The organism is uncultured Cyclobacterium sp., from assembly GCF_963977555.1.
Classification (GTDB): domain Bacteria; phylum Bacteroidota; class Bacteroidia; order Cytophagales; family Cyclobacteriaceae; genus Cyclobacterium.
In genome coordinates, this window is sequence record NZ_CAXBPD010000003.1 from 115343 (window position 1) to 173013 (window position 57671).

General features: G+C 39.0%; 45 protein-coding genes (2 of these 45 running past the window's edge). 10 read left to right on the forward strand and 35 right to left on the reverse strand.

Translation table 11 applies throughout. The features are described 5' to 3' along the window. The 8 genes from AAC073_RS04575 to AAC073_RS04610 form a co-directional block, all read left to right on the forward strand. Window positions 1-96, forward strand: partial view of a YfiT family bacillithiol transferase gene (locus tag AAC073_RS04575; protein ID WP_339922663.1) — the 3' portion only. The gene continues 444 nt to the left of window position 1, outside the view; the window shows 96 of its 540 coding nt (coding positions 445-540); its start codon lies beyond the left edge, outside the window; the stop codon is at window positions 94-96. 145 nt (window positions 97-241) lie between these two features. Then, on the forward strand, window positions 242-583 hold the full coding sequence (locus AAC073_RS04580) for a YciI family protein (protein ID WP_339922664.1): 342 nt from the start codon (window positions 242-244) through the stop codon (window positions 581-583). Between the two features lie 10 nt (window positions 584-593). Next, entirely contained in the window at window positions 594-1052 is a 459-nt protein-coding gene (locus tag AAC073_RS04585; protein ID WP_339922665.1) for a DUF1569 domain-containing protein, read from the forward strand. A 6-nt stretch (window positions 1053-1058) separates the two neighbouring features. Continuing rightward, complete coding sequence (locus AAC073_RS04590; protein ID WP_339922666.1) at window positions 1059-2297, forward strand: DUF6596 domain-containing protein; 1239 nt, start codon at window positions 1059-1061, stop codon at window positions 2295-2297. Between the two features lie 276 nt (window positions 2298-2573). Beyond that, window positions 2574-4883: a hypothetical protein gene (locus AAC073_RS04595; RefSeq protein ID WP_339922667.1), complete on the forward strand. Its 2310-nt coding sequence runs from the start codon at window positions 2574-2576 to the stop codon at window positions 4881-4883. A gap of 454 nt (window positions 4884-5337) precedes the next feature. Next, window positions 5338-6126, forward strand: a complete 789-nt coding sequence (locus tag AAC073_RS04600; protein WP_339922668.1) for a hypothetical protein — start codon at window positions 5338-5340, stop codon at window positions 6124-6126. A gap of 248 nt (window positions 6127-6374) precedes the next feature. Beyond that, window positions 6375-11231, forward strand: coding sequence for a RecQ family ATP-dependent DNA helicase (locus tag AAC073_RS04605; RefSeq protein WP_339922669.1), 4857 nt, complete (start codon window positions 6375-6377; stop codon window positions 11229-11231). A 109-nt stretch (window positions 11232-11340) separates the two neighbouring features. Continuing rightward, window positions 11341-12507, forward strand: coding sequence for a cyanophycinase (locus tag AAC073_RS04610; RefSeq protein ID WP_339922670.1), 1167 nt, complete (start codon window positions 11341-11343; stop codon window positions 12505-12507). Window positions 12508-12849: 342 nt separating this feature from the next. On the opposite strand, the gene AAC073_RS04615 is transcribed toward AAC073_RS04610, so the two are convergent. The 12 genes from AAC073_RS04615 to AAC073_RS04670 all read right to left on the reverse strand — a co-directional run bounded on the left by AAC073_RS04615 (window position 12850) and on the right by AAC073_RS04670 (window position 20849). Continuing rightward, a complete protein-coding gene (locus AAC073_RS04615; protein ID WP_339922671.1) occupies window positions 12850-13551 on the reverse strand; it encodes a hypothetical protein in 702 nt (233 codons plus the stop codon). A gap of 63 nt (window positions 13552-13614) precedes the next feature. Next, the gene (locus AAC073_RS04620; protein WP_339922672.1) at window positions 13615-13815 is read right to left on the reverse strand and encodes a hypothetical protein; all 201 of its coding nucleotides are present in this window, start codon (window positions 13813-13815) and stop codon (window positions 13615-13617) included. Window positions 13816-14002: 187 nt separating this feature from the next. Continuing rightward, window positions 14003-14242: a hypothetical protein gene (locus tag AAC073_RS04625; protein ID WP_339922673.1), complete on the reverse strand. Its 240-nt coding sequence runs from the start codon at window positions 14240-14242 to the stop codon at window positions 14003-14005. 171 nt (window positions 14243-14413) lie between these two features. Next, window positions 14414-14662 carry a hypothetical protein gene (locus AAC073_RS04630; protein WP_339922674.1) on the reverse strand — a complete coding sequence of 83 codons (249 nt, stop codon included), beginning with the start codon at window positions 14660-14662 and terminating at the stop codon, window positions 14414-14416. Window positions 14663-14913: 251 nt separating this feature from the next. Continuing rightward, window positions 14914-15201, reverse strand: a complete 288-nt coding sequence (locus AAC073_RS04635) for a helix-turn-helix transcriptional regulator (RefSeq protein ID WP_339922675.1) — start codon at window positions 15199-15201, stop codon at window positions 14914-14916. 2 nt (window positions 15202-15203) lie between these two features. Beyond that, window positions 15204-15539, reverse strand: coding sequence for a type II toxin-antitoxin system RelE/ParE family toxin (locus AAC073_RS04640; RefSeq protein WP_339922676.1), 336 nt, complete (start codon window positions 15537-15539; stop codon window positions 15204-15206). 298 nt (window positions 15540-15837) lie between these two features. Next, window positions 15838-17487: a serine hydrolase gene (locus tag AAC073_RS04645; RefSeq protein WP_339922677.1), complete on the reverse strand. Its 1650-nt coding sequence runs from the start codon at window positions 17485-17487 to the stop codon at window positions 15838-15840. A gap of 790 nt (window positions 17488-18277) precedes the next feature. Next, window positions 18278-18565: a helix-turn-helix transcriptional regulator gene (locus AAC073_RS04650; protein ID WP_339922675.1), complete on the reverse strand. Its 288-nt coding sequence runs from the start codon at window positions 18563-18565 to the stop codon at window positions 18278-18280. Between the two features lie 2 nt (window positions 18566-18567). Continuing rightward, entirely contained in the window at window positions 18568-18930 is a 363-nt protein-coding gene (locus AAC073_RS04655) for a type II toxin-antitoxin system RelE/ParE family toxin (protein ID WP_339922678.1), read from the reverse strand. Window positions 18931-19258: 328 nt separating this feature from the next. Continuing rightward, window positions 19259-20092 (reverse strand): DUF4238 domain-containing protein, encoded by an 834-nt coding sequence (locus AAC073_RS04660; RefSeq protein ID WP_339922679.1) that lies wholly within the window; start codon window positions 20090-20092, stop codon window positions 19259-19261. 84 nt (window positions 20093-20176) lie between these two features. Beyond that, window positions 20177-20503, reverse strand: a complete 327-nt coding sequence (locus AAC073_RS04665) for a helix-turn-helix transcriptional regulator (protein WP_339922680.1) — start codon at window positions 20501-20503, stop codon at window positions 20177-20179. A gap of 4 nt (window positions 20504-20507) precedes the next feature. Beyond that, window positions 20508-20849: a type II toxin-antitoxin system RelE/ParE family toxin gene (locus AAC073_RS04670; protein WP_339922681.1), complete on the reverse strand. Its 342-nt coding sequence runs from the start codon at window positions 20847-20849 to the stop codon at window positions 20508-20510. A 257-nt stretch (window positions 20850-21106) separates the two neighbouring features. On the opposite strand from AAC073_RS04670, the gene AAC073_RS04675 reads away from it, so the two are divergent. Beyond that, on the forward strand, window positions 21107-21952 hold the full coding sequence (locus tag AAC073_RS04675; protein ID WP_339922682.1) for a mechanosensitive ion channel domain-containing protein: 846 nt from the start codon (window positions 21107-21109) through the stop codon (window positions 21950-21952). A gap of 64 nt (window positions 21953-22016) precedes the next feature. On the opposite strand, the gene AAC073_RS04680 is transcribed toward AAC073_RS04675, so the two are convergent. From AAC073_RS04680 to AAC073_RS04725, 10 genes are all read right to left on the reverse strand, one after another. Continuing rightward, window positions 22017-22469: a hypothetical protein gene (locus tag AAC073_RS04680; protein WP_339922683.1), complete on the reverse strand. Its 453-nt coding sequence runs from the start codon at window positions 22467-22469 to the stop codon at window positions 22017-22019. Between the two features lie 36 nt (window positions 22470-22505). Then, a complete protein-coding gene (locus AAC073_RS04685) occupies window positions 22506-23798 on the reverse strand; it encodes an aminopeptidase P family protein (protein ID WP_339922684.1) in 1293 nt (430 codons plus the stop codon). Between the two features lie 145 nt (window positions 23799-23943). After that, the gene (locus AAC073_RS04690; protein WP_339922685.1) at window positions 23944-24207 is read right to left on the reverse strand and encodes a DUF4235 domain-containing protein; all 264 of its coding nucleotides are present in this window, start codon (window positions 24205-24207) and stop codon (window positions 23944-23946) included. Between the two features lie 972 nt (window positions 24208-25179). Next, window positions 25180-25965, reverse strand: coding sequence for an amidohydrolase (locus tag AAC073_RS04695; RefSeq protein ID WP_339922686.1), 786 nt, complete (start codon window positions 25963-25965; stop codon window positions 25180-25182). Then, window positions 25952-26860: an amidohydrolase family protein gene (locus tag AAC073_RS04700; RefSeq protein WP_339922687.1), complete on the reverse strand. Its 909-nt coding sequence runs from the start codon at window positions 26858-26860 to the stop codon at window positions 25952-25954. Before AAC073_RS04700 ends, AAC073_RS04695 begins: the two co-directional genes overlap by 14 nt. A 110-nt stretch (window positions 26861-26970) precedes the next feature. Continuing rightward, window positions 26971-29637: a hypothetical protein gene (locus tag AAC073_RS04705; protein ID WP_339922688.1), complete on the reverse strand. Its 2667-nt coding sequence runs from the start codon at window positions 29635-29637 to the stop codon at window positions 26971-26973. Between the two features lie 50 nt (window positions 29638-29687). Next, window positions 29688-31067 (reverse strand): neutral/alkaline non-lysosomal ceramidase N-terminal domain-containing protein, encoded by a 1380-nt coding sequence (locus tag AAC073_RS04710; RefSeq protein ID WP_339922689.1) that lies wholly within the window; start codon window positions 31065-31067, stop codon window positions 29688-29690. Continuing rightward, the gene (locus AAC073_RS04715; RefSeq protein ID WP_339922690.1) at window positions 31064-32470 is read right to left on the reverse strand and encodes a neutral/alkaline non-lysosomal ceramidase N-terminal domain-containing protein; all 1407 of its coding nucleotides are present in this window, start codon (window positions 32468-32470) and stop codon (window positions 31064-31066) included. The genes AAC073_RS04710 and AAC073_RS04715 overlap by 4 nt, the downstream gene beginning before the upstream one ends. Before the next feature lie 384 nt (window positions 32471-32854). Next, entirely contained in the window at window positions 32855-34612 is a 1758-nt protein-coding gene (locus AAC073_RS04720; RefSeq protein WP_339922691.1) for a RagB/SusD family nutrient uptake outer membrane protein, read from the reverse strand. A gap of 28 nt (window positions 34613-34640) precedes the next feature. Next, window positions 34641-37853, reverse strand: a complete 3213-nt coding sequence (locus AAC073_RS04725) for a TonB-dependent receptor (RefSeq protein WP_339922692.1) — start codon at window positions 37851-37853, stop codon at window positions 34641-34643. A 1011-nt stretch (window positions 37854-38864) separates the two neighbouring features. On the opposite strand from AAC073_RS04725, the gene AAC073_RS04730 reads away from it, so the two are divergent. Further along, a complete protein-coding gene (locus AAC073_RS04730; RefSeq protein WP_339922693.1) occupies window positions 38865-39746 on the forward strand; it encodes an AraC family transcriptional regulator in 882 nt (293 codons plus the stop codon). A 1320-nt stretch (window positions 39747-41066) separates the two neighbouring features. Here the strand turns inward: AAC073_RS04730 and AAC073_RS04735 are convergent. From AAC073_RS04735 to AAC073_RS04795, 13 genes are all read right to left on the reverse strand, one after another. Next, complete coding sequence (locus AAC073_RS04735; RefSeq protein ID WP_339922694.1) at window positions 41067-42182, reverse strand: SUMF1/EgtB/PvdO family nonheme iron enzyme; 1116 nt, start codon at window positions 42180-42182, stop codon at window positions 41067-41069. 139 nt (window positions 42183-42321) lie between these two features. After that, window positions 42322-43677 (reverse strand): cytosine permease, encoded by a 1356-nt coding sequence (locus AAC073_RS04740; protein WP_339922695.1) that lies wholly within the window; start codon window positions 43675-43677, stop codon window positions 42322-42324. Between the two features lie 36 nt (window positions 43678-43713). After that, on the reverse strand, window positions 43714-44811 hold the full coding sequence (locus AAC073_RS04745) for a PfkB family carbohydrate kinase (protein WP_339922696.1): 1098 nt from the start codon (window positions 44809-44811) through the stop codon (window positions 43714-43716). A gap of 2 nt (window positions 44812-44813) precedes the next feature. After that, on the reverse strand, window positions 44814-45938 hold the full coding sequence (locus AAC073_RS04750; RefSeq protein WP_339922697.1) for a Gfo/Idh/MocA family oxidoreductase: 1125 nt from the start codon (window positions 45936-45938) through the stop codon (window positions 44814-44816). Window positions 45939-45941: 3 nt separating this feature from the next. After that, window positions 45942-46778, reverse strand: coding sequence for an aldolase (locus AAC073_RS04755; RefSeq protein WP_339922698.1), 837 nt, complete (start codon window positions 46776-46778; stop codon window positions 45942-45944). A 37-nt stretch (window positions 46779-46815) separates the two neighbouring features. Beyond that, window positions 46816-47739: a Gfo/Idh/MocA family oxidoreductase gene (locus tag AAC073_RS04760; protein WP_339922699.1), complete on the reverse strand. Its 924-nt coding sequence runs from the start codon at window positions 47737-47739 to the stop codon at window positions 46816-46818. Window positions 47740-47797: 58 nt separating this feature from the next. After that, window positions 47798-50836: a PVC-type heme-binding CxxCH protein gene (locus AAC073_RS04765; protein WP_339922700.1), complete on the reverse strand. Its 3039-nt coding sequence runs from the start codon at window positions 50834-50836 to the stop codon at window positions 47798-47800. A 55-nt stretch (window positions 50837-50891) separates the two neighbouring features. Beyond that, on the reverse strand, window positions 50892-51836 hold the full coding sequence (locus AAC073_RS04770) for a hypothetical protein (protein WP_339922701.1): 945 nt from the start codon (window positions 51834-51836) through the stop codon (window positions 50892-50894). Between the two features lie 12 nt (window positions 51837-51848). After that, window positions 51849-52634 (reverse strand): PIG-L deacetylase family protein, encoded by a 786-nt coding sequence (locus tag AAC073_RS04775; RefSeq protein WP_339922702.1) that lies wholly within the window; start codon window positions 52632-52634, stop codon window positions 51849-51851. A gap of 3 nt (window positions 52635-52637) precedes the next feature. Beyond that, window positions 52638-53660, reverse strand: coding sequence for a Gfo/Idh/MocA family oxidoreductase (locus AAC073_RS04780; RefSeq protein WP_339922703.1), 1023 nt, complete (start codon window positions 53658-53660; stop codon window positions 52638-52640). Window positions 53661-53695: 35 nt separating this feature from the next. Continuing rightward, window positions 53696-54715, reverse strand: coding sequence for a Gfo/Idh/MocA family oxidoreductase (locus AAC073_RS04785; protein ID WP_339922704.1), 1020 nt, complete (start codon window positions 54713-54715; stop codon window positions 53696-53698). 154 nt (window positions 54716-54869) lie between these two features. Further along, complete coding sequence (locus tag AAC073_RS04790; RefSeq protein ID WP_339922705.1) at window positions 54870-56501, reverse strand: RagB/SusD family nutrient uptake outer membrane protein; 1632 nt, start codon at window positions 56499-56501, stop codon at window positions 54870-54872. Window positions 56502-56518: 17 nt separating this feature from the next. Beyond that, on the reverse strand, window positions 56519-57671 hold the 3' portion of the coding sequence (locus tag AAC073_RS04795; protein WP_339922706.1) for a TonB-dependent receptor. The gene runs 1970 nt beyond the window's last position; 1153 of the gene's 3123 nt are visible here — the last part of the coding sequence; its start codon lies beyond the right edge, outside the window; the stop codon is at window positions 56519-56521.

Consider the following 57671-nt stretch of genomic DNA (forward strand, 5'->3'; position numbering starts at 1 on the left):
AATTTGGCAGAATCTATTGGAAATTATGCCTGGCATTGTAACCACCATTTGGCTCAAATAAAAAATGCCATTAACTCAAATGGAAAATACAATTAATTGAATAAATAGAATAGCAAGGATATGCCGAAAAAGAAAACTCATTTGCTCCGCCTCGAAAAAAAAATTAAAAAACACCATCGGCTATGTCCTATTTTAAAAAGCCTAATCGTCGTAGAGATATAAACTAAAAACCATAAAGATTATGAAAGAATTTATGATGATTTTCAGAACCGAGAAAGCTGATCAGCCAAAACCGTCGCCAGAACAAATGCAGGCAATGGTCAATCAATGGCAGGATTGGATTGGAGGAATTGCCGCACAAGGAAAATTTGTTAGCACCAATGCATTGGGTTATGAAGGCCAAACAGTAAACGCAAATGGAGTAGTGAGTGATGGCCCCTATGCCGAAGTAAAAGAAATTGTTGGTGGCTATATTATCGTAAAAGCCGATAACCTCGCTGATGCAGTGAAACTTTCCGAAGGTTGTCCAACCTTCCTAATGGGCGGAAAAGTGGAAATTCGGGATGTTATGGTTATTAATTAATATTTATATAATGGCACTACCTAATATATTTAGAAAGGATATTTCAGAAGAGATAATTCAGCGAATTAACAATCTCAAGCCAGAAACACAACCCGGTTGGGGAAAAATGAACATTTCGGAAATGCTGGCCCATTGCAATGTTGCGTATGAGATGGTTTATGACAATAAGCATCCCAAACCGAATTTCCTTATGAAAGCAATAATGAAATCTTTCGTGAAAAAAATTGTAACAAGTGAAATACCTTATAAACGCAATTCCCAAACGGCCCCTGCTTTCATTATTAAGGGATCTAGAGATTTTAAAACAGAGAAAAAGCGCTTAATTGAATACATCAACAGAACCCAAGAACTAGGCGAAAGAAGATTTGACAAGAAAGATTCTCATTCATTTGGCAAATTAGATGTTAATGAATGGAACAACCTGTTTTACAAACACTTGGACCATCACTTAACTCAGTTTGGGGTATAATTGGCTATGCAAGAAAGGGAACTTATTCCTCAATTATTCAAAACAGAGTACAGAAAAATTATTTCTGTACTCTGTAAATTATTTGGAATAGTTAACATAGCAATTGCAGAAGACATTGCAAACGACACTTTTCTTCTAGCTGCCGAAACCTGGGGGCTCAAGGGAATCCCTGAAGATCCCACCGCTTGGCTTTATACAGTTGCCAAAAACAAAACGAAAGACCATTTCAAAAGGAAAAAAATCTTTACTCAAAAGGTATCAGTGGCGCTTAAAGATACACAAACACCATCATATGAATTGAAACTTGACTTTTCCGAGGAAAACATCAATGACAGTCAACTGAAAATGTTGTTTGCTGTTTGCAACCCTGTCAATAGCAATGAATCACAAATTGCACTTGCCTTAAGAATACTTTGCGGTTTTGGCATAGAAGAAATTGCCAATGCCCTTTTAAGTTCAAAGGACACCATTAATAAAAGGCTTTACAGAGCAAAATCGACCTTAAGAGAAAACAATATTGATCTATCATTTCCTTCCAGCGCAGTGCTAGAAATAAGATTGGACAATGTGCTTTCAATTTTGTATCTCCTTTTTAATGAGGGCTATTATTCAAGCACTGCTTCAAATACTATCAGTAAAGAATTATCCCTTGAGGCCATGCGGCTACTCTATATTCTGACAGAGAACGAGAAAACCAATGTCCCGAGAGCCAATGCACTTATGGCCTTATTTTGTTTCCATTCCTCACGATTTGAAGCCAGGTTTGATCAATCCGGACAACAGGTGATCTATGAAGAACAAGCCAAATCAAAGTGGGATTATGAACTAATTGAAAAAGGCGAATACTATCTCAACATTTCAGCTAAAGGCAAGCCAATATCAAAATATCATTTAGAGGCCGGTATAGCTTTCTGGCACACAAGAATAAAAGTGGCCGAAAAGAACAAATGGAATAATATTCTCCAATTGTACAACCGCCTCCTGCAAATCGAATACTCCCCTATCGCGGCTTTAAACAGAACTTATGCCTTGGCAATGGCTGAAAGTAAGGAAATGGCTCTGAAAGAAGCCTTAAAAATCGACTTGAAACAAAATCATCTTTATCAATCCCTTCTAGCTGATCTTTACTCCGGAATAGATCCGGCCAACCACATTTACCATTTGGAATTGGCCATAAAACTAGCAAAAAGCGATAATGACAAACTATTTTTAAAAAGAAAACTTGAGAAAGCCAGAGGCTGGTAGGAATATGCATAAGCTTATTAAGAAACCATTTCTACCTACGTTTGGTATATTTAATTCTTTATAATCTAATCTCATTTTGCCAAGTTTAAGACTTGATTTTAAGCAATTCAATATAGAAAGTTACCTTTACTTTTTTGGGCATTGGAACGCCCATTTTTTTGATCTATATTCACACCTTAAGGCATCTCCTGTAATTGGTTACAGCGGATTTAAATCCACCAATGCTGGGAGCAACCACTTGCCCACCAAGTAACCCAATTAATTACGTATTTTATTATGACTGGTATTATTTTCAGCAAAATCAAGCTTAGACACTTTTCTGGATGGCTACTTTTAATCCTTCTAATAAGTAGTTGCTCCAATAAGGAAGAGGGTAACTACAGTACCTTGTATTTTAAAATCAAGATTGATAACAAAGGTTTTATCACCAGCATGAAAAACAGAAAAGTGTCCCCAAATCGGGAATTCAGTCCAGCGGATAAACCTTCTCCTTTATTGTCCCTTTATGAAGGTGAAAATCAAACCTATTATGAGCCAATAAAGGCAACCTTTAATGAAGCGGCAGAGACAATAAAACTTGATTTCTCCAATGGGTCTGTAGCAAAAATTAGCTTGGAAACAAAAAACAAATACTTCAAATTCACCCTTGAATCCCTTAGCCAATCTGATGGAATTGAGGGCATCCAATGGGGCCCTTACCATACGAATATCACCAATCTTTTTGGAGAGATAATCGGGGTTGCCAGGGATACGAGCGAGCTGGTTAATTATGCCATTGGGATGCTTGCTCTGGATGACAACACGCTGGGAGGCACTTCAGAAACAATAGCAGATGCTGCTCCTTTTCAATACATTATCCACTCGCCAGATTCTTCTCTTTACACATTACCTGACTCCTTGCACGAAGGACAGATTTTTACGCTTGGTGGAGATGGCATCAACGATGTGGCTTTTTATGCACACAAGGAACCTTATTATAGGATAATGTACGGCAATGCGGCTAAATTTGACGAAAATGGGAGGATTTCCATTAATTACCACGCTAGAGATAGGAGCAAAAAAAGAGAAGTATACTATTCTTTGATTCCCAATATGGCAGTGAATACACCCAATCATTTGGAAGTTCAGCCATTACCTGAAATTGATTATATCGGTTCCTCAATTGCATTTTATGGCAGCCCAGACAGCCTTGCTTTGATGGATGTAATTCAGGACATTGTATTGTCAGAAGATTTGCCCTACCCTACCATCAATGGGAAATGGGTGAAAGATCCCTCAGCCTTTGTGCCTGATGCCCTCACCCACGGCGGATTAAATGACAGCATCATCTCCTACACCTCTCAATTGGGATTTAAAGCAATAAGCTTATATGACCAGGGTTTTGTAAGACCTGACAGAGGAAATGAAGGTTATATTGACGGGAAAGATTTTGAGCTTAAGCCTATACAGCTTACTTCTGGAAATAAATCACACAAAGAATTTGCTAAAATGGCAGCCGAATATGGGATTACCATTGGCAGGACCACCATTACAACTGCACTGGCTCCAGGCACCAAGGATGCCAGCCCCATCCCAAGCGATAGTCTTTGTTATCAGCAGAAGCGATTGTTAGTAAACGCCATTAATCCCGAGGATACGCTAATTATGGTAAATGATCCAACGTATATGGATGAAATCGCAAGTTGGGAAGGCCATGCCGCCAATTTGAACATGATAAAAATCGGCAAGGAACTGATTTATTATCTGGGGGTTTCCGAAAGCAAACCCTACCGACTTTTAAATGTAAAGCGTGGATATTGGAACACAACACCTCTCCATCATGCTAAAAATGACACGATTTACAAGTTGCAGGTCACCTTAAATTACGGCTATGATGGTCTGATTCCTAACATGGAACTTCAGGACAAAATTGCAGAGTATTATGCAGACGTGTGTTTGATCAATGGGCTGGGTTACTATGATTTTGATGGACAGGAGTTTTTGTTTAACAATGGTCATGGCTACTATTCTGCAAAACGGTTTTTTAAGAAAATGTTTGCAAGAGCAGCGGCACATGGTATTCCTCCTATTAGATTTACGGGTGCCACCTTATCGGAAGGTTCATGGCATTACCAGAGTATATGGAATGTTGGAGGAGGGAAGAATCTATATGACGTGGAGACAAGGGAATGGGGAAGTACTACCAGCCAAGGCAAAGACCTTAGGGATGTGACTTATGCCAATTTCTTCCCTGTCGGCATGGGCCGTAATTTTGCGATCAATGCCAACGCAACGGTTGAACAATATTCACATATTCAAGCCATATCTATAGGTCTTGGTACTACCTATAGTTTGGAATTGAACCAAAAAGAGGTAGAAAGTTGTCCTCAGAAATACGAAATATTTAATACCATAAGCACTTGGGAAAAAGCACGTTCGGCCAATGCCTTTCCGCCTAACATCAAAAAACTATTGGTTGACCCCAAACGGAATTGGACCCTGGAGCAGGGAGAAAACGAAGATTCCTGGATCCTTAGCGAATTAAAAGAGGGCAAAGAAAAAGTCAAATTCGTTTTACTCAGAAATGATTACGATTCAGCTATATAATGAAAATAGACTTTTTTTAAAATTGCAGAATGCCATCATCCCCTGGGAACTACAGATAAACTTTTGCCTCTAATATTTTACCTTATGCCTATAGGGCAGCAATGAAAAATACAAGAACTTATGTGATTGTTATGTTGTCAAAAATTTGTTCATTTAACTTGAATCAAGAAATCACCTGTTCTGATAGCCAAATTCTACATGGACGTATTTTTTTACCCATTACTTTAACAAATCATAGAAAAATAGTATTTTGGACTGTTAAATAAATAGCAGCGTTTTTTTAACTGGCTGAAGTTTTCCTGTTTTGAAAAGACCATTGGCTTGATCTAGATTTAGGAAAAGATTTTTATATGATAATAATTTTTACCCCTACGCCCTTAAGATGTTGGCAATAACGCTAAACGTTAATACAATTTTTGAAACACATCACCATATACTATAAACCAATTGCCCCATGAAAAAATCAATTTCAATCCCTGTGTTTTTTTTATTATTCATCTCTTATAATCAATCATTTAGCCAAATAGATGTCAATGTTACCGATATTAAAAGTGAGGAAACTTTTTCATTTAATGAGGTTTACGACATTTACGATTTGGACAAATCACTTCCCACAATGGTCATTACCTGGAGTGGAAAATGGTGTTTTCCCTGCATCAATTTAATCAACCGATACATTGATTGCGACTTATCGATGCTTAATTTAATAACCATTAATGTGGATGCTGAAGAAAACTTAGCCGGTATATTAGACGATGGACATCACCGCGAATGGGACGATGCAATAAACCTCCACGCAAACTTAGGGGAGGATGAGAAGGGCTTTGACAATGTTTTCAATGTTACCTCGGCCCCACTGGTGCTGTATTTAGTTGACGGGATGATCTCAGATGCTGTAGTTAGTTATTCCCTTTACCCTTACCGTTTGTTGCAAACAGATCGAATCAAGGATATCAGCTTTTTATGGAACAGTTCAAAGGACTTAAACGCTCTTGCCTGGGGTTTTTACAATGAGGAAGAAGACCAAGATAAATTAGAGCAGGCAAAAGAATGGGTTATTCGCTCTATCGACCTGGATAAAAACTATTCCAATACAGATACTTATGCGGCTTTACTTTTCAAGACCGGAGAATACACTAAATCATTAAAAGTAGCTAAAGAGGCCATAGAAATTGCCAAAGAAAATGATGAAGATTACAATACTACAACAGATTTAATCAATTCCGTTATTGAAAAACTGTAAGAGAAACTTCCACATTTAGGGAATTGACAAACCTTGGTCAGAATCCAAATTTACTTATTTTTATTTAAACATCTTTGTAAATAAACATCATAAAACAGAATATTTGACTAAAAAAAGAGAAATAAACAAGGATTAATTATATAGATAGGCATTTATGCCAAATCCATGAATTTTTCCTATCTTAGCTAAACTTTTATTATTCAATTTACCTAAACTAGCCCCTCTATAAATTCAGCGGGAAACCTATCATGAAATCAATTGCTTTCATAGATACTGAAATAGATCCAAAAACCAAAAGGGTTTTGGATTTAGGAAGTATTAAAAGCAATGGTGCGGTATTTCATTCTCCTTCAATAACTGCTTTCACAAATTTTATTGCAGGTTCCCAATTTGTATGCGGCCACAACATTTTTAATCATGATATAAAGTACATTCAAAAAAGTCTCAACGAGGTAAAAATAGAGGTTGCTCACATGATTGACACCTTATATTTATCCCCACTATTTTTTCCTAGAAAACCTTATCACGCTTTACTAAAAGATGACAAGTTACAAACAGAAGAAAGAAACAATCCCTTAAATGACTCCATAAAAGCCAGAGACTTATTTTATGATGAGCTTGCAGCCTTCCAAAATACAGAAGTGTCATTGCGCCGAATTTATTTTCTATTGCTTCGAGATAAAAGAGAGTTTAGCGCATTTTTCGATTTTATTGGATTTGAGTGTAGAGAAACTAATGTTGAACAATTAATTCGTGAAAAATTCCATTCCGATATATGTAGTGGTGCTAACCTTGGTATCCTCATAGCAAGTTACCCAAGTGAGTTGGCATATTGCCTTTCATTGATATATGCCAGAAGTCGTTTATCTATCACACCGCCTTGGGTATTGAAAAACTACCCTGAAGTGGAACAAATAATGTATTTGCTAAGAAACAAAGCTTGTCTCACTGGATGCGGTTATTGCAAACAGGCACTAGATATACACAATGGATTAAAAAGATTTTTTGGTTTTGATGCTTACAGAACTTATGGAAGGGAACCTTTACAAGAAAAAGCTGTAAAAGCAGCAATTGATAACAAGTCAATATTAGCGGTTTTCCCTACCGGAGGGGGTAAGTCCATTACCTTTCAGGTTCCTGCTTTGATGGCTGGAGAAAATGCCAAGGGGCTAACCGTTGTAATTTCCCCACTGCAATCCTTAATGAAGGATCAGGTGGATAATTTGGAGAAAATCGGAATAACGGATGCTGTAACTATTAATGGTTTATTAGACCCGATCGAAAGAGCAAATTCATTTGAAAGGGTACAAAGCGGAGCGGCTTCTATTCTTTACATTTCGCCGGAATCTTTGCGGTCAAAAACCATAGAACATTTACTTCTTGGCAGAAATATTATCCGATTTGTAATTGATGAAGCCCATTGCTTCTCTTCTTGGGGCCAAGATTTCAGGGTAGATTATTTATATATTGGAGATTTCATTCAAGCTTTACAAGTGAAAAAAAACAGGACTGAAGGCATTCCCGTATCCTGCTTTACAGCCACGGCAAAGCAAAAAGTCATTGAAGATATTTGTGATTATTTTAGAGAAAAGCTCTCCCTTGAATTGAAGATTTTTAGTTCAAACACTTCAAGAACAAATTTACAATATAAAGTCTACCCTAAATATGATGAAGAACAAAAATACAATACTGTAAGGAATTTAATTGAAGAAAAAAACTGCCCAACAATCGTATATGTATCAAGAACCTATAAGGCTTATAAGCTAGCAGAACGCTTATCTGACGACGGATTTCAGGCAAAACCCTACCATGGGAAAATGGAAAAGCAGGAAAAAACTGAAAACCAAGATGCTTTTATTAATGGTGATGTTCAAATAATGGTGGCGACATCTGCCTTTGGGATGGGCGTAGACAAGAAGGATGTTGGAATGGTAGTTCATTACGAAATTTCAGACTCTCTTGAAAACTACGTTCAGGAGGCCGGCCGCGCAGGTAGAGATGAAAACATTACTGCAGATTGTTTTGTATTATTTAACGAAGAGGACCTTAGTAAACATTTTATATTACTCAATCAGACCAAATTGAGTATAAAAGAAATCCAGCAAGTTTGGAATGCAATAAAATACCTCACCCGCTTTCGCTCTTCGGTATCAAATTCCGCATTGGAAATAGCCCGTAAAGCTGGTTGGAATGACAGTATTGATCAAATTGAATCAAGAGTAAAAACAGCCATTTCAGCATTGGAAGAAGCTGGCTACTTGAAAAGAGGGCAGAATATGCCTAGAATTTATGCCAACAGTATTTTAACAAAAAATGCACAGGAAGCCATTGATAAAATTAACGCCTCGGGAAAATTTCAGCCTAAGCAAAAACAACATGGCGTTCGAATCATTAAAAAGCTATTTTCCAGCAAAAGCAAAAGTCACTCGAGCAATGAAGAAGCAGAATCACGGGTAGATTACCTATCAGATCACCTAGGGATTGTTAAGGAAGAAGTTATTAATATTATCCGCCTCCTTCGGGAAGAAAACATTTTAGCTGACGCCAAAGATTTAACTGCTTTTATAAAAAAGGGAGAAAACAAAAACAAGTCACTTGCCACTGTTGAAGCCTATGGGAAAATCGAAAATTTTCTTCTATCAATCTTCCAGGAAGAAGAAAAATCATTTCAAATTAAAGAATTAAATGAAAAAGCGGAAGAAAACGGCTGTGAGGAAGTAAGCCCAAATAAGATTAAGACCATTATAAATTTCTGGGTAATCAAAAATTGGATAAAACGGAAAACCCAAGGGTATTCCAAAACCCACTTGGCAGTGGTATGTATTCAGCCTAAGGAAAACCTAAAAGTAAAATTAAAAAAGCGGCATGAATTGGCTATTTTTCTTGTAGATTTTCTCTATGCAAGGAGCTTCGATAAAACCCCACAGGAGGCACCATTCAAAGAACAAGTATTGATTGAATTTTCGGTCCACGAACTTAAAAAGGCCTATGAAGATTCTTCACTGCTCTTTAAGTTTAAAGTCACAATTGAAGACATTGAAGACACACTTTTTTATTTATCAAGAATAGAAGCAATAAAAATTGAAGGTGGCTTTTTGGTTGTTTATAACTCAATGACGATTGAGAGGATTGAAAAAGACAATAAAATCCGGTACAAAGTCGAGGATTATCAGAAATTAGATCAATTCTATGAAAACAAGGTGCAACAGATCCATATTGTAGGTGAATATGCCAAACGGATGATCAGCGACTATACGGAAGCCTTACAATTTGTAGAAGATTATTTTCAATTGAATTACAGTGTTTTTCTGAATAAATATTTCAAGGGTAGTCGACAGAATGAAATTAAAAGAAACATTACTCCTACTAAATTTAGACAACTTTTTGGTGAACTTTCACCTCGTCAATTGAAAATAATAAAAGACAACCATTCAAAAAACATAGTGGTTGCTGCAGGCCCAGGAAGTGGTAAAACCAGGGTTTTGGTCCATAAATTAGCTTCCTTACTTCTTATGGAAGATGTAAAACATGAACAATTGCTCATGGTCACTTTTTCAAGAGCAGCGGCTTCGGAATTTAAACAAAGGTTACTCAAATTAATTGGCAACGCCGCCAATTTCATCGAGATCAAAACCTTCCATTCTTACTGTTTCGACTTGCTTGGGAAAATTGGAAACTTAGACAAGTCGTTGGACATCATCAAAAGAACAGTTGAAAAGATAACTAGTGGGGAAGTAGAAACCAACAGAATAACAAAGACCGTTTTGGTGATAGATGAGGCCCAAGACATGGATGCTGATGAATTTGCCTTAGTAAATGCTTTAATGAAGCGAAATGAGGACATGAGGGTGATTGCTGTTGGCGATGATGACCAAAACATATATGAATTTAGGGGTGCGAGTTCCAAATACTTGCAGCAATTCATTCATGAAAAACAGGCGATCAAACATGAATTGATAGAGAATTACAGAAGCCAAAACAACTTGGTTGAGTTCACCAATCAATTTATTGAAAGACTTCAAAACCGATTAAAAAGCAGTCCAATAAAAGCAGTTTCAACTAAAAATGGAGAAGTGAGACTGGTAAAACACAAAGGCCAGCATCTGATTTCTCCCTTTGTAAATGATATCATTAACGCTGAAATCCGGGGAACCACCTGTGTATTAACCAGATCAAATGATGAAGCTTTGCAAATTACTGGTATGTTGCTCAAGAATAATATTCCCGCCAAATTAATTCAGAGTAATGAGAGCTTTAATTTATACAATCTTTTGGAGGTTCGGTTCTTTTTAAATCAATTAGAACTTGAAGAGGATGTTTATGTGATCAATGAAGACGTTTGGAAGGAAGCCAAACGGGCTTTGTGGAAAAAGTACCGAGGGAGTTCAAAGATCGAAATTTGCATCAATCTTATTAAGGAATTTGAAGCTTCCAATCCGAAAAAAAGGTATAAAACTGACTTTGTCTTATTTATTCGTGAGTCAAAGCTGGAAGATTTTATCACTGAAAAAGGTGACACTATCTATGTTTCAACCATACATAAAGCCAAAGGAAAAGAATTTGATAATGTTTTTCTACTTCTTCAAAACCTTAATCATTTGAATAGCCAGGAAATAAGACTATTGTATGTAGCCATGACTAGGGCCAAGCAGAAGCTGAGTATTCATTTAAATGAGGATTTTCTGGATAAAATCATTGTAGCTGACTTGTTGAAAATAGATGACCATGCCCTTTGGCCTGAACCAGATATTATGGTGATGCAACTAAGCTATAAAGATGTTTGGCTTGGTTATTTTAAATCCACTCAATATAGGACATCAGAACTAAAAAGCGGGGATGAACTGCATACCAATAATGGTGTCTGCTTTAATAAAGAGGAAGAACCCATATTGAAATTTTCTAAGAAATTTTGTAGTCAAATGGGTGAGTTAATCAAACGGGGTTATCAACTTTCCTCAGTAAAAGTAAACTTTATCGTATATTGGAAAGATGAAGAAACAGAAAAGGAATTCAAAGTGGTCTTACCTGAATTGCATTTTAAAAGGACCCCTCACATTTCCTCCAATCCAGCTGAATTGGGAAACACACCCACTCTGAATTATTAGTATCCGCTTAAAACCGAACAGGTGAAAACCTTTTTGGAATCAGAATGGCTTATAAACGCACAGTTGATGCATCCCAATAGGCTATCGCTTCATAAAACGCTACTATCCATTGAATACAAATAAATATATCACCTTATTGCTTTCTATCTCCCTTTCGATGTCATCCTTTGGGCAATCCCAACAAATAGAGAATAAGAGTGGCACTTTGTTAATTATGGGAGGTGACTGTACCAATGATTACTTTTTGACACAGTTTTCGGGGCTAACAGGTGGACTTGGTAGTAAGATTGTAATCATTCCTACGGCTATGGAGGACAAGTTGCTTGACACTGAATTTGACCTCAATAGGATTAAAAAACCTTTTGTGGATCATGGCTTTAAAAACATTGAAATTGTACATACCAGAACTAGGGCTATTGCCAATGGCGATTCTTTAAATGCCATCCTTCTTAAAGCGGATGGCGTTTGGATTACCGGCGGTAGACAGTGGAGATTGGCCAAATCCTACAAGGACACTCAAGTCGTCAATTCTTTGAAGACAATCTACAAAGCAGGGAAAACCATAGCAGGCACCTCTGCCGGAGCCTCTATTATGGGTTCTCTGCTTGTTAGGGGAGACTCGTTAGACCCTACAGTAATGTTAGGAGATTACCATCAGGGTTTTGGTCTGATGAAGTCCATTGCCATAGACCAACACCATCTGGCAAGAAACAGGCAGTTTGACATGTTTGAGATAAAAAGAGCACATCCCCACTTACTTGGAATTGGCATTGAAGAAAATACGGGAATCATCGTTAATCAGGATCACTTTAAGGTGGTAGGAGCCGGATACGTCAGTATTTACGATGGCACGCGGTGGTCAGCGGAACGCGATACCATTTATGCGCTACCAGCAGATGTGGAACAATTCTATTTGTTGGCTGCCAACCTAGAATATGACTTGCAAAAAAGAAAAGTAATCTTCCCTGAAGACCGGATAGAAGACTTTTCCCATGCTACTTTACCTCTGTCACTGGAAGGGACTTACCAGCAAGCTGAAGGGCTGGCGTTAGGGAATGACATCCGAATCAAGGTGACCATAGAGGACGGTAAATACTACTTTGAACAATCATGGAATGGCGCTTCTTATGAGGTCAAATACGCTCATGCCATGACCTTTTTCAGGCCGAATGCCGATGCGGTATTTTATTTTGAAAAAGACAAATTTGGTTCCATCGAGCGTTTCCATTATTACCAGCATGGAAGCACCACATGGAGAAAGTTAAACGAGAACTGAATAAGTCAAGACATAACCATTGACTATTCATATAGGGTAATTTTCGATTGAAGGCAATGTCTAAATTAAAATCATTCTTGAAACTCTTTTAAGCAATTACCCACAACTACTTGAATCAACAAGGAAATTCTGAGTTTCAACTTTACCGACAGCTATCATTAATACATAAACTAACAAAATAGTATTTAAGACCAATGTTGGCCATCTAATCGAAAAGATAAAAAATGATTTGGTGAAATAATCAATTCTCAATTCCAATTTTTTCCATAACCCTAACCTCAAAAGGGTTTTCAGGTTAAGCTATTCGAGTTTTAAGCACACTTAAATATTACTATCTTTGATTTAATTTTCAAAAATTACGCATTTACCAGTTATTAAATCTTGCTCAACTTTTTTGAATTTAATACCCTTTACTATTTCCCCATCTTCATACTTTACAGATATCTTTTGATTCCTTTCAATTCCTTTAAAAGCATCCTCATTTCTAGGTTGGGATTGTTTGTTCCTTTCATCGATTTCCAAATTTTTATCGATTATAAACTTTTGTAGCTCATCTTCATTGGTGAAATCAACTCCTGAATTCTGAGCACCCATCATTAAGGACTTTGCCATTCCCCAATTATCTGAATTATTTGCTTGTTTGGCAATTTCAGGAGTTACTTTTGTTATAGATTTTAAGATTGAATCTGCATTTTGCAGGTAATCGTTAGCCTTAAGGAACTTTATAAAACTTTGTAGTACAAGCCCATAATTTTCAAATAATTCAATTTCTGCCGTTATTTTTCTTGGCACTACATGTAAGCAAACTTCTTTTACATTACTAGCTGTCCATTGGTCTGGAGTCGCATATTCATAATTATACATGAGTTCCATGAATAACTCAATAATAAAACTTGAATTCTCTTTTTGATACTCAGTCTGATCTAAAAAATATTGATCTTGATGAAATTCATTAAGCCATTTCTCCTTTAATTCTTCAATGTCAGTATCACCACCTCCCAACAATTTGTCCATACGCGTTTCTAAATTCTCTATGGCTTCCATAACTTGCTGCTCAGTATCTCTTCTTGATGTTTTTTCTAGATCATCAATACTAAAGACAGATTCCTAAGGTTCGGCGCCTTCTTCTATACATGCTTGTAGGTAGGAATCATCAAGCGCATTTAAAGTTTGTGTATCCAAAGTAATCAGACAACAGTTCTCTTTTTTGTAAATTTCTTCCACTTCTCCCACCCATTCATTTACTATTTCTCCTGATTCAAGTCTTGTATTTTGTTTGACCTTTACAAAATCGCCTCTCCTTAACATACCTATAGAATTTGAGTTATTTTTTAAGATTTTTAATCAAATATATTTAAAACGTTTGAATTTTTGGCCAAAAAATTGAATAAAACGGATGGAAGAAAAATGAATAGACCAGTCTGTAATTAAATACTCAAAAAGTTTATCTAATTTCTTTTCGGCTGTTTTTGAAAGAAAAACTTTTCTGCTCAATTTACCTGTGTTTTTGCATAAAAGTATCGTAATCCATTACTTCTCCATTTTTAATTTCAAGTGAAGCCTTTTCAATTTCTTTACGTTGCTCAATAGATAAATCATCCTGAAAATCAGCTGCTTCTTTTTTGAAAATTTTTTTAATGGATTCAATTATTTTTGGATTTTCAGTATCCAAAAGCATTTTAACAAGTCTGATTTTTTCAGCTTGAATGTCCATAGTGTTTTGTTTTATAATCAAAAACAACCATTTAAGCCTAAATTTCTGATGGAAGGACGATATTTTTAAATGAAGCCCATCAATTGTATATTCGTGTTTTGATAAAGAGGCGCGTAAAAATTATCTTGTTTCCCAGCCCTTCCACCTATCTATGTTGCCATATATAGGCTTTTGGAAAAGAAACGCGTATATTTATGAAATCTGCTTTTTCAAAAATGAATGGTTTCGTTTATCCATCGCCTCTTCTGAAATCAATCGAACATCTTTTATATCCTCTTCACTCATTTTAAGCATTTCTTTTTGCTCTTCAGTAAGCCAAACAAACTCCTTATCCGTAGCAGTTAAAGAAACCAGTTTGTCAAGCGCCAATAAGAAATCCTTGTTTTTTATAGTCAAAATTTCATCAATCAATCCGCTACTTATTCTATCCACTGTTGTCATAAACGCGTTCAATTTCCCTTACAATTTCGGGGAATTTCTCAAGGTTTCATAATATTGCACAAGTGCCTTGGATAAGAAAACCTTAAGTTTTAAAACCATTTTCATGCCCCTTTATTGGTAAATCAAACTAGCTATATCACCCTCATTTTAAACAGGTTAAATCACCACTTTCTTTACTTTATTAAAATGGATTGATTAGTATCAAAAAAGCAGCCATTTGCAATTTTTTGTTTTGAAAACATACATACAATCTAAAATTGTAAGTTAATATTTACTTTTGCTCCCAATGCATTGAAAATCCGCATTACTGTTTCAAATGTCAAATTTCCGGTACTATTTTCCAATCTTGATATTTGGGCTTTTTTAACGCCAACCAATTCCCCTAATTGTTCTTGTGTCAAATTTTTCTTTTTTCGAGCAGTTTTAATCATATCTCCTATGAGTTCAAGTTTAAGCTCAAATTCATATTCATCTCTTTCTTGAGTTCCTTTTTTCCCAATTAACAGGTCTTCCGCTTCCTCTAGTTTGTAACTTTTCATTGCTATTTGCTTTTTAGATAATTAACTCTAATATTTTCAGCCTTCTCTATCTCTTTTTTATCCACTTTGCTCGTTTTCTTGATGATTCCGTGAGTGGCGAAAACAAGTGTTTCAGTTTTATCTTCTTTGTCCCAAAATGCCAATAACCTGTATTGTATTCCTGAATATAAAATACGAAATTCCCAAATATCACTGGTGAGTTTTTTAAAAAATTTCGGGTCAGAATGCTGTTCGGCCCGCCTGATGTTTTGAAAAATCTTCTTTCTAACCTTTAAGTCTTGTTGTTGGACAAATTTAAACGCATCCTCTAAAAGCCTGGTTTCAAAACGTTTGATCATTCCTTTCAAAATCTTATTACAATTCAAAGATATAGAAAGTTTCGTTAATTGTAAACATTTGTTTGCTATTCAAACATTGCCGTAGTGTACTGCCTGATAGCTTACCCCAATTAATGCCTTTAAATAAGTATACTATCAACACATCCTCATACGGCTTACCGATAGCGTTCATCATAGAGCTTTATATCAAAGTGTTGCCGAGCTATAGCGAAACACTCACAGGTTTAACTTTCGAGAGCTCTTCTAAATGAACAACAAATACTTTAGGCAGGACTCTCACCTACTGCATTACCACAGCTCATTGGTTTACTTTTTCAAATAAAATATCTTTTACTGTTCCTTCTGAGGCTACATAAAATGAAGTCACCTTATTTTTATCATCTCGTATAAAAGCATATTTGGTTCTTCTATTTGCTCCAAAAACATCTTTTTCCCCTTCTTTCAATACCAACCCTTCATTATTTGGGTAATTCAAAATCAATTCTTGATCAGAAACAATTAACTCGTAACCAATATTTAGCTCTTCAGAAAAATAGCTACCAGCATATTCAGAGACATTTGGATTTGGGTCACTTGCTAATTCAATCTTTTCAAAGTAAAACACCGCTCCTCCAAAATCTACGAGTAAATCTGCCTCTGATTTTTTTTCTGAAATAAAAGTATATTTCACAGAAGCATTGTCAATTCTAGTAAAAGAACTGCCAGATACTGAATTGAGTTGCACAGGATTTCTTCCATAACTGCTCTGTACATTAAGGGTATCATTATTTATAAATAGGTGCATTCTCAAATCACTATTTAATTCTTGATAATGCCCTATAAATTGATTCAACTCCTCTTTCTTATGATTGTACTTTGTCTGATTGTAATCGTTTTGAGGAAGATCTTGAATATAAAGGTCCAGGATTTTGTAGGATACATCCACAGCATTGATCTCCTCAGAATTAGCAAAAACGACTACTCCTAGATTTAAATCAGGAATACAGATGAATTGGGACCGCAATCCTAAGTCTCTGCCGCTATGATTAAGAGTATTATAGCCCTTATAAGCTGTCACAAACATTCCACGAGCATGTTGCATTTCTTCACCATTGTTCAGTGTATCAAGTTTTGTGACAAAATCTGCAACATAGGAGAAAGGGTGCTTGCTGTCTAGAAAAACCTGAGACCAGGTTATTAAGTCTGAAATCGAACTACTCATTCCGCCAGCTCCAACACAAAGAGTTAACGACTTTGGCTGTTTAAATTCATTTTTTACTTGATAATAAGGATAAGCACGATTCTTAACAATGCTCCTTAAATCGCTGTTATAGAAAGTATTCGACATCCCAAGAGGCTCGAACAATTCCTTTTCAGCAAATTGATGAATTGGCATTCCTGACACTCTTTCAATTATAAGTGCCAGCAAAACATAGTTTGTATTTGAATAAAGAAACTTGTCTCCTGGTTTATTGTTCATTCCTTTTTGACGGAACATCAGTTGCTGAATGCTTTTATTTGTATAACCCTGGTGTTCATAATCAAACCCAGACAAGTCCAATAAAACATTGTGATTCCGTATTCCACTTGTGTGATTTATTAGGTGCTTAATTCTTATCGTGTCTCCAGAAAAATACAATTCAGGAACAATTTTTCTTACATCATCATTTACCGAGATTTTGCCTTGTTTTTCGAGTTTGGCTATACAGGCAGAAGTAAATTGCTTGGTAACTGAAGCAAGTTCAAATGTCGTAGCGTCATTAAATGGGATATTGTATTCCAAATTCATTAACCCATTACTGTTCATATAAACAAGCTCCCCATCTTTAACAACACCAACTGTTAAACCAGGGCCTAATTCGGTAACAACCTGCGCTGACAAAATGGAATCTATTCTTTCATTAAAGTTATTTTGTCCAAAGGAGCAAATGCTAAATGATGAAAATAGTATAAGTAGTAGGATTCTCATTTTTTCAAATTTATTAATGATTTAATATGAAGTAACGTTTCAATTAATGCCTACGGTTTATGATATGGTGTTATGCGGGATCATGAAGGAATTTCATAACAGTTTTTACCAATTTTTTTACGAATTACAAGCTTACTAAAACCTGAAACCCGCATGCATTCTAACAGGTATTGAACGAATCCTGCCAAGACAGGAAGCCCGCAATTATTGCCATTTCTTCCAACTTTAGACCTATCCATAATTTTCAACATTATAAGCTATGAAAAAAAAGCAATCATTCAGTGAAAAAGACTATAAAAATGTAGTTGACCTTGATATACTGCTCAAAAGGCTCAGTAGATCGATAGGCATTTGAAGTAGAGGCGCGAAGGGTTCGAGCAATCAGAATGGCTTGTTTAGAAGAGAATTTACCTCTATCTATAATCTGGGTAAAGGATTGATGATAATTGTCCAAATACCTTATCCATAAATCAATGCTTTATTCCTGTCAATTGATTTAATTAAGTATGGATCTTTACTCGTTGTTGATCGCATTCTACTAAGGAAGCCGGCGGTCTTTGCCATTTCTACCATCTTTATGAGGTAGGAATGTCTAATTGGTGATAAAACTAAGAATGCAACACGCCCCAAATTTACTTATTCAATTCTTTTGTAAATAATCCCTTGAGTGGCACAACAAACAACATCCACCCCTACAGCGAATAGCTACCGGAGGTCCTGATGGCTCAGAATCAAAGGAGCCTATACTTTAATCGCATCATTCCAATTCATTTATTGGGCAAATGTTTTTTTAGAACTGTAAGTTAATATTTACTTTTGCTCCCAATGCATTGAAAATCCGCATTACTGTTTCAAATGTCAAATTTCCGGTACTATTTTCCAATCTTGATATTTGGGCTTTTTTAACGCCAACCAATTCCCCTAATTGTTCTTGTGTCAAATTTTTCTTTTTTCGAGCAGTTTTAATCATATCTCCTATGAGTTCAAGTTTAAGCTCAAATTCATATTCATCTCTTTCTTGAGTTCCTTTTTTCCCAATTAACAGGTCTTCCGCTTCCTCTAGTTTGTAACTTTTCATTGCTATTTGCTTTTTAGATAATTAACTCTAATATTTTCAGCCTTCTCTATCTCTTTTTTATCCACTTTGCTCGTTTTCTTGATGATTCCGTGAGTGGCGAAAACAAGTGTTTCAGTTTTATCTTCTTTGTCCCAAAATGCCAATAACCTGTATTGTATTCCTGAATATAAAATACGAAATTCCCAAATATCACTGGTGAGTTTTTTAAAAAATTTCGGGTCAGAATGCTGTTCGGCCCGCCTGATGTTTTGAAAAATCTTCTTTCTAACCTTTAAGTCTTGTTGTTGGACAAATTTAAACGCATCCTCTAAAAGCCTGGTTTCAAAACGATTGATCATTCCTTTCAAAATCTTATTACGATTCAAATATATATAAAGTTTCGTTAATTGTAAATATTTGTTCACTTTTCAAACATTTTAGTAGTGTACAGCCTGATAGCTTACCCCAATTAATACTCAAATATGTATATTATCAGAGCACCCTCGTAGGGTTACCGGTAGAGTCCTTTATAGTGCTATTAATTAATGATTGCCAGGTATCAAAAAAAATTCGTAGGGGATTATTTTCAGTAGTACTTCTAAATGAACAGTATATCATTTAGGTAGAGTTTTAACCTACTGAATTACTATAGCTTCGTGTCACACTAACGTCTTGCACAATCAACGTTCGAGGCCGTCGGCCGAAAGATGATGTTTACACCCTGTTATTTAAGGGTATATTTTTTTTAATAAATTTTTCGGCCTCCTTGTCTTTAGCTATGACTAAATCATTAGCTGAATCTATAGTTTCTTTATTTATTCTTACCACGAAACCCTTCAAATTGCCTACAAATCGTTTTACCATATTTTTATTACTGGTTATTAATAATATTTTTAATGGAGAGATAGGTAGAGTCATTATAAACTCTCTTGGTAATTCATATCCGAATGTATCAGAGCCATCTAAAGCAATTATTTGTAACGGAAAATCGCATGTAATAAAGTCTTTGTTAGAAGAGTTTTCTATGATTTCCCAATGAGAGTTCAAAATTATTTCGTAATCCTTTCCTCCTGAATGATAAGCCATAACAGCTGGAGAGTCACAATATATTTCCTTTTTAAATTTACCCCTTATATCCTCTCCTGTTTCACTAAATACTTTTTCCGCCCATTTTTCTCCTCGTAATCGCCCCTGTTCATTGAAGTTTCTGATTTCCTGAATAAATTCAGGACTTCTTGAATGCAAAGTACTTATGAAACGAGAAAAATACCCCTTCTCTTTCGGTGGAAAATTTCCAATTCCACTTTTATTTAAAGTTCTTAATGCCCGTGAGGCGTTTCCGTCTATTTCTCCAAAAAAAATGGTTTCTACATCAACACGGCCCTCTCTTCTTGTATAAAGATTTTTTTCAAAGCAGATATCTTTACTTGAAACCTCAATAACTCTAGAAGTCCCATCTTTCAAAAATATTGTTACAAGTCCTTTTGAATTGCTCCAATAATTAACATAAAACCTTGGTAAGAAATGATGTTTTTTTGGTTTGCTCATAGTTTCACACTTACATACCGTTTTAGCTAGACAAATTCCCTCAGGTCATTCTGAAAAGACGACACTGTGCATTCGGCTTTTTTCTCAGCCAAGTTTAATGAATTTGTCTTCAAGTTTTACATTAAAATTGATTTCTGCTTTTAATGCTTTGAACACTTTTAATATTGTGTCAATGGTCGCACTGTTGGCACTGCTTTCAAGTTTAGAGATTTGGGCTTTCTGAACTCCAACAAGTCTACCAAGCTCTTCTTGTGTCAAGTTTCTTCCTTGTCTTGCTGTTTTAATCATCTTACCCAAAACGTCCATACGAAGTTCGTATTCATATTCGTCACGTTCTTGCGTTCCCACCTCCCCGATATACTTGTCTTTCATTTCGGCAAGTGAATCAGTCTTTAATTCTTTAGTTGCCATAGGATTACAGCTTTTGTTTATTCTTAAAATATTTTTCTCTAAGTCGTACTGCTCTGTCAATTTCCTTTACAGGAATCTTGTCCACTTTCTTAATGAAACCGTGAGTGGCCAAAACCAAAGTTTCTTTGTTATCCGTCTTGTCCCAAAATGCAAGAATTCTAATTTGAAGTCTTCCATATTTTGTCCGAAACTCCCTAATTTCGTTTTGAAGTTTCTTAAATAGTTTTGGGTCATTAGTCTGCTCGGCAACATCAATATTATAAAAGATTTTCTTGACAGTTTTTCGGTCAAATCCAGAAATGAACTTATCCACTTCTTCTAAAAATTTCGTCTCAAAATATCTCATTTAAAGTCGCCTTGTTCAACGTATCAAAGATAATGTAAGTTTCCAAAATTAGAAACATTTTTTATCGAACTTGTTCTAGGCGCCTGCTTTCTAAGGTAATACACAACCCATCCCACACATCCAAAAACCACCTCCATTGTATCAGTCATTATTTTAACTTATATTCAATACCCTACACCTGTTTTATCTCAATGGCTTTGTGCGAGGCCAGCACCTTTAAATAGCACTTGGACATTAACTACAATAAAAGAACACATATGGATTTGTTAAATAGATTTTTGGGATTTGAGCTACTTTCTATTGGGGAGTACAGCCTGAGGGTTGGGACTTTAGTGCTGGTGCTGATCAATATCGGTTTGACGAAGTTGATTTTATGGGGAATAAAAAAATCCATTTTCCGCAAAAAAAGAATTAGCAAATTCAACGAAGGGAATATTTATTCCTTGTATCAGATTTTAACTTATATCGTCTGGGTAATCGCCTTTGGCCTGATTCTGGAAACCCTTGGCATAAAGGTCTCCCTACTGATTGCTGGTTCCGCAGCCCTACTGGTAGGCATAGGCCTGGGTTTGCAGCAGACCTTCAACGATATTGTTTCTGGCATCATTTTACTTTCGGAACGTTCAATCAGGGTAGCCGATATTTTGGAAATTGATGGGGGCATTTTAAAAATACAGGAAATCGGCTTGCGCACCTCCAAAGGGCTAAATACCGATGACATTTCCATAATTATCCCCAATTCACTGATCACAACCAATAAAGTCATCAACTGGAGTCACCAAAGAAAACAAAATCGCTTTAGGATTGAGGTTGGTGTAGCTTATGGAACGGATGTGGAGTTTGTCATCAAGATCCTGGAGGAAAGCGCCAGAGAACATCCTGAAGTAAATGCGGAAAAACTAGTAGAAGCCAGACTGGTGAATTTCGGGAATTCCTCTCTGGACTTTCAAGTACTTTTTTATAGCAGCACCATATTTGGATCGGACCGCATGAAAAGTGATATCCGAAGAATCATCAACCGGAAATTTATCGAAAACAATATTTCAATTCCTTTCCCTCAAATGGATGTGCACATAAGAACCAACGAGAAACGGGGAGATTAATAACCCCTACGTAACAAACCTTATAGGTTTTAAAACCTATAAGGTTTAAACGTTTACGGTATCGTCAGACTATTTCCAGGATCTCCGTAGAACCGCCTCTAAAATCCACACTATCCCCTACCCTTTTTCCTTTTAGCGCAACTACTAGCGGAGAATCAGCTGAAACGACTTGAATTTCTTGATCTTGGTGCACCATTTTGCCTATCGAAGCGGCAATCCATAGCCAGCTAAGGGGAATTTTAACCAAGGCTCCGGTGCTTACGGTAGTGGAAGGGCCCACGGATGTTTGCTCAATCATTTTTTCATCTCTATCCAACAGCACTTTTTGCTTTTCCACCAAACCCCTGCTTTGGTTGATGCTTTCTCTGCCCGTTTCATACTTGTCTCCCATACTGCTTTTGGTGTCGGCATTGGAGGCATCCTGTAAGGCCAGTAATTGGGATTCCAAGTCTGCCTTTTTTTCTGAAATCAAATCCAGAACGGCCTTCTTCAAGCCTGTTTTAAATGTACTGTCCATCAATGAAAAATATTGCTATGTTGTGTTGGTAAAAAATTATTTCTCATTCATAAGTGTTTCTATTTCTTCAGGGTCTATAGGGATATTTCCCATAAGATCAGTGTAGCCATTGTCATTGATCACAATGTTGTTTTCCAGCCTGATGCCAATGTTTTCTTCCAAGACATAAATTCCCGGCTCCACGGTAAATACCATACCGGCATGAATTGGCTCATACATGGTACCTACATCATGCACATCCAACCCTAAATGATGGGAAGTTCCATGCATAAAGTACTTTTTAAAAGCTGGGTTGGAAGGATCTTGATTTTTGATGTCCGTTTGGTCGATCAATCCCAAACTGACCAACTCCGCTTCCATGACCAAACCGATCTCTTTGTGGTAATCTTGAATGGTTACCCCCGGCCTAAGCATGTTCATGGCCTGTTGCTGTACGCGTAACACAGCATCATAAATTTGCCTTTGTCTCTTGGTAAATCGACCGTTGACTGGAATGGTTCTGGTCATGTCCGCATTGTAATTACCGTATTCTGCTCCCACATCCATCAGGATTAGCTCTCCATCCGCACAGGTAACGCTGTTGTCCAAGTAATGCAGGACGCAAGCATTTCTTCCTGAGCCGATGATAGGTTCATAGGCAAAACCCCTGCTGCCACTTTTTATAAATTCATGCAGAAATTCTGCTTCAATTTCATATTCGAGTACTCCGGGGTTGACAAATTTCAAAACCCTGCGAAATGCCGCATCTGTAATGTTACAGGCCTTCTGAAGTTGTACGATTTCTTCCGGTTCTTTAACTGCCCGGAATTTATGCATCATAGGCGCCAAACGATGGTACTGGTGCAGTGGGTATTTCGCCTTGCACTCCTTGATGAATCGTGCATCCCTAGTCTCTACTTCTACCACCGCCCTAAGGTGTTCATTAGTGTTTAAAAAAACATGTTTGCTTAAGCCCATCAAGGTATTGAACACCGTATCGAAGTCGGTATTCCATTTTACGGTTTTAACTCCGGAAAGCGCAGTCGCCTCTTCCATGGTAAATTTATGTCCTTCCCAAATGGCGATATGTTCACTGGTCCGCTTGATAAAAAGCACTTCTCTAAGGGCTGGATCCGGAAAGTCCGGACAAATCACTAGAATTGTCTCTTCCTGATCGATTCCGCAGAGGTACAACAGGTCATTGTTTTGCCTGAACTTCATGGTTCCATCCGCATTGGTGGGCATGTAGTCGTTGGAGTTAACAACTGCTAAAGAATTTGAAGGCAACTTATCAGCAACTTTAGCCCTGTTTTTAATGTATAGTGATGCTTTTGCAGGTTCGTATCTCATAAAACATTGGGTTTTGACAAAGGTAAAAAATATACCTTGATCGCAAATTTAACAAGGTAAGGGAATTGGTGCTATTTCGTTTCTAGGTAAAAATCGAAAAAAGAAAGGGCTTACCGATTTTCGGATGGCCCACAAGTTAACAAATTTAATTTTCAATTGCCTCTTCGGTACCAGCAGTAAAAGTATAGCGAAGCAAAACTTTTATTACGCTTGCCACCACACCTGTAGCTACTGTCCATAGTAAGGCCTCTTTTAGAGAATTGTTTTCCGGATAAGGATTTTTGGGGGCTTCCTCACCTGTCTTTTTTTCATACAATTCTTCCAGCCCTTTTCGCACCAAATAAGCTCCAAGAATGGTTCCTCCGGTAATTACCAATGATTGCAAATACCCTTTGTTTTGTTTTTTCATGATATTAGAAGTTTTTTTATTCTTATTACCGTTTAATAATCATGCCAAAACCTAGCGATTTTATGCAATAGTTCGCAATTTTTTTGGTTCAGGTATACTTTGAAGGGTAATTAGGGGAAGCTTTTTTTAAATGAATTCCAGTACTTCAACATATCCCTCTCGAGCAAGCCAAGACAGGAACAGGACAGGCATTATATCCTTTGATTAAAGTATATTTGCTGAAAATGGTGTTTTGGGTTGGTGAATGTGTTTCGGTTGTTGTGCCTTTTTAGACGTATTTATCAAGTGTATTATATTTTTATTATCGGATTTCGATTAAGTCCTGCTCTAAAGAAACGAAAAAGCCTGAAAGGCTTCAACCATAATAGCCACGGGTGAAGCCCTTGGTACAGGAAATCTACACGACCTTGATTTTGGCGGTATTTTTGCCATTTTTTTTGCAACAATGCTGACAAAATCATATTGACGTGATCGACCTAACCTGACTAGACCTTTAATTTACTGCTCATTACTTTTCTCGATAGAATTTGAAGGTCTTCAAAAAACCCCCCTAACCATAAGAGAAAGGGGGAGTCACGAGAAATGGGGTTTGGAACGGCCTTTGGGTTGGTGAATGTTATTTGATTTCAACCCGTTTATTATAGGTAGTCTTGGCAATCTCCAATGGTAACGGAGAAGACTGAAAGGCTTCAACCATAATAGCCACGGGTGAAGCCCGTGGTACAGGAAATCTACACGATTTTGATTTTGGCGGTATTGTTGCCATTTTTTTTGCAACAATGCTGACAAAATCATATTGACGTGATCGACCTAACTCGATGATTTTAAAATTCCTCCCAACTGTGCCCGGACAGGTTCTACCCCCTTTTCTCATAAGGTGGAGTAACGCGAATTAAGGTTTTGGCGCCTTTTGTATTCATCCATTGGGCTGAGTAGATTAATACGTTTACAGTATCCGATAATCCGTTAAACTCATAGCCCCAAAAACCTTTTAATATTTGCCGACTGCAAGTCCTCCCTTGTTTTGGCATCTACTTCATCTTCTCTTAAAGAAGCTATTCTCAGTGCACCTGTTTTATAGTCCAAAATAGGCGAATGCGTACCGAAGCCAAACTTTTCCTTGCCAAAGGTTTCCATCAATCCCCCCAAGTCAAGGACATTTCTGCCGGAAGTATCCATAAACACATCCGACTTTTTAATTAAGTCCAAATCCTCTTTTTCCAAATGCGTGCTGCCGGACAAATTCAGCACCATAAATTTGGCATCAGGAACAGCCTTGACAATGGAAATAATGTCGCTAAGTCTCCATTCATTGCTGATATCCAACCAAGAACTTGGGCGGCTATCTACCATTCTCAATGTTAGACCAACGGGTAAACCCATGTCCCTACACTTTTTAACCAATGCTATACATGCAGGATGTTCCAGGTCATAGCGGTGGTATTTTGGAAAAATTCTTACCCCTTTCATTCCCAACTTGGTCGTACTTTCCTCCAAATCTCTCTCCCAACCTGAATAAACCGGATTGATAACTGCAAATGGGATCAGGCGATCTTTCCATTTGCGGTTGATTTTGAGTTCATCAAAGGTCTCACGGTTGGCAGCTTGGGTATCTTTATAAAAAATCCCATTGAAATTTGTCAATACCGAGGCCGAAATACCATTGCAATCCATTCTTTCTATTAAATCCTTACAAGAACTGTTTCTTACCTGCCTAAAGGGCCAGTGGCCTATATATGCATTACTATCTATCCACATGGTTGCCTGATTTTTTAAGTACATTGTTATAATTATCAAAAAAGAGCTTCTTCCGCTGACTCTCTGATAGGTCTGCAGCCATCATATGCCCTACTCCTTGAAAAAAGCTATTGTCACAACCAAAAAATATTCTATCTTCTCCTAAATATTCCATGGCAAAAGGTATGATATCTGCTTCATTATTACTTCCCGAGACATCCACAAACACATTGGGATAGGGCTTAACTGCCTTACAGGCATCCAGCCAATCGCCTCCCCCAGCAAGGTGAGCCAATTGAAACATGGCCTCCGGATACCGTTTTGCAGCAATCACAAAATCCTCTGGTGTAGACACATTCTCAGGCTCTCTCGCATCGAATACAACCCTGGACTTGCCTATACCCATATGCATCAAAATGATCATTTTCATGTCGATGTATTTCTCAATAATGGGATAGAACAAAGGGTCGCTTATTTTAACATGGTTGTAAAGTTTTAAACCAGTCATGCCATGGTCCATGCATCTTTTTATCTCATCCATGGCCTCTTTTGGAAACGCTGGATTAATCGTAGGCTGACCAATAAACCTATCGGGATATTTGGCCATGGATTTAATGATCAAATCATTGCAGGCAATAAATTCTTCCGGGAGCCCCTTACTTCCTGGAGCCATCGGCCTTGAGATCACTAGTTTTTCTATCCCCAATCGATCCGCAAAACCAATTTGAGTTTCCGGGCTGTCGGCTGTAGGGTAAACATGGGCATGGGAATCAATTTTCCTGTATTTCATAACCTCCTTCATAAGGTCATTCTCTTCGACAGGCTTTTCCTTACTGGTAAACCCTGCTAAATTTACCCCCAATGCTAACCCTGAGACAGAAGCTGCTCCAGTGGAAAAAAACTTTCTTCTATTCATAATACCTTTCTGTTTTTTGAAAGTTGAACCATCAATACTGAATTGACATTTGGATTCTATTATAAGCAACTACAAATACTTAAACGCTAAATTTTATAGTCCTTGTATGATCAATTTATTACTTCCATCCATGCTATTTTCTCATTTTGAACGGAGGCAGCTGCAAAATGCCCCCTTAACATCTCCTTCCCATCTGGCCATTCAATGGACATTACTCCTTTGTCATGCATGGACATGATATAATCTTTTCCATAAGATGTATCCACCATTACTATCCCTGAATTATCCATAAGCGTTACCTTTTGAATAAATCGCTTGTCTCCTTCAAATCCTTCAAATACCGAGACAAAAGTCTGAAGTTTGTCTCCTCTTTTCCGCCTTACGAAATACGGCAAAGTAGCACCAATGTCGGCATTCTTCCAATCCTTTTGTCCCCAGCCAACGCCTACAAACATCTCCTCTCCATCTTGTCCAAGTGACCATGCCCTGGTAGTCAATCCATTCTCATTTTTCCATTCACTGCTCCAGGTTGCATTGCTATCGCTGGTTTTGATGTTCTCAAAATCGTACAAAGTCAATCCAGCCTTGGCCAGTGGAGTGATTCCGTTTATTGTTAGCTGGTTACTCGAAGCATGGAACACATAATCTTGAATTTCTCCGCCCTGTGCTCTAAAGAAATCTACCACATAGCTGTTACCGTTTCCATGATCGACCAAAACAGAGGTTCGCTTGTAAACCGTAGCCTGGGAATAAGCAGTAGAGGCCATTTCCATTACTTTCACCTTAGAAAAGCTTTTGAAAAGCAATACTTCTCCACCTCTACCTTTGCTAATTTGATTGTCCTCATCTAAAAGCAATGTATTGTGCGCAAGGGCTCTGATATTATTGGGCTTCAATGGATGATCCCATAAATACCCCAGGTCTGAAAGCAAGGCAGTTCCTTTTTTCCAATAGTAAAGGTTGAGGCTGTCATTTTCATGGTGAACACCCCAAGGGCTTGCACTCAATAACAATAAGCTTTCCCTGCCATCAATACCTGTTCGAAGGTGGCCAATTTGCAAACTTGGAGGACACCAGTCTATTAGCGTTAAGACCGTATCTTTTTTCTTTTCCAGGTTTGGTTTTCTGTAATACATGGAGAAAGACAGAGAACCATTGGGCTTGGTTAGGTCATAGGGAAGCCGAAGAACCGGCTCTACCTCAGTGTCTGTAAATTCACTGTTAAAGCCTGGTGATCCACTGTGCAAATGCAGTTCATTGCCACAAAGTTCTTTTAGCAAGGCAAGGTATTCCTTGTTTTCCGGATAATTGGCTACCATTAATTCAACATAAGCTACATCCAATTTGGTGCTTTCAAAGGAATCTGCATAGGGTGGGTATTTTAAATCCCCTTGCAGGCCATTGTAAAAAGCCTCCCAAACCAATTTGTAATTGGTGTCATGGTAAAGGTCTAAATCATCTATTCGTCGCCCTGCCTTGTCCTTATATCCAGAGGGATCCGAGTATCCATTAGCAGCTTGGGCCATGTCCCAAATTCCTCCCAAAGTCATCAAGCCATAAAAAGGGGATTCACTTGTAGTCCCATCAGGCAAATACCAGCCATCGACAGTCATGTCAAATCCTTCAAGTCCAAACCTGACCAAACCAGGATGCCCTACACAGAGCCCAACCAAGGCTACAGCGGTACGATTACTCACCGATTTATTGTTTAACTTTTTGTCGCAAACCAACAAAATGGTACTTTCTAGAAGCAGGTCTTTTTCTATAGTGCCTTTGTCTTTTTCAGTAAAAAGAGCAGTTCCATCAGTTTTTTTTGCTTGACAAGTGAGATCATAAGCCGTCACTACTTTTCTTACAAAATCAGATTCCAAGCCCACCCCACTTGCTCTTCCAGCGCTCCAAAATCCTGTCCAAAGGTTATTGTCCGGAACATTTGGCGGAGGACAAAGTTCTGGCTCGGGCAATTTCATCATATTGAGTGCTGCTGTTTTTGGATTCATATCCGCATATTCACCATAACCAACATGAATCAACCAGCCAGGATAGCATTTGGCAAGCCGAAGCAAGATCTCTCTACAGGTGGCTGCATAGGTGATGTTTCCTGTAAGTAGATATCCTTCTGCCAGGGTTTTGCAAAATCCTGCGATCCATTGTACTTTTCTGGACCTGATATTGGCTGTAAAGCTAGGCCTGCCTTCTTTGTAACCAAAGATCACAAAAGGATCTCCTCCACAATAAGTTAATTTTTGAGGTTTTCCCCAACTCGTCGTTAAGACGATGTCCTCCGGATAGTCACTGTTAGGGAATACCGCATCACACTCAGTACACTGGATTTCCTCTGGATTTTCTACGTCCCAACGCCACAACCCATGTGGATGAACGGGCAAACCTTTGTCTCTGCAAGAAGGACATGGCGTCCATAACGGATCCCCTGGTGTTGTTTCTTCCACCATACTATTTAAAAAGTCTGGTGTGATCTTGCCAATATGCTGCTTTATGATCGCATCAATCCGATCAAAATGAACTTTTGCCCAGTCGTAATTATTGATGTTTTCTTTAGCAGTTTTCAGGTTCTCTTCCTTGATTGTCATGCAAGGATGATTAACTGAGTCTCGGTACTTTTCCCAATCGGACCAGTCAAGCAACTGTTCGGTATCAGGACATTCAAAGAGTTTACACGGGGTAGAAGAGAAGGTAATTGGGCTTAAATACATACTTAAGCCCAAAAGCGTACTTTGTTTTATAAAGTCCCTTCTATTCCCTGTTTTATTGTCCATCACTACAGTGTAAAATTTCCTTTTATTGGATTAGGTATATTTAAGAAATCTTAAAAATCAGCCATCATTTGATTAATGCGGCTAAATATTTTTGATTCCAGCGTTGGTTTCCATGTGCCTGGATGACCAAAAGCAATTTGTGAAGTAGCTCCTTCGTAACCACCTTCGTTCAACACTGTTCGGGTAGGGATATAAGCCATCACATCATTTGAATAACCAAGAACAAACAAGTTTTTCCCATACTGGGTTTTCAATTTCACGGAGTAATCAACGACTGGCTCCCCACCCAATGCAATCATAAATTGATTACCCAATTTCCAAATCTGTATGGGATAGGGATAGCTAGTATTCACCTCCTTATTCTTCACCTTTTCATACATCATTTTGGCCCAGCGCTGATAATGTCCGCTGCTTTCTTTGATCATCTTTTCCAAGACTTCATTGGAAGGTGGCGCATTTAATCCTAGCTCTACTTCTGAATAGGCTGTCAGTAATTGTGCTTCCAAAGGCCTCATTTTTGCTTCCAAAACACCTTCCACGGCGGCTGCCAGTTCTTTCCCATATTTTCTAGCCAAAGGAATGGTTCTTCTGGGCAATGGATTTTGATCTGCTCCAGCCCCTTGAAAAAACATTGCAGTTGCCCCAGGGTACTTATCCTCCAATTCAATCTGTGCAAATCCAGGGTAATCTCCTGACCACTGGCTATCAGATAAAACCGTCGCATGACAAGCATAACCAAAGGTTATGACCTTGATATTGTCTTCCATGTCGGTAACTTTCAGTACCGGAACCGCATAATCATTGGGCCCAACCATGTCTGTTATAATATCAATGGCTGATTCTGTATTATTTCTTCGGTTAACCTGAAACCTGGCCACTCCATTTTCTGAATAAATCTTTGCCGGTGCCAATCCTTTCAGTACTTCCCCTACCAGGGCCACCATTTGTTCTTCTAACCATGCCGAATAATCGATGACTTTTTGGACCTCGTTTTCACTCAAAGGATACACATGATACAGATAATCTTTGAGTACAGGACCAGAATGGGAATGAGAGAAATTCAACAAAACGGCGGCATCAGGGAGTGAGTACCGCTTCTTTATTTCATCCTTTATCCTTCTAGACATGTCACGAGGCATGCCAGAAAGATCACTTGTAATCAGAACAGCAGTATTTTTATTCGCATCCTGAATGGCAAGTGCTTTAGCCCATATAGGGTGAATGGTCCCTTCAGAAGGCCCTGTTCTAGAAGCAAACCCCGCCATCCACATGGAGACTTTAGGCGTAATGTCAACTTTGGCCACATTGGCCTCCCATTGGTGGGAGTCCCCTTGAGCAAATAATAGCGATGCGCTAAAAAAGCTGCAAACTATCAGTACCAAAACCGGTAGGTACTTAATGCCGTCTATATCTTTTTTTGTATTCTTCATGGATTTACTAAGGGATATTCAACGGTTTTGATACCTACACTTTCCGCAAGGTTCACTGCCTCTGAGAGAATTTTGTCTTCGATAGAAGTCGCCCATTGGGTGGTAAAAAGCGGAGACCTATTGGCCTCATAGCCCCCTTCTGCAAGCACTACTTTGGTGGGAATATAGCCCATTACATCATTGGAGTAGCCCATCACAATTATATCCGGGCCAAAAATCTTTTTCAGTTCCAGAGAATAACCAACAAGTAGCTCCCCCCCTAAGGCAAAAAGGGGTTGATCACCTATTTTCCATGCTTGCACAGGGTAAGGATAGGTATCCTTTATTTCTTCCCCTTTGTCTAATCTGGCAATCCAGATTTTTGCATATTCTTTGAGGTAATCCGGATAACCGGGAATCACCCCACTTATTATATCCTCCAATTCAGATTTGGTGGGAACGGCTTTGGCAAAGGTCAAGTCAATTTCTGAGTAAGCAGTTGATAAGGTCCCTTCCAAAATGTTCATGTCTTCATTTATAATCCGCTCTACAGCGGCCGCCAACTCTTTGCCATACTGCTGGGCCAGTGGTGCAGATCTTCTTGGCAATGGGTTTTGATCTGCTCCTGCTCCTTGAAAAAACAAGGCGGTAGCACCAGGATAAAGCTTCTCCAATTCTATCTGAGCGAAACCTGCATAGTCTCCTGATATTTGATAATCAGACATAACAGTAGGGTGGCAGGCATAGCCAAAAAGTATTGCTTTAATATTACCTTTTTTATCTTCCACTCTTATTACTGGAACAGCATAGTCGTTTGGGCCTTTTAATTCAGTTTGTGCGTTTATTTGGGCTTCTTTGTTTTTCCTTCTATTGACTTGGAACCTGGTCACTCCATTTTCAGAAGATAAAGTTACTGGCTCAAGTGATTCGATGACTTTGCCTACCAACTCCACTATTTCTTTTTCTACTCTGCCAGAAAATTGCTTGATTTTAGTGTATTCAATTTTACTAAGTTGGAATTCATATCTTGGATAATCTGTCTCTGGGCCGGTATGGGTATGTGAACTGTTTAAGATTATCTGATCCCTTGAAAGTCCATATTTGTCCTTCAATTGGTCCCTTATCCTGTCGGACAAAAACTTCCTAAAGGCCAACAAATCTGTCGTCACTACCACAGCAAGTTTACCGTTGGGATCTTCTATTGCGAGGGCTTTAGCCCATACCGAATGCCTAACCCCCTTAGAAGGGTGGTCTCTGGCTGCATAACCTCCCATCCAAATGGATTCCTTTGGGGTAATTTCAACCCTACCTACACCTGCTTTCCAAAAGGAATTATTTTGTTGAGCATGTACCTCTTGGCCCAACAGCAAAATCGTTAGTGCGAAAAAAATAAGGTGACATGAGCTTGGGAGGATTATTTTCATGAGTCAATAATTAATGAGACGTATTAAATCGCTTTAAAACCTACTAAACAACGGGCTATAATCCCTTTCTGGAAGGTTAACAAAAGGAAGACCGGTATTTTGTTTTGGAAAGCTGCACTGCTTTTTTAAGGTTGAGTTGGCTAGGTTAGTCTGATATTGTCCGCCATGGCGGATCATTACCTAATAGGATGGTTTTAAGATGTTTTGGGTTTAAATTGCATAAAGGTATAATCGCATCAAATTACTTCAGATAATATTAGTCAGCAAAAAATTATTGGTCTTTTTCCCCACATTCAAGGACTTGAATCAGGAATTGATGCCGTATAAAAGGGATTTGGGTAAAAAAATCCCCCTGCTAAAAATTTAACAGAGGGATTTAATTAACTATTCAATCGTTTCTAATGGAGGAACATTGTTCTCAGCACCCACATAACCTTCATTTTGGTTAATGGTCCCCAAGGAGTTTGCTGTAATTACATTATTGTCAATAGGCCATAACACATGGAAAGGCGCTATTGCAGGCGTATTGCCTATTACTATAGGTTTGATCGTATACATGATGTTCTTTTCCATGATTCGATCGTACCACCAGTTATTGTCTGCAAAACTTGCTAGACTATAGCCACCTAAGTTTTGAGAAGCCATGATATAAGACACCCTTACCATTTCAGAATGACGAGGCGTTTCTAAGAATAATTCTCTTGCTCTTTCGTCAAAGATGTATTCGATGGTTACATCAGATGCACTAATAGGCAAGGCATTAGCTCTTGTTCTGATTCTATTGATATCCGTCGCGGCTTCCGCCATTTGGCCTTTCCAATAATAAGCTTCCGCACGTAAAAGATAAGTTTCTGCAAGTCTATAGATATACCAATCACCATTGCCACCCATAGGTACTGCCGTCGGGGATTGTTGAGGCTGGTAAGTTTTATAGAAAATCAATGGGAAATGTTTGTAAACTGAATCCTGAGGAGCAGTCATGAACATGGGATTAATAGGTTTTCCAAAGTCAACAGACTCAGGATTAGTATATACCAATTCATGCTTATCGATCCAGTTAACATCACTTCTTCTTAGATCTGGGGTAGTCATATAATCAAATCCTTGCTCTTCCCAAATGTCATAAAAACTGTAAGGAGTAGAAATCATATCTGGGTTTCCTCTTCCTAAAGAATCGTATCTAGGACCGCTATCAAAAGTACCTCTAAGACCTTGACTGTCTCTTATTGATGAATGCCACCATGAGCCATGAAAATGCCTCATTGTATACAATCCAGCAGTTTGAGCACCTGAAGGGGCTTCAAATCGATCTACCATAGACAGAATGTTTTCTGTATTTGCACCGATATTTTTGTTTTCTGGACGATGAAGATCCCAGATCACATTTTTCTCAGCGATATCTGCTTCGGAGCCAAATCTATCTTCAACCAATGCATAATTGCCATTGATAACAGCTGAAGAAGACGCGATTGCTTTGTCATATTCCATATTGGCAAGGTAAACCTTGGTCAACAAATGATTACCAGCACCTTTGGTAATTGCACCTGGAACTGCTGTTTCAGGCAACCATTGTACTGCGTATTCTAAATCTGCTTGAATTTTATCAAGAATCGCCCAACGGCTATGCGTTTGGTAATCCAATCTTACGCCTTTTACTTCTTCACCCACAAATGGAACATCACCATAAGAATTGACCAACCAGTAATACCAAAATGCCCTGTGCCATAAACTTTCAGCCAAAATGGCATTTCTAGTAGCATCATCATCCCACTCAATGTCATCAATTCTTCCAATTATAACATTGGAGTTTTTAATGAATTCGAAAGATTCTGTAAAAAGTGGGACGAAGGTATAATACCGATCAAAGAATGGAGTGGTTTGAAACCAGTCCATTTGGAAAGTAGGAGTTCCTCCTTCAGAAGCAGACCATTCCCCCACCATATAATGTCTTCTACTACCTGTTACACCCTCAGTAAGGGCTTTTCTCATGGTCACCAAACCAGCTTCATACCCTGCTGCATCTATAAATACATTCTCTGGTGCAAAAAACGATTTTGGTTTTTGCTCTAATAAGTCTTCTGAGCAGGAAAATGCCAAGCAACTTACCAGAAAAAGGAACAAATATTGTTTTATATATTTCATAATATTTAAATCTTTTTGGTACTAAACATTAAAGCGATAGGTTGATTCCTGCAGAAAACGATTTTGGCATCGGTGCATTTCCAACAACCGGTCGATCACCTGGTTCATCAGGAGTACTTGTAGATTCAGGATCCCAACCTGGCCATTTGGTAAACGTCATAAGGTTTCTTGCGGAAACAAACACCCTGATACTTTTTGTTTGCAACTTTTCTGCAATGTAGGAAGGCAAGTTATAGGACAAGGATACATCCTGAACCCTAAGGAATCCTAAAGATTTAAATACCCTTAATCCTCCTCCATATGCACCGTGGACTTCAGAAGTACGTGCGTATTCAGTTTCTCCATTGGTAGGAGTCCAGTAAGGAATGTTCATGATATTGATCCTATCATAAGTTGAGGACTCATGCGTCGCATAAGTAAATTCTCCAATATGACCCAAATCAGCCCTTAAGAAGATAGACGCGGAAAAATCCTTAAGAAAGGTAAAATCATTTCTTAATCCTAAACGATATCTTGGTCTAGTATGTCCAATAAATTGTTTGTCTACCAAGGCATCATAAACACCATCACCATTTACGTCTTCAGATTTATAATCACCAGGTTGCATGTTATAGACAGCTGCTTCATCAGCTTCATCCAATTGCCAAACCCCTTCTACATTATAATCCCAAACTACATCAATGGCTTGACCTGGGAACCATTGGTTGGTGTAATCTGGTACTTGTCTGGTAACAGTTTCACCACCTATGATCACTTCTTCAGTATCACCAAATAATTCTACAATTTCGTTTCGGTTCAAGGAGAACACAAAGTTAGATTTCCATAAAATGTCTGGACGATTTACATTGACGGTATTGACTGTTACATCAAATCCCTTGTTTCTCAACTCGCCCAAATTGGCGGTAATGCTTGAAAAACCAGTTATTTCAGGTAATTGACGGTTCATCAACAAATCAGTTGTTGTCATGTCATAGTATTCTGCCGAAATATCAATTCTATTTTCCAACAGTCCCAAGTCCAATCCAATATTATAAGACTCTGTTTTTTCCCATCTCAGACCTTGGTTTGCCAAGGTATTGTTGTACAATCCAAGTTGTACACTGGTTCCATCATAGTACAAATCGGTGTCGATTTGCGCCAAAGAAGAATAGATTCCGATATCTCTGTTACCATTAACACCCCAAGACCCTCTAATTTTCAATAAACTGATTGCAGTATTTTGAGGGAAGAATGCTTCTTCAGAAACGATCCATCCTAAAGCTACTGCTGGGAAAGTCGCAACATTATTGTCTGCACCAAATGCTGAATAACCATCTCTTCTAACAGAGGTTGTCAACAAATACCTATCTAAATAGGTATAGTTAAGTCTTGCCATGTAAGCATTTCCACCAGCCTCCGTATCTTCATTTTCAACGAACGGTCTAGCGCCAAACTGAAGTCCATTATAACCTAATGCCTGATTTGGTTTAAAGGTTTGATTTTCTCCATAAGAATCAAAGGTCTTTGTTTGCTCTGCATTGTAAAGAAGTGTTACATTAAAATTATGCGCACCAAATTCCTTGTTCCAAGATAAAATATTATCAACCATCCAAGCATTCAAAGAATAGTCGGTTCTTGTACCATATCCATCCAATCTATCTCTTCCACCCACAAGTGTTTCAGGACCCCAGAAGTTGTAATCTTTCTGGAAAGTAAATCTTGGCTGGTAGGACAATTTATACTGGATACCAAAAGGCAATTTTACATTTGCATAAATAGAAGCAAAAACACTTGTCGATTTATTAAGTCTTTCCTGATAAGTATTATTAATCAATGGATTTGAAATAATAGGATAACCGTGAGGATACCAACTTAGGCTTCCATCTGCATCGTAAGTAGTACTATAAGGACTAATAGCCGCATAATTGGTACTGGCTGGGACTGAACTATTGTCAGTATTGGAAAATTGCGTGTTGGTCCCTACATTTAACCAATCGGTTACTTTAAAGTCAAGGTTTAATCTAGAACGAATGGCGCTAAAGTCATCACCTACCATGAAATTTTGGTTGTCTACATAACCCAAAGACCAGTAATACTGAAATTTATCATCTCCCCCACTAATACTTAAATCATAATCCTGCCTTACACCTTGACGAGTTGTTTGATCAACCCAGTCTGTAGTGTTTCCAGCAAGATATTGGTCAATTTCAGTATCAAAGAAATTAAGTCGGTTCAAGTACTCCAATGTATTGTCAGGATTAGAATTGGCATTTGAACTTCTCCATTGCTCAAGAGTCACACCACTTGATAAATTAGCAGGATCGTCCCAGTAATAATCAGGACGATCAGCAACACCTAAAGTCCTAAAGAAATCTCTTCTGAAATCCTCATACTCGCCAGCATTCTTTGGTCTGAAATTTTTATTTGTAAAGGTATTGATACCAGTCTTTGCTGAGAAATTGATTTTAGGCGCTCCTGATTCCCCTTTGATGGTCGTAATCATTACTACACCTGAAGCCGCTTTGGATCCAAAAACTGCCGCAGAGCTTGCGTCTTTTAAGATATCAATAGATTCAATATCATTTGGATTGATGTCGGAAAGGCTACCGTAGAAAATCACGCCATCCACCACAATAAGAGGAGATGTTCCACCATTTAGGGACGTAGGTCCCCTAACTTCTAGAGAACTACCACCAGAAGCAGAAGTACCTTGGTTACCATAAAAACCAGCAACCGTACCTGCTAACATATCAGATACCTGAGTCAAAGGTTGGTTTTTAAAGGTAGAAGCGTTTACTCTGGTAACAGCTCCTGTCAGATCACTTTTCTTTTGTGTACCATAACCTACTACAACAACCTCGTTCAGATCTGTGGCACTTGAGGCCATACGAACATCTATGGTAGTTTGGTTACCTACTTTGATTTCTTGGTTTAAGAAACCAATAAATGAATACACCAATGTAGCTTCACTACTCGGTACACTTAAGGAATAACTTCCGTCAATATCAGTTATGGTACCGATACCGGAACCTTTCAAAAGAATATTAACACCTGGTAATGTCTCACTGTTTGAAGCATCCATGACCACCCCTGTAACAGTAACTTCGTTCTGTGCTTGTACACCTGAAACCCCTACAAAAGAGATTCCCATCAGTACCCAAAAACTAAAAGCCAATCCGCGCAATTTCCCTTTGCTAGGCAGGCTATAAGGTTTTGAAAAAGCATCTACTTGCTTTTTAAATTTGGTAAGAATTTTTATCATAACATTGAATTTTGGTTTGTGAATTACCTTTAAATCCTTTTACTGAGTTTAAACCAATAATCAGGACTTAGAGGAACAAAGTGGATTAAGCAGGTTATTTTTTCATTAAATTATTGACCATATTTTGACAATACACTATTTCGTGGTATTGAAATACGCTTAAAAGTTATTACAATTATTTTTAATACTAATAAAACTAAAAAAATAAGTTTGTATTATTTTACACAGATGGTTAATAAATCAAGTATATAGTGGGTCGAGTATTGTATTTTTTGTAAGGAAATAAAGCTTTTTTTACACTTATGGAATAATAGATCGCGCAATTATAGGAATATTAGTAGCAGAAAACCATAAACCGCACAATTTCAATCCTTTTTGATTGGAAAAAATGAATTTACCCAAATCAGTTAATAAACCTTGTCCATTCGCAATGTAATCGAAATAACTCCCCAACGAAATGTTGATCCTATTTAAGAAATTTTTATTTTTCTCATATTATTGGTTATAAAAACGCCTTACTAAATTACTGATTCAATACGGTTTAACCACTTCGGAAGTGGGTTATATGAAAGGCATTTGTCACTCTATATTTTAACTTCCTCTTCCCGTCAGTTTCATATCCATGTTCAATCTCAAAGACCAATCCCTATCGAAGGCTCTTCTGTTCAAAGAATCTAATTTAGTTCCCGAGGCTTTTTTTACCTGAACAGCTATAATATTAAACCTTGGAATTAACTTACATCTAAAGTAAAGTTAATGGTGAGCTGTCCCTCTATTTCAGCTATTCAACTGTAAAAAAACCCATAGGTAATTTCAAGTACACAATAAGCCTATCGTTCATTTTGCAAAACCCAGTACTGACAATACATTAAGTCTCCGTTTGAAACCCTTTTAAAACCAATAATACCAAATGCAATTCTCCCAAAACCGATTTACCCTTTCCATATAAAGAACCTTTTTTATTTAAAGGTAATTTTCTAAATTATAGGCTATTACCTTAACCCTCAAACCATGAAATGCAAAGAAATCAGATTACCTCAGGACTTTGATAAATCCTTTATTGTTTTTAGGGAGAGAGGACAATATATTCCATGCCCATGGCATTTTCACCCTGAATACGAGTTGGTATTGGTTTTAAAAAGTACTGGCAAGAGAATGGTAGGTGACCATATTGGCAAGTTTCAAACCGGAGATTTGGTTTTGGTCGGGCCTTATTTGCCTCATGTTTGGTCCAATGACTCCATTTATGTAAATGGACAGGCAACAGAAGAAGCGGATGCATTGGTCATTCAATTTAAAGAAGATTTTTTGGGTGGTGAATTTCTCAACCTCCCTGAAATGGAACCATTCAGAAACTTCCAAAAACTCTCCAGAAGAGGAATGTCTTTTTATGGTAAAACAAAAGAACAAATCAATCCATTAATAATAGAAATGATCCACATGAATGGGATCCAAAGGTTATCGAATCTGCTGTCTATATTTGACATCCTTGCCCATACGGAAGAATATGAATTACTAGCCAGCCCAGTTTATGTAGCCCAATTGGATCCCCCAAATACTGACAGGGTATCAAAAGTTAAAAATTATATTCTGAACAATTTTAACCGAGACATAAGCCTCGCAGAAGTTGCCTCAATTGCAAACATGGCCGTTTCCACTTTCTGCATTTTCTTTAAGGACCAATACAGGATCACCTTTGTGGAGTATTTAAATTCTGTAAGAGTAGGACACGCCTGCAAATTATTGATGGAGCAAAACGATAGTATTTTGGAAGTGGCTTACAAAAGCGGCTTTAATAACCTGGCCAATTTTAACCGACAATTCAAGAAATTTAAAGCGATGACTCCTACGCAATTCAAGAAAATCCTAAATGAGACTGAAATGGCCTCTTAAATAGTTTACAAATAAATATTGCTCACAGAGACGCGGAGTCGCAGAGGAATTCAATAAAAAAAAAAACATAATTAAGGTATTCAAATAGAGGCATTCCCTATCCCCTTTGCGTCTTAGCGCCTTTGCGAGAATCAATAACCTGAAAATTGCTAAAAATATTGCACGCAGAGACGCGGAGTCGCAGAGAATTTCGAGAATAGAAAAAATTAAAACATAAGTAAGGTATTCCCTATCCCCTTTGCGTCTTAGCGCCTTTGCGAGAATCATATACCTGAAAAAAACTTTCAAATATTGCACGCAGAGACGCGGAGTCGCAGAGATATGACCTTTACTACCTTAGGAAGTCAAAAAAAAACAAATTAAAACATGTGTAAGGTATTCAAATAGAGGCATTTCCTATCCCCTTTGCGTCTTAGCGCCTTTGCGAGAATCATAAACCCGGAAACAACTTTCAAATATTGCACACAGAGACGCGGAGTCTCAGAGAATTTCGAGAATAGAAAAAATTAAAACATAAGTAAGGCATTCCCTATCCCCTTTGCGTCTTAGCGCCTTTGCGAGAATCATATACATGAAAATTGCTTAAAATATTGCACGCAGAGACGCGGAGTCGCAGAGATATGACCTTTACTACCTTAGGAAGTCAAAAAAAAACAAATTAAAACATGTGTAAGGTATTCAAATAGAGGCATTTCCTATCCCCTTTGCGTCTTAGCGCCTTTGCGAGAATCAATAACCTGGAAACAACTTTAAAATATTGCACGCAGAGACGCGGAGTCGCAGAGAATTTTGAGAATAGAAAAAATTAAAACATAAGTAAGGCATTTCCTACCCCCTTTGCGTCTTAGCGCCTTTGCGAGAATCAATAACCTTAAAATTGCTTAAAATATTGCTCGCAGAGACGCAGAGTCGCAGAGAAATTCAAGAATATAAAAAAAAAATAAAACATGGGTAAGTAATTCAAATAGAGGTATTTCCTATCCCCTTCGCGTCTTAGCGCCTTTGCGAGAATCATATACCTGGAAACAACTTTTAAATATCGCACACAGAGACGCGGAGTCGCAGAGAATTTTAAGAATAGAAAAAATTAAAACATAAGTAAGGCATTCAAATAGGGGCATTCCCTATCCCCTTTGCGTCTTAGCGCCTTTGCGAGAATCATATACCTGGAAACAACTTTCAAATATTGCACGCAGAGACACGGAGTCGCAGAGAAATGTTTTTACGCCCTAACGAAGGCCAAAAATAAAACATGCTTCTAAGGTCACCTATACAAAATGAAGTAACCCTATTTATTTAATTTCTGAGAATCCGTTTTAATTATTTCTCTACAACCTTACCGAGGCAAATCCGGAAGCCATCACGTGAATCCGAATAAGAGGTACTATGTAGGCCTAACCTGACCGCAGATCGGGCATTGCCTGGCACGTCAAAGTAATTCCCACCACGACAAACAGGTTTGTAATTTTCTTCAACGCTATAAAATGCTTCATGTCCCCCTTTTGGGTCAAAGTGGTCCAAAACAATTTCCCATACATTCCCTAACATATCTGCCAAGCCAAACCCATTTCTTCCTTTCTCACCATATTGATCCACCGGAGACACAAAAGAAAAACCATCACTCCATGGCACTTTTGCCAATGGCCATGTCTTATTTCTTCCCGGTAAAAAATCCACACTTGAAATGTTTAAACGTCCTTCTCCATCTCTGAGGTCATTTCCCCACCAATAATAGGTACTTTCTTCATTTCCTCCACGACAGGCATATGCCCATTCCGCCTCAGTGGGCAATCGGTATTCCATACCCTCCGGAAGTCTTCCTGCTGCTCTTTCCTTTTCTGTCAACCAGACCCCAAAGGCATTTCCATCATTCCAACTGATACAAACTACTGGATAGTCGTCTCTAAGCGGGAAACCAAAATTAGGGTCTCTCCAACTTTTATCAGAAGCTTTGATCCATGGATGGGGAGGTGCTAATCCCGATATTTTCCATTCAGGATCAAAAACCTGGGTCATGCCTCCTGGTTTTTCTGCATCAGTAATGTACCCACTTTCCTCCACGAATTGCCGAAATTGTTCAACAGAAACTTCCGTCCTGCCCATCCAAAACCCATTCTTCACTTCCATCAGTCGGGGATATTCACCTTCATAAGACTCCCTTTCTGTACCTGCAGTTGCGCCCCCTTCAGGTCCTGTAGCCCAGGCTTTTTCTTCTGCACTGCTTCCCATGAGAAATTTACCAGCAGGTAAATATACAATTTCAAGAGAAACGGCATTTCCCAGATTAACCATCTTGGATTTTGGATCCACAGGGGTTTGATCAAAACTCTTAATAGGAAGACTGGGTTGGGTTACCAGTTTTATTGGAGAAGAATAAAGCAAAGGGCCTAATAAGACGCCTATTCCCAACAATGACAATACAAGCAAACTTTTCATAAGGTTATTATTTTCAGTCCTCGATTACTTTAGAAAAAAATGGTCTTGCAACTTTAACTACAAGACCATCTATGATGCTATTATGCCTTTAGCAAAAGGCTGCTAAATTTGATCTTGACACGAACAAGGCTCAATCCTATTATTTCTCTGGTTTAGATGAAGAAAACCATTTTTTCAATTGGGTTTCAGGAGTAAGACCCTGATTAAGCGCAATGCGCATCCATGCGTAATAAATTACTCCAGTTGTTAACATTCCATTTATCAAGGAAATGAAAAATTCCTGGCTAAAATAACCGATTAGAAACCCTACAACCCAAGCCAAAAAAGCTGCGGGATTGATTACCATATCCGGACTACCATCGGCACGTTCGTAAAGTCCCCTTTTTTCTGGAAAAAGCCAATAATCTATAATCACTGTCATGGCAATGGGGCCAATCACCCAGGACAAGAACTGAAGGAAGAAATTGAATATTTGATCAGGTCCATACCAAGCAAAAAACAGCGCAATACCCCAAGAAATAAGCAACACCAGCTTCCTGTTTTTCTCCTCGGTTTTGTATTTAGGCATAGGTGGTGTCGACATCATATTGGCACCAAAATAAATCGCTGCCATGGCAGTAGACCATGAACCCAGAAATATGGCAAGGAAAGAAATTTCCAAAAGACCGAATTGGTCCATAATCAAGAAAATATTCCACTCTCCAGTAGCAAGCGCTCCTAGTGTAGCTCCAATGTATTGAAAGACCATCATCACACCATAGGTCAAGAACAACCCCAATGCTGCCTGTTTCCCAGTTTTATAAAACCTCGTGAAATCGGATATTACAGTATTCGCATGCAACCATCCACCAGCTGCAGCGGTGAAAACAACAAATGAAGAAGCTGAAGCCACTGGTGACTTGTCAATGATCGCCATTAAACCGCCCCCAGCATCCAATGCTCCCCATACGGTAACTATCAAAATAAATACAATGGCAGGCACAGCCAAATAATTCACATAGGCGATCCATTTCATGGTTTTGTAAGCAGGAATAAGAAATAGAATGGCCATTAAAAGCGTAATTCCATAAAAAAGCACCGAAGACTCAGTGCTAACCCCAATTATCCCTACAAAAGAATCCCTGGTAAGGTTTAATATCACGGCAAACCAAATGACCGTGGTAATGGCTATAATAAAATTGGGGAGCAAAACCCCTTTGACTCCATAGGAATACCTGAAAATCATCGCACTGGTATACCCGGTTCTTGCCCCAATTATTCCGATTAAAATGGCTACCAAACTGTTAAAAACACCTGCCATGGCTATTACGATGACCGCATCTTTGAATGCCAGCTGTGACCCTACAAGTCCCCCAACCAGCAAACTGGTAACAGTAAGAACTAGACCCCAGAGGATAAAGGTATTGCTCCAAAAACCCAGGCGTTTGGAAGCAGGCAACCTGGACCTTACTTCATCTCCTCTTTCTAATTCATTTTCAATAGTTGTTTCTTTCATGGAGGTTTTAATTTTTACATTAACATATAAACAAAATCATAATTTTCTGTAACCAAATTTATTTCCCAGTTGAAGACATTCCATCCAAGGCAATATGGCCTCTGAGGCGGTATTGTCCATAAGACTTGATGCCGCCACATTGACACCTAACTGCAATGAGGCTTCCATCTGCCAACCTTCATGCATTCCAGCCAAAACGCCGGCAGCAAAGGCATCCCCGGCACCAACTGTCCCTTTTACCAAATCCTTTGGCATTTTGATACATGGCTGGAGAATTTGATGCCCCTCTTTATTCATTGCCAGAGCTCCATTAGGAAAGTGTATTACCACCCAGCTAAGCACTCCCATGTCAAGGAGTTTTTGTGCGGCTTTGAAACCATTTGAAATTAAAAAGACGTTGTCAGCATCTAATAATTGAATCCCGGTAAGCTTGTGTGCTTCCAGCTCATTAATAAAAAGGAAATCAATAAAAGGCAGTGAGGAAGGAATTACCTCCGTATACCGATCTGATTGTTCACTTACAATATCAGCAGAAGTATGCATCCCAGCCTCCTTGGCTCTTTGTAAAACTTTCGCAGCTCCAGAAAGCCCATCCGCATGAATTCTGTCCAAATTATCCAATAAAAGCAAATAGCCTAGATGGAAAAATTTTGCTTTAGAAACCTCAAAATCAAAATCACTTTCCTCCAATAACGCATTGGCCCCACGGTGATGAAAAAACGTGCGCTTACCTGTAGAACAAACGGTCATTACATCAGTAAAAGAAGTTTCAACCCCTTTCAAACGCTTCATTTGTCTGGTTTCCAGGCCCAACCTTTCACACTGATCTAAAATATCATCACCAAATTCATCGTCTCCCAAGACACCTACCCCTTCAAGAGGAATAGAAAAGTCCATTTTACGAATGGCTTTTAGCACATTGAAAGGAGCACCTCCGTTTCCGGAATTTTGACTTATAATATTGGCCAGGGCATTTTCATTTGGGTACACATCAATCATCTTGATGAAATCCAAAATCCAATTGCCCCCAGCCAATATACCTATCCTACTGTTTTCTACCATTATTTCATACAGTAAAATCTGTAAAAGGAATTCTTTATAGAATAATAATTTAATAAATTTATCATTTAACAAATTTAAGGAATAACAACGGCTGCTTTTGTTTTGTGAGACGCTAAGGCGGCAGCAAATACCTGATGGCTCATCACCGCCTCTTCGGGCGTTACACATCCCAATCGGCCGTCTAAGAAGCCCTCTCTTTCCGCAAAATAGGCTGCCAACATCTGCATGAAACAATCAGTGAACCCAGGTTCAAATATCCCACCTGTAATGGTGGAAAAGGGAACTTGAAAACCCAGGTCAACTCGCTGCCACACCTGTTCCTTTTCTCTAGTGAATTTCCAAAACACTTTGGTATCTTTGGTACTGTACTTTACACCACCTTCTGTCCCCAGCACCTCTATGTACCAAGAGTTTGTTTCACCAGGGGCCAGCCGCTTCATTTCCAACATCATTGGTACATCTTCCCCTTCGATGGATATGGTAGAAGAAAGATGGGCATTGTTCCAGGTATCACATTCACTCCATCCCCCTTTTCCATCAGACCTTTTTGTGACGATTTTCTGAAGCTGGGCATAAACCCTGCTGGGCTTCCAACCCATCCTCAATGGAATATGCATTATATGCATCCCCAAATCCCCCATTACACCAATAGCTCCACAAAACTTAGATTGCCTTTTCCAGTTGATCGGCTTTAGGGGGTCCATATCACTTGAATGGCAAAACCCTGCTTTGACCTCAATGATTTTACCAAGTCTTCCAGATAAAATCTCTTTGATTACCCGTTGACCTCCAGGGAAATAGGGCATTTCAGAACTACACCTTACGAATCTACCTGTGGCATCAATTTTATTTTTAATGATTTCGGCTGCTTCAAGGTCAATTCCGAAAGGCTTCTCCGCAAACAAATCTTTCCCAGCTTCCAATACCTTCAGGTAATACTCCTCGTGCAGGTGATGCGGAAGGGCCACGTAGACCACATCCACATTTGGCGAATTCAGCAAAGCTTTGTATTCGGTGGTCAATAAATCAATGGTAGGAATTTGTTCGTACCATTTTAAGGCCTCCTCATTGATGTCGCAAACGGCCTTTAAAACTACTTTTACGGGATAATCATTGAGGACAAACCACCGACCTAGCGCACTGGCTACCTCCCTGCCCATCAGGCCTCCTCCAATTATTCCTACGTTAATGGTTTTCATTTCCTAGTTCGACTTTAATAAACCCCTCACTTCATCCGGACTGGCATCATTGTGAACTATAGCCATAAGGGCTCTGGTCATCCCTCCTGGATTGGCATGTTGCACCACATTTCTGCCATAGACTATGCCTTTTGCTCCTTGCTTCATTAAGCGATGGGTTCTGTCCAATATTTCTTCATCACTGGCTCGTCCTCCACCTCTTACCAAGACAGGTATATCACCAGCCACTTCAATTACTTTATGATATTCCTCCACATCATCTGTTGGATCTGCTTTGATAAGATCAGCACCCAATTCAGCTGCCTGTCTTACCATGGGTGTTATCAGTTTTATATTGCCGTCTACCATATAGCCTCCTGCTTTATTATTGGGCTGAAAAACCAATGGCTCTATCATTAGAGGCATGCCATAATAATCACACAAAGGTTTTAACTTTAGTATATTCTGAATACAATGATCTGTAACTTCTGGCGCTCCAGGAATATTAAACAAATTGACGACCACACAAGCCGCGTCCAATCTTACCGCTTGTAAAACTGGGTCTTCAATCATCCTACTGTACAATACTTTTTGTAATTCAAGGCCATAAACATTGGCAACATCAGTTCTTAAAACAAGTGCTGGCTTTCGCTTACCTGGAACTGACTGTAAATGATGCGCCTGCCCTACTGTCAACTGGATAGCATCTGGATCGGCATCGATCAATACTTTGACAGAGGCTGAAATATTCTCTATTCCACTCAAAAATGTATATTCACTGAAAAAGCCATGGTCAATGGCAACATCAAAACATTTACCAGATTTCTCGTTAAAAAGCCTGTTGATTCTACTTAATTTCATACTATTTTATTTACTAAGGTTATTTCGTTTGATTGAATTAAATTTTAATTCTATTAATTGTATCGCTAATATTTATGGGTTTCCCACCTTGTCTTTTACTTTCATCAGCTGCTTCCATAAATGCATAAATTTCAATGGTTTCTTCTTGGGCAACCGGTAAGTTACCCGTCAGAAAAAAGTCATCTATGGCCCTAACCAACCTTTGATACCCTTCAAATTTACCTATTGAATTAATTCCGTTCGTACCAAATACGGTACCTCCGAAACCAACTTTACCCATTCGTATGCCTCTGAAATAACCCAACTTATCACCAGGCCATTTCCCTACTATCAAGTCAGTTCCTTTGGCTGAAGTCCTTGAGACCGTTTGACAACCTGTTCCCATCACACTGTAGAGAGACTCTATCCCATGAATGCCATCCCAGTACATGTCCACATGGGATTTTTGGAGGGGCGCAGGACCATAGGTCTGCGCACCCAACAATTCCCCCACATATTCCCCTGCTTTAATTGCAGTGTTTTGGCTTCCATAGCGTAAGGCAGAAGAGCTAAATACTTTGACGCCGTAACGATTGGCTTCATGAAATAGCTTCATCACATTTTCCAAGTTCTCGGCCAACGGCTTGTCGATATAAACAGGTTTGTCAGCTTTTAACACAGGTAAGACCTGCTCTAAATGTGGCCTCCCATCATTGGTCAATAGCATTACAGCATCCGACATTTCAATCACTTCCTCAATTGAATTAACCATGGACACCCCTTGCTTACTAATCCTATCAGCAAAGTTTTGCAACTGATCTTCTGAGAATTCCACATCGGGATTTCCCTTTGGATGGTATATCGCCACTACTTTACTATTGTACCCTTCAGCTTCGGTATCCACTGCATTTAGAATCTCAGTAAAGTCTGCACTGTGTACAGAAAGGCCAATAATACCTACACTAATTTTCGGCTTAACCATTGTTTTTCCTATTCTGCATTAGAAATGAAAGTAATCGATTGAAACAGACCTACTACTATTAAGGCAATACCCTCATAATACCTCTCATCACCGGTGCATGCCCAGGAAAAGTGCAAACAAACTGGTAATCACCTGGTTTATTTGGTGCTTTAAACTTCATTGTTTCCATTGTTTTGCCATTTAGCAATTTAGAAGCGGCTATTATTTTGGGACTTTTTGGAAGGTATTCCTTGGCAGGACCATCATCTCCCAAGGCTATGGCCAATGAAGCTACTTCATCTGCAGCGCCAGGTTCTACAAAGACAATGTTGTGTTCCATCAAATCTTTGTTATCCACTGTCAACTCTATTTGCTGACCTGCTTTAACAGAGAATTCCGAAACGTCGAAAGCAAGCAACTCAGCCACTATGGTCAGCTTTGCTATGGGATCTTTCTGTAGTTCTAGTTTTCGTTTCCCACTTACATCCGCTTTCTTGGCAGGGGCCATTTTGGCATGGCCTTTCATGTCTTCATGCTTAGCCTTCACCTTTGTGGAATCTGCCTCTTCCCAGAATTTCTCATAGAATGTTCTAAACTGCATTCCTGAAATATCAGCTGTAGTTCCACCACGTCTATGAGAATCCCTATCGCTCCAAAACCAGGCAACTTTTTGTGCAGCTATTCTGGCTTTTTCCTCTGGAGACCTCAATACCGTTTTGAGCAAGTCATTGTTTTTCACATTGTGTTGCTGGTGAAGCCATAAAATCTCCAACATAGGAAGCGCATCTTCTTTGCTCTGAGGATCAAGCGTTTTCGCATAATTCTGTGCTTTTTCTATCACTTCCTTAGACTCCCTTCCACTCAATTCAATTCTAACTGAATGCCTAATACCATCCACCGGACTTCTAAATAATTCTAAAAGCTTTTCTATCGGCTCTCCATAAATGGCTACCGGCTCCTGAAACGGTCTGTTTTTTGCAGACATGCGGTAAATCCTACCGTGTGCCTGGTCTCGGTTGATGTCCCTTAGGTTATAAGGTGAATGGGTAATGATAGCATTGTGCCAATCCCCAAAATACAAAGCCCCATCTTTCCCTATTACCCCATCTGATGGACGGAAGTTGGGATCTCCGGTATACCCTTCAGGAACTACCCTAGGCTGGGCTTCAGAAGAGGGACGGAAGGTTGGGTCGTTTCCAGTAAATACAAGGTCTCCTGCTTCAACCCCTTCCACTACTCCCAAATCTTTGTACTCCAACTGATACCTTTTAATCCCCTGAAATCCAATCACATTGTATATCAGAAAATTGTTTTCGTATTTCTCAGGGAAATGCTGGCTTGATAAAATTTGATTGGAGGTAATTGGTCGAATGGTCTGCTTGAAAAGAGGCCTTTTGTCAAATTCGTTGGTGTCTGTCGTGGATGTCACCGTTCTTTTATAATACACCTGAAAAGCTTTTCCGGTCGTACCATCTGTTATTAATGGATTGCCCCATCTATCAATACTGATACCGTGTGCATTAGGCGTATTCTCCACCATAAATGAGAAATCTGATGTGCGGGGATTGAAACGATAAAGACCCGGAGATCCTGATTCTTCACTTTTTCGATAAGGTGTTTCTATGTTTTCAAGAATGAAAATCCCTCTTTGGTAATAGATATTGCCATCGGGAGAATAGATAAGGTTGTTCGCTGTGTGATGGGAATCATCCGATCCCAAACCTCCAAAAAGGCGTTCTTTATAATCGGCTACACCGTCCCCATCTGTATCTTTAAGAAACCACACATCAGGAGCAGATATCACGATCACCCCTCCATTCCAGAACTCAAAACCTGTAGGATGTGGCACATAGGCGAAAGTCGTCACCTTGTCTGCCTTGCCATCGCCATCATCATCACTGAGATAAACCAACCGGTCACTCATCTCTCTTCCAGGCTCCCATTTTGGATAGGTAGACCAGGAGGCTACCCAGATGTTACCCTTGGTATCCACCTGTAAAGCAACAGGGTTGATGATTTCTGGGAACTCATCCTCTGCAGCAAACAGGTTAACTTCCAGATCGTCTGGCACCGTCATCCTGTCAATGGCTTCCTCTGGATCTATATAAGTCAAATCTCTAACAATGTGCGTTCCCACCATTAGTGCGTCAGGCATATTGCTGTCATCTATTTCGATATCATCCCCGTTGGCTCTGGCCCATATTTTCTCATCTCTATTGGCTGTCATCACATCCAACATTTCTAATTCCCGCTGCAATGTTTTATAATTGCCGTCTTGAATGGAGCGTGTTCCCCAAACATCATTGCCACTAATGGCTCTGTACTTGTGAAACCAATAGAGGTTTTTGTCCTTAACAGTCGACCTTATGGAATCCAATGCCACTTTATCTTCACTTAAGCCTCCACCCATTAAGGTTTCAGCAATGAATTTGCCGACTTCCTGATTGCCTTTTTCATTTAAATGAATGCCATTTATCGTCAAAGGCTCCTCTTGGGTTTGATACATTTGTTGCGTTGCATTAAACAGATCAACGAAGACCACCCCTTTCTCTTCGGCGACTTTTTCCATTGCCTTGGTGTAAGCCTGCAGGCGAGGATTGTTTTCGGAGCCATCAGGAAGGTTGGGAGAACCTAGGTCTTCATGTGCAATAGGAGAAAACAACACGATTTTGAGCACATTCACAGAATCGTATTTTTGCCTACGCAAATGATCGACCCAAAGGGAAAGTTGTTTTTTAAACGTCTCTGGCTGGTTGTCAAAAGATTCATTGTACCCAAAAAATGAGAAAATCACATTGGCTTTAACCTTTGACAAATGGCTATCACTGTCCCCAAATCCTTCATGGGCCCTAGGCCGGTAATGCACCTGATCCCCTGAATAACCCAGATTTCTGAAAACCAGCTTTTTGTCAGGGTTAGCGGCTTGGAGATAAGTTTCCATCCATCCATCATGTTGAAATCGCTCAGCCAATGAATTCCCAACAATGGCAATTCTGTCCCCTTCATTGAAAGCATAATCAGCCTCGCTGGAACAAGCTCCTAAATATATTAGGCTAAACAGGAGGATAAGGGAACGGGCCACCCTGATGGGGTTTTTCGAATTTGTCAATAATCTCATTTAGAATTTAATTTAAATAAATGTTAATTTTCCAACCTACTGGATAATTGTCGCCTTAATGCATTTCTACAGAACAAGTACCTAAGCCTGGTGCATAGAAATTAAACTTTACATTGGGATGATCTGCCAAAACCGACATAGGCACAGAAGTATCTGGAATATTATTGGATATCATATAGGTGGTCAATCTTTGACCAAAAGGATTGTCATGGGCTCCAGCATGCCAAATAGAGACCTGATCCGTCTCCCAGGTTTCCTTAGGCCCTACCGTCACAGCTTGTGTAGGTATCAAAGGAACATTTCCTCCACAGTGTAGCCTGGAATTTTGTTGAATAGTGATAGGGTGCAAATCCAAAACCCTGGTAGGAAGATTTTTGTATTCTTCCACCGTTTGAGGATTGTCCTTATAGGCACCTTCTCTTTTTGGTGGTTCATTAAAGGCCCAATGCTTCACATCGCCTTGCCCACCTTGCATGATTAAACATTTTGCCTGTTTCCAGCTTTCTATAAACTTGGCCGTATCGGCCTGCGGAAAATGTATGTTCTCCTCTGGCATGGCCAGTTTCTTGTCTATTCTGTTATGACATAAGTCATTAAATGCTTTTTTGAAGGATAAGGAATGATTGGCAGAAACTTCCTTGCCATCAACCACCCACTCGTCCATAGACCAGAAATGGGCATGTTTTAGGGAAATTTTCAATTCATTGACCAATCTTGCCACAAGGGGCAACTGTTCTGTTGGTCCAATGGGGCCACAAATCCCTACAGGATTATCAGCTGTTGCTTGTTTCCAGGTGGTAATGTATTCCAGCGCTTCGGCAAGGTAAAATTCCTCGATGGTATCGTAAAAGACTACTTCAAAACCAGGCCTGGATAATTTTATCATATCTGCAGGCGTCATCCTGGCAATTTGGTCGGTAATCTTGCTTCCCAAATCCAAGGTGGTATAATCCCACCAATCAGGAGCTATTGAACTTATCTTTCTCATATCTTTATTCATTATTTTTAAGTTTTATTCTTTTACTCCAATGCTTTCTTTGCATAAGGAATATACTTCTCCTAACTCCTTAAGGGGATCAAATTCCGACTCTGAAAATCCAAAGTGAACCCTTTTTCTCCACCCTTCTGCATGTACAAAGCATTCGGACATTGCCCCCACCTTTATCGAGAAATCTTCCATGGCCGCAATGTAAGAGTCCATTTTCTGACTGACTTCCAACCAGTTCTTTTGGCTTTTATGGGCATCCAAGGCCTCTCTTTTGAGTGGTTGGACTGATTGCGTATCGATAAATACCCTCGGCAATACTTTTTGCCCAAGGGGGTCAAGGAGACCGTGTGGTAGTGCGTGATAGATTGCGCAGTTGTAATTGGAAACGGCTGGAAACGAAGCCTTAAAATTGGGGACTCCCCTAACAAAGGCTGCTGTAACTGCCAAACGGCAGGCATTCATGTGATCCTCCATATAATCGGTGGGTGAATGCGTGAGAATGACACTTGGTTTAACTTGGCGAATAATTCCCGTCAAGGCTTTCAGCGCTTTGGCCTCATAGAAAATTTCAAAATCATCACAAATAGGAGGATGAAATACTGCTCCCAATAGCTTGGCTGAATTTTGCGCTTCAAGCAATCTTACCTTGGCTGTTGTCGCAGCATCCATTTCAGTACTCCCACAGTTTCCTGATGATAAATTCATGTAATGAATTTCATATCCCGCATTTTTTAACAATACCAATGTACCAGCCATCAAAAACTCAATATCATCAGGATGGGCTGCAATTGCCATAGCTATTTTATCCATCAATTATAGCTTTACACTTTTCCCTGTTGCGGCAGATTTATCAGCAGCAAAAATAACTTCATGTGTTTTCATGGCCTCTTTCAATCCAGTCAATGGCATATCTGTACCATTTAATATGGATTGGAAAAAGGTATCAAACTGCAATTGATAAGGGTGATCCGCCACATCCCCGGAATCCAACATTTTCATGGACAAATCACTCCATCTTGTTTTGTCGGATTTTAGTTTATTGGAATGAAATTTATTGTCCAAAATCGATCCTTCACTCCCAAACAAATGGGTATGGAAATAATAAGGCTGCAAACAATCTACACTAGCTGCACACTTGGCTATTTTTCCACTTTTGAATTTCAGAATGGTTACACTAGTAGTGGTGTATTCATAAGGCTTGAAAATCTCACTTTTGGTCTTGGTATCATAACTGGTAACCTCTTCAACATCAGACCCCATAAACATCAGAAGAGAATCTAAAGCATGACATCCCGCTGTTAGTAATGAGCTTCCTCCACCAGTTTTTTTCGCATTCCATTCAAATTGCCCATACCAGGGACCTATACCATGCAGGTAATCAATTTCCCCATAATGAATGTCTCCAATCAATCCTTGGTCTACTACTTCTTTGGTGGATATAAACTGGTTGGACCACCTGCATTCAAAGCAAATACAAAATTTAACATTTGCCTCTTTCACAGCCTTTTCTATTTCCTGACAATCCTCCCAGGACAATGCCATAGGCTTTTCCAAAATAATATGTTTACCCGCCTTTGCCGCGGCCAATGCATGTTCTGTATGTTGATAAGTATAGCTACATATGGATACAGCATCTATACTTTTATCTTTTAGCATTTCATCGAGGTCTGTATAAGATTTAATAGCTGACCCCCATGTTTTGCTTAATTCGGCATCGTCATGTTTTCTGGATGAAAAAATAGCCGAAACTTGAGCAAACTCACCTGCGTTAATCGCATTAATGTGTGCTGTAGCTACCCAACCAAATCCAATAATTCCAACATTCAATTTTTTCATAATTATCTCTTTATTAAATAGTTAATAGTAATTGATTATTTTAAGGCCTTTTGTAATATTTTATCTAGGGAAATCTTTTTCCCTCCTTTGTTTTTACTTTCCTGAGCCGCTTCCATAAATGCATAGATTTCAAAGGTTTCTTCAGCAGACACCGGAGCTTTATTTTGAAGGAAGAACTCGACAACTTTGACAACCAGTGATCGGTACCCTTTAAAGGAACCTAAATCCACGATTTCATTTTCTTTGAATACCGTCCCTCCAAAATCTCTTTTACCTTCCCTGATACCTCTAAAGACGCCTACCCTCCCATCTTTCCAGTAGCCAATAACCAGGTCTTCCGCTTCTGAATGTTGTACTTGCTGCACTTCCACACAGCCTGGCCCCATTACTGTAAATAAGTATTCAATGCCATGAATCCCATACCAAAACAAGTCTGTATGGCTCTTTTCCAAAGCCGCTGGGCTAAAAGTATGGGCACTTATTACCTCAGAGGGGTTGATGTTTTGAGCGCTTTCCATGTATCTTAAGGCTGAAGAAGAAAAAATGGGCACCCCATATTTTTCTGCCTCTTTGTAGATGTCCACCACTCCTTGCAAATCCTCAGCAACAGGCTTGTCCACAAATACGGGTTTTCCTGCTTTCAGCGCTGGGAGAACTTCTTTCATATGGGGTCTGCCGTCATTGGTCTCTATCATCACCACATCTACCATTTCAATTAATTGCTCCATGGAATCAACCATGACAACACCCATCTCCTCCACATCTTTCTGATAGCTGCTAAGCTGTTCTGGGGTGAAGTCAACATCAGGATTTCCTGGGGGGTGGTACAATGCCTCCATCTTACATCCGGCCAAGTCTTTCTTTTTATTTGGGTCGTTTAGTATTTTTGAAAATGCCGCACTATGGACAGATAAGCCCACCAAGCCTACCCTTAGGTCTTGCCTTGGTAGTTCTTTGGCTATAGAAAATATGGGCTGCCCCAAAATGCTTAACCCAACTCCCCCGAAGGACAGTTTTTTAACAAAATTCCTGCGTACTATTTTATTTTCGACCATTTACTCTATTGATTTTATATTACTTTTTTCAGTTCCTGTCTTAAAAAGCACCCCATTGGGAGACGGTAAAACCTGTTCCATGCTATTGGTACTAGACCTATTACCCGTCTCCCGCTTGCTAGTGGTTTGTTACTGGTATTCAGCACTCATTTTATCAATATCCTGGATTCTGCTCCAATCCCGAATTGATATCAATTTCTGACAAAGGGATTGGAATTAATTCCATGGCTGCCGTTATGCTTCCTGTTTTATCTATTACTTTATAATGGCCACTCATAGGTCCTGACGTTTCCACAGAATAATCGGTATAATTGGCCGGGTCATCTGTCAACTTCATGCCATAAAATTGTCTGTTCATCACCTCTTCATATATGCCCCACCTACGAATATCCATGTACCTGATGGTTCGTTCTATACAGAATTCAACCCTTCTTTCTCTTCTTAAAATTTCTGTAAGCATTGCAGGATCTGTTTCTGTAACCATAGGCATCATCACAGCTTCTCTTCCTCTGACCTGATTGATCGTTTGGTCAAGAAGGGCTTGGTCAATCAGGTCTCCATTTTCAATTTTAGCCTCCAGATAACTCAATAGCACTTCTGCGTACCTCAACAAAATGATATCATCTCCAGAATTTCCAAAATCCCCTGCATACTCTTCGGTAACATATTTCTTCCAACCATAACCTGTTGCTCCCGGTAAGGCAGCAATGTTATTCCCTGCATTCTCCGGATGTGCCAAAAACAGCCTTCCCCTGAACTCGGTATACTCTGGAAGGAATATGCTGGCATAAAGCCTTGGATCCCTATTGTCAAATGGGTTTTCAGAATCATACAATGGAGACTCTTCTATAGGAAGACCATCATTCATTAAAAATGCATCAACCATGCCCTGATAAGGGTTGACTTCTGAATAACCACCATAAAATTCAGGATGATGGTTCCTTTGGTTATGCGTGTTCCCATAAAGACCAGCAATGCAATTGGTGGATAGAATAATCTCACTACTCCCCTCACCTGCTTCCTCAAAAATCGTCTTGTACATGGGATCTATTTCATGCACCTGAAGGGCAATAATCTCTTCGTAAACAGCAATGGCCTCAGCCCATTTTTCATCCATCATCAGCAGCCTACCTTTTATACCCAGTGAGGCAGCTTTAACTATTCTACCTTTTTCATTCTCTGGCCTGCTGGAAGGAAGATCTGCAGCGGCTGCGGTAAGTTCCTGAATGGCGAAATTCACAACTTCAGTCTTTGAATTTCGGGTTTGCGTATTGGCTTCTTCAATTGTCATTACATTGGTGATCAACGGAACACCTCCGTAAAGCAATGACATGTAGAAATATTCGTAAGCCCTTAAGAATTTGACCTCAGCAATCCACTCATCCTTTAGGGTTTGATCCATTTCAACCCGCTCAATGTTCTCAAGGAAATAATTGGCTTTGAAGATCGTCCTGTAAGCCCTTTGCCATATGGCCAAAACCACTTGTGTATCTGCCGCTCTTAAGTAACCACTGTAAATATTTCCTACAGATCCAAATTTATAGCTGGAGTCATCTGTAGCACTAGAAAGAATCAGTAATTCATTTGTATAGGAATTATTACCGACATTACTTCCGTTATAAACACCTGTGAGCGCAAGCATGGCATCACTTTGACTGTTCCAGAAGGATCCTTCTGACAACTGTACCAAGGGCTGTTCATCCAACCAATCCTGGCAACCGGTTTGACCGATCAAGATCAGAATAGACCAAACACTAACTAAGCCTAATTTTTTATATGTTTTCATAATCTGAATATCTTTTATTAAAACCTAACATTTACACCCACCACATAGGACCTGATAAGCGGATAAAACCAATCCGCTCCTCCTGTCTGCATTTCAGGATCCCAACCTTTATAAAATTTGGTGATCGTGAAGAGGTTTTCACCGGTGACGTATAGGCGCACATTGTCCAGGAAAGTGTCCCCAATAAGACCCTCTGGTAGCGTATAGCCGAGTTGCACGTTTTTCAACCTCACGAATGTGGCATCACGGTTCCAGAAATCTACTGGATTGGAATTGTAAAAACCTGACGCGGTAGCGATGATTGTTGGGTAGGCCGCCTTGGGATCAGGATTTTCAGGCGTCCATCGGTTTTCATAAAAGTCCCTTTGCACATTGCTATTGTTTTCCAATGGAAAGAAGAATTGACCGAGGGTTACAAAGGCATCCCTACCTCCTTCGCCTTGAAACATGATGTTGAAGTCAAAATTCTTGTAATCCCCATTCAATATAAGGGCATAGGTACTAAGCGGTAAAGGTTTGCCTATTACAGTTCTGTCATAAGTAGCGTTAACTACGCCATCAGGCACACCATCCGGTCCACTGATATCCATGTACTTGATTCCTCCAGGAATGGCCAGATTTGAAAAGGGCTGGGTAGCATAATTCGAAACATCCGCTTCACTTACAAATAGTCCATCACTCATAAATCCATACCTGCTCCCGATCGGTTGACCTAAAAACAAGCCCCTTGAAATATCTCTTTCCAGGTTGGCAATTTCTAATACCTGGTTCTTAACTATTGAGAAAATGGCCGAAGCACCGAAGTTGAATTCACCAATGGAATTCCTGTAGCTCAGGTCAAAATCCCAACCCTTGTTTTCGACTTTCGCTGCATTGGACTCAGATGGTGTAGCCCCTAATAACCTGGACACTGACACTGGATAAAGAATGTCATTTGTGATTTTCACAAAATACTCTCCTGAAAAGTACAACCTGTTTTCAAATAAGGCTAAATCAACCCCTATATTGGTCATTGTTGTGGTCTCCCAAGTGATTTGCTTGTTGGCTATGGTCGTCACTGCACCACCTGCAGAAAGCGAGCCGCCAAATGGGTAATTCTGTCCTAAAGCTATGAGGTCCTGATAGGGATAGTTGGCAATGGATTGATTGCCCAATTTCCCCCATGAACCT

Coding starts and splice junctions, on each gene's coding strand:
- AAC073_RS04585 (WP_339922665.1), top strand. CDS start 594: ATGGCACTACCTAATATATTTAGAAAGGATATTTCAGAAGAGATAATT.
- AAC073_RS04720 (WP_339922691.1), bottom strand. CDS start 34,612: ATGAAATATATAAAACAATATTTGTTCCTTTTTCTGGTAAGTTGCTTG.
- AAC073_RS04605 (WP_339922669.1), top strand. CDS start 6,375: ATGAAATCAATTGCTTTCATAGATACTGAAATAGATCCAAAAACCAAA.
- AAC073_RS04645 (WP_339922677.1), bottom strand. CDS start 17,487: ATGAGAATCCTACTACTTATACTATTTTCATCATTTAGCATTTGCTCC.
- AAC073_RS04650 (WP_339922675.1), bottom strand. CDS start 18,565: ATGAAAAGTTACAAACTAGAGGAAGCGGAAGACCTGTTAATTGGGAAA.
- AAC073_RS04660 (WP_339922679.1), bottom strand. CDS start 20,092: ATGAGCAAACCAAAAAAACATCATTTCTTACCAAGGTTTTATGTTAAT.
- AAC073_RS04710 (WP_339922689.1), bottom strand. CDS start 31,067: ATGAAGAATACAAAAAAAGATATAGACGGCATTAAGTACCTACCGGTT.
- AAC073_RS04680 (WP_339922683.1), bottom strand. CDS start 22,469: ATGGACAGTACATTTAAAACAGGCTTGAAGAAGGCCGTTCTGGATTTG.
- AAC073_RS04600 (WP_339922668.1), top strand. CDS start 5,338: ATGAAAAAATCAATTTCAATCCCTGTGTTTTTTTTATTATTCATCTCT.
- AAC073_RS04725 (WP_339922692.1), bottom strand. CDS start 37,853: ATGATAAAAATTCTTACCAAATTTAAAAAGCAAGTAGATGCTTTTTCA.
- AAC073_RS04785 (WP_339922704.1), bottom strand. CDS start 54,715: ATGGTCGAAAATAAAATAGTACGCAGGAATTTTGTTAAAAAACTGTCC.
- AAC073_RS04695 (WP_339922686.1), bottom strand. CDS start 25,965: ATGTGGATAGATAGTAATGCATATATAGGCCACTGGCCCTTTAGGCAG.
- AAC073_RS04590 (WP_339922666.1), top strand. CDS start 1,059: ATGCAAGAAAGGGAACTTATTCCTCAATTATTCAAAACAGAGTACAGA.
- AAC073_RS04780 (WP_339922703.1), bottom strand. CDS start 53,660: ATGAAAAAATTGAATGTTGGAATTATTGGATTTGGTTGGGTAGCTACA.
- AAC073_RS04715 (WP_339922690.1), bottom strand. CDS start 32,470: ATGAAAATAATCCTCCCAAGCTCATGTCACCTTATTTTTTTCGCACTA.
- AAC073_RS04790 (WP_339922705.1), bottom strand. CDS start 56,501: ATGAAAACATATAAAAAATTAGGCTTAGTTAGTGTTTGGTCTATTCTG.
- AAC073_RS04775 (WP_339922702.1), bottom strand. CDS start 52,634: ATGGATAAAATAGCTATGGCAATTGCAGCCCATCCTGATGATATTGAG.
- AAC073_RS04670 (WP_339922681.1), bottom strand. CDS start 20,849: ATGAGATATTTTGAGACGAAATTTTTAGAAGAAGTGGATAAGTTCATT.
- AAC073_RS04750 (WP_339922697.1), bottom strand. CDS start 45,938: ATGAAAACCATTAACGTAGGAATAATTGGAGGAGGCCTGATGGGCAGG.
- AAC073_RS04765 (WP_339922700.1), bottom strand. CDS start 50,836: ATGAGATTATTGACAAATTCGAAAAACCCCATCAGGGTGGCCCGTTCC.
- AAC073_RS04580 (WP_339922664.1), top strand. CDS start 242: ATGAAAGAATTTATGATGATTTTCAGAACCGAGAAAGCTGATCAGCCA.
- AAC073_RS04740 (WP_339922695.1), bottom strand. CDS start 43,677: ATGAAAGAAACAACTATTGAAAATGAATTAGAAAGAGGAGATGAAGTA.
- AAC073_RS04665 (WP_339922680.1), bottom strand. CDS start 20,503: ATGGCAACTAAAGAATTAAAGACTGATTCACTTGCCGAAATGAAAGAC.
- AAC073_RS04730 (WP_339922693.1), top strand. CDS start 38,865: ATGAAATGCAAAGAAATCAGATTACCTCAGGACTTTGATAAATCCTTT.
- AAC073_RS04685 (WP_339922684.1), bottom strand. CDS start 23,798: ATGAGATACGAACCTGCAAAAGCATCACTATACATTAAAAACAGGGCT.
- AAC073_RS04615 (WP_339922671.1), bottom strand. CDS start 13,551: ATGGAAGCCATAGAGAATTTAGAAACGCGTATGGACAAATTGTTGGGA.
- AAC073_RS04735 (WP_339922694.1), bottom strand. CDS start 42,182: ATGAAAAGTTTGCTTGTATTGTCATTGTTGGGAATAGGCGTCTTATTA.
- AAC073_RS04675 (WP_339922682.1), top strand. CDS start 21,107: ATGGATTTGTTAAATAGATTTTTGGGATTTGAGCTACTTTCTATTGGG.
- AAC073_RS04635 (WP_339922675.1), bottom strand. CDS start 15,201: ATGAAAAGTTACAAACTAGAGGAAGCGGAAGACCTGTTAATTGGGAAA.
- AAC073_RS04770 (WP_339922701.1), bottom strand. CDS start 51,836: ATGAATAAAGATATGAGAAAGATAAGTTCAATAGCTCCTGATTGGTGG.
- AAC073_RS04640 (WP_339922676.1), bottom strand. CDS start 15,539: ATGATCAAACGTTTTGAAACCAGGCTTTTAGAGGATGCGTTTAAATTT.
- AAC073_RS04760 (WP_339922699.1), bottom strand. CDS start 47,739: ATGGTTAAGCCGAAAATTAGTGTAGGTATTATTGGCCTTTCTGTACAC.
- AAC073_RS04620 (WP_339922672.1), bottom strand. CDS start 13,815: ATGTTAAGGAGAGGCGATTTTGTAAAGGTCAAACAAAATACAAGACTT.
- AAC073_RS04595 (WP_339922667.1), top strand. CDS start 2,574: ATGACTGGTATTATTTTCAGCAAAATCAAGCTTAGACACTTTTCTGGA.
- AAC073_RS04630 (WP_339922674.1), bottom strand. CDS start 14,662: ATGACAACAGTGGATAGAATAAGTAGCGGATTGATTGATGAAATTTTG.
- AAC073_RS04705 (WP_339922688.1), bottom strand. CDS start 29,637: ATGGACAATAAAACAGGGAATAGAAGGGACTTTATAAAACAAAGTACG.
- AAC073_RS04755 (WP_339922698.1), bottom strand. CDS start 46,778: ATGAAATTAAGTAGAATCAACAGGCTTTTTAACGAGAAATCTGGTAAA.
- AAC073_RS04690 (WP_339922685.1), bottom strand. CDS start 24,207: ATGAAAAAACAAAACAAAGGGTATTTGCAATCATTGGTAATTACCGGA.
- AAC073_RS04700 (WP_339922687.1), bottom strand. CDS start 26,860: ATGAATAGAAGAAAGTTTTTTTCCACTGGAGCAGCTTCTGTCTCAGGG.